A 57,671-nucleotide genomic window follows, 5' to 3' on the forward strand; every position below is an offset into this window, starting at 1 on the left:
CGACCCGCGCCGCCACCGGGGTGCCCGAGGGGTGGAACAACGTTTAGGGATGAGCACAACGGGCACGGGCAGCCGGGGGCTACGGGCGAGAGGGAGTCGACATGAGCGGGCGGACGATCGACGGTGCGGACATCCGGCTGCCCGCCACCATCCTCGGCTTCGGCCTCGGCGGCTTCGTCGACGGCATCCTGCTGCACCAGGTCTTCCAGTGGCACCACATGCTCAGCAGCACCGGCAGCGACAACATCGGGGTACGCGAGTACCCGGTGGACACCGTCGCGGGGCTGGAGATGAACACCGTCTGGGACGGTCTGTTCCACGTGGTGGCCTGGGTGGCCGTCCTCACCGGCCTCGCGATGCTCTACTCGCGGGTGACCCGCTCCCGGGGCCGGCTCTGGCGCTCGCCCATGCTGTGGGGCTGGGCGCTGATCGGGTGGGGGCTGTTCAACCTGATCGAAGGCGTCATCGACCACCACATCCTGGGCATCCACCACGTCCGCGCCGGCGAACATCAGCTCTGGTGGGATCTGGGCTTCCTCGCGTTGGGCGTGGTGCTGATCGTCGTCGGCTGGCTCGTGCAGCGCCGCGCCACCGCCGTCGACGCGGGTGCCGACGAGCGGCGGACGCGGACCCGGGGCCGACCGGGGTGAGCCCGCCGCTGGTGGTGGGCCCGGCCCTGGTCTCGGCGCACGGCACCGAGCACGGCACCACGGTCGGTCCGGCGCTGCTCGTACCGCTGCTGGCCGGCTGGCTCTACCTGGCCGCCGCACTGCGGCAACGCGCCCCCGACCGGCCCGGCTGGAGCCACTGGCGCACGGCCGCCTTCGCCGCCGGGTGCGCCCTGCTCGCCACCGGGCTGCTGGTGCCGACCGACGATTTCGCCGGACACATGTGGCAGCACCTGCTGCTCGGCATGCTGGCGCCGCTGGGGCTGGTGCTCGGCGCACCCGGCGTCCTGACCTTGCGCTGCCTCGACCGGCGGACCGGCCGGACGGCACTGCGCAGGCTGAGCCATCCGGCGCTGCGACCGCTGACCCACCCGGTCACCGGGCTGCTGCTCACCGCCGGCGGGCTGTGGCTGCTCTACCTCACCCCGCTGTACCGGGCCACCCTCGACAGCGCGGCCCTGCACGACCTGGTCAACCTGCACTTCCTGCTCAGCGGGCTGCTGTTCACCTGGTCGATCGCCGGCCCGGAACCCTACCCGCACCGGGCCCGGGTACCGGTCCGGCTGGTGGTGCTCGGCGCGGCCGTGGTCGCCCACGCCAGCCTCGCCCAACTGATGTACGCGGGTCTGCTGGTCGACGTGCCGGCGACCGCGGAGCAGCTGCGCGCCGGCGCGACGGTGATGTACTACGGCGGCGACCTCGCCGAGATCCTGCTCGCCCTGGCCCTGCTGACCACCTGGCGTCCCGGACCACGTCGCCGGACCGTCGGCACCGCCGTCACCGTCGGCTCCTGATCCGAGCCGGCTCGCGCGCGACCGCAGACGTTGCCCGGGGCGTCCGCGCTACCGCTTCAGCAAGGCGACGATCTCGGCGACGATCTCCTCGGGGGTGCGGCCGTCGGTGACGACCGTGGCGGTGGCGACCTCGGCGTAGAGCGGCCGACGCTGGTCCATCAGGTGTTTGAGGGTGGCCCGGGGGTTGATCGCCAACAGCGGCCGACCGACGCCGAGACCCACCCGCTTCACCGCGTCCGGCAGCTCGACGGAGAGGTGCACCACCCGGTGACCGACGAGTGCGGCCCGGTTCTCCTCGGCCAGGATCGCGCCGCCGCCGAGGGCGAGCACCCCGGAGCAGCAGGCCAGCGCCGCGGCCAGCGCCGCCCGTTCGAGGGTACGGAAGTGCGCCTCACCCTCGTCGACGAAGATCTCCGGGATCGGCTTGCCGGCGAGGCGCTCGATGTCGGCGTCGGTGTCCCGGAACTCGACGCCGAGCGTCTCGGCCAAGCCCTGCCCGATGGTGGTCTTGCCCGAGCCGGGCGCGCCGACCAGCACACAGACCGGTCGGGTCGGAGCGGTCACCGGATCACCAGCGCGTCGAGGTAACCGGCCAGGTTGCGGCGCATCTCGGCGACCGAGTCACCACCGAACTTCTCCACCGCGGCCTCCGCCAGCACCAGCGCCACCATCGCCTCGGCGACCACGGCGGCGGCCGGCACCGCGCAGACGTCGGAGCGCTGGTTGATGGCGGTGGCCGGCTCACCGGTCGTCACGTCCACCGTGGCCAGCGCCCGGTTCAGCGAGGAGATCGGCTTCATCGCCGCCTTCACCCGCAGTGGCTCACCGGTGGTGATGCCGCCCTCCAGGCCGCCGGCCCGGTCGGTGACCCGGCGGACGCCGGTGGCGGTGGGCATGATCTCGTCGTGCGCCTCGGAACCCCGGGACCGGGCCTGCTGCCAGCCGTCGCCGATCTCCACACCCTTGATCGCCTGGATCGACATCAGCGCGGTGGCCAGCCGGGCGTCGAGCTTGCGGTCCCACTGCACGTGGCTGCCCAGACCGGGCGGTACGCCGTACGCCAGCACCTCGACCACGCCGCCGAGGGTGTCGGCAGCCTTCTTCGCGGCGTCGACCTCGGCGACCATCCGGGCGCTGGCCTCCGGGTCGAGGCAGCGCAGCGGGTCGGCGTCGATCCGCTCGGCGTCCTCCGGCCGGGGCCGCAGCCCCGGCTTGACGCCGATCGGGCCCAGCTCGACCACGTGCGAGACGATCTCGATGCCGAGGGCCTGGCGCACCAGCGCCTTGGCCACCGTGCCGACGGCGACCCGGGCGGCGGTCTCCCGCGCGCTGGCCCGCTCCAGGATCGGCCGCGCGTCGGTGTGGCCGTACTTCTGCATGCCGGCCAGGTCGGCGTGGCCGGGCCGGGGCCGGGTCAGCGGCGCGTTGCGGGCCTGCCGGGCCAACTCGTCGGGGTCGACCGGGTCGGCGGCCATCACGGTGCGCCACTTGGGCCACTCGGAGTTGCCGACCCGGACGGCGACCGGGCTGCCCAGGGTGACGCCGTGCCGCAGGCCGCCGATGATCTCGATCTCGTCCTGCTCGAAGGCCATCCGGGCACCCCGGCCGTAGCCGAGCCGGCGGCGGGCCAGCTCCCCGGCGATGTCGGTGGAGGTCACCTCGACACCGGCCGGCACCCCCTCCAGCAACGCGACGAGAGCGGGTCCGTGCGATTCCCCTGCGGTCAACCAACGCAACACAGGCATGAGTCTGTCACGCCCGGAGCCCGGCGCCCCGCGCCGCCCGGCGCGTCCCGCCTTCCGGACGCGACGGGCGGCGCGGGCGGGTCAGATGCCTCGGCCGCGTCGGTGCAGGGTACGCAGCACCGTGTCGGCGCGGACCACCCGCCCGGCGACCGCCAGGGCCAGGTAGGCCCGGGGCTCGCGTGGGTTGTGCCGGATGGTCTGCCGGGCCCAGCGCACCGCACCCCGGGAGTCGCCCGACGCCGCGCGGGCGAAGGCGATCTGCCCGGTGACCCGGGCCTGTCCCGCCGGTTGGCTGGCGAACTCGGGATAGCGGTCCAGCAGCCACTGCAGCGCCTCGGAGATGGTGTCCCACCGCTGCGCGAAGTAGGACCGCTTGTGCCAGCGCACCACCACGTACGGAGTGCGCAGGTTGACCAGCGGGGCGCTGCGGGCGGCCCGGAGCAGGAACTCGTAGTCCTCGGCGTAGCTGCCGGGGATCTCCTCGTCGACGAGCCCAAACCCGTCGCGCAGCGCCGACGCCCGGATGACGAAGGTCGACGGGTGCAGCTCGGTCATCCGGTCCCGCAGCAGCTCGGCCAGGCTGATCGAGTCGCGGTCCAGCACCCGCTCGACGGTGTGCCCGTCGTAGCTGACCCGGATGCCGCAGCTGACGAACTCGGCACCGGGCACCGCGTTCAGGGCGTCGACCTGGGCGCGCAGCTTGCCGGGCAGCCACTCGTCGTCGTCGTCGCAGAAGGCGACCAGCTCACCGGTGGCGGCCAGGGTGCCGGTGTTGCGCGCGCCGGCCAGGCCCGGGGTCCGCGAGTTGGTGACCACCCGCACCGGCCGGTCCGGAGCCGACAGCTCGGCCAGGGAGGCGTCCGGTTCGGACTGGTCGTACACCACGACCACCTCGACCGGAGCCGGGTAGTCCTGGGCGACGATGGCCCGTACCGCGGCCCGCAGCAGCTCGGGCCGGTCGCGGGTGGGCACCACCGCGCTCACGCTCGGGTACCGGGTCACAGCTTCCGCCTTCCGTTCGGGCCGTGCCACGGCCGCCACCAGGGTCGGTGCTGCCGCTGCGCGGCGGCCACCAGGTCCTCGACGATCACGCCCACCCGCCGCACCGCGGCCCGCCGCCCGTCGGCCGCGTCGGCGTTTACGGCGACGGTGAACCGGTCCCGGTCGGCGAGACCGCTGGTCAGCGTGTCCAGCAACTCCTGCCGGGACTCGCAGAGCGCCACCAGGCCGGCCGCGCCGAGCCGGCGGGCGAACAACAGCTGATGGTCGTCGACGTGCTCGCCACGGGTCGGGTCGCGGGGCACCACGATCGGCAGGTGTCCGTGCCGGCGGGCCTCCAGGATGGTGGCCGGGCCACCGTGGCAGACCACCAGGTCGGCCCGGGCCATCGCCGCCTGCAACTCGGCGTGGCCGAGGAACGGCACCGCGTCGGGTAGGTCCGCGGCCCGGGTGTGTCCGTGCTGCACGGTCAGCCGGACCTCGCCGGCGATCTCGTCGTGCCAGTGGCGCAGCCAGTCGACCAGCCGGTCGAACGGATGCTTGTCGGTGCCGACGGCCACCAGCACCTGTGGCCGACCGTCGGTGCGCGGCTCGCGGGGCTCCGGTACGCGTACCGTCGGCTCGTCGGGGGCCGGGCGAGGGCGCAGCGGCGTGGCGCGGTGCCCGTCACCGGGCGCGTCGCCGCTCACAGCAGCGTCCCCACGACGGTGGCCTCCGGGTACTGGCGGCGCTGCTCCTCCCACTGCACGAGCATCGCCGACAGGAACGGCCGGCACAGCCGGGCGGTCAGCGTCGGTGTGTCGATCCGGTCGTAGACCTCGATGTAGACCGTCGGGATGCGGCGCAGCCGGGCCAGCACGACGAACGGCACCGCCACGCCCGCGCCGGTGGTGACCACCGCGGCGACCCGCCGTCGCCGCAGCACCCGGACGGCCAGCCACGCGTTGCGCAGCAGGTTGCCCAGGTGGCGGGTGGTGGGATGGTACGCCGGGACGACGTCCTCCCCGGCCAGGAGCGACAGCGCCTCCGGCGTGTCGAAGGTGACCCAGCATCGCCGCCAGGTCTCGTACCAGGGCCGCAGGGCGAGCAACTGCGCCAGGTGCCCTCCGCTCGACCCGACCAGCAGCAGCACCGGCTGCTGATCGGCTCCCAGTTTGTTGTTGTCCACGCGACTCCCCACAAGTCCGCTTGACGTGTCGGTCAGCTGTGTCGGTTCGAAATGGTGTCCAGCAGGGCGGGATGCAGCGCCGGGTTCCAGCCGGCACCGGCGTCGGCCAGCCGCCAGGTCCGCAACCACATCTCCACCAGGTAGGCATCGGCCACCAGCCGCTGCCCGGCCCGGTCCAGCCCCAGCGCCTCGCCGTGCCGGTCCAGCCAGGTGTCGACCTGCCGGGCCGCCACCGCGGCCGGTTCGCCGCGCGCCACGAGCGCCCGCTGGAACGCGTCGTGGGCCAGGTCGAACCCGACGGGCACCTCCGGCCCGCTGTGCTCCCAGTCCCAGGCGACGAGTTCCCCCTCGTGCCGGCCGAGGTTCCACGGCACCCAGTCGCCGTGCCAGTGGCCGAACTCGACGGCGACGTCACCGTGCCGGCGGGCCAGGTCGGCGACGACGGCCGACGCACGCTCGCCGACGGCGTCCACGGCCCGCCGCGCCTGCTCGGTCAGGCGGGCCAGGAACGGTGAGCCGGCCAGCGGCCTGGCCGGCGCCGGCGGGCGACCACGCCGGGCCACCGCGAGCAGCGCCGCCAGGTCGGGCGGCGCGTCGATGGGCAGCCCCCGGATCCGCGCCGGCAGCGGCTCGACCACCGCCACCGCCTGCCCGGCCCAGGCGAACTCGGTGAGCAGGCGCGTGGTGCCGGGGTGCCCGGCCGTCCCGGCACGGCCGGCGACCTCACGCAGCGCCGCGGCCTCGGCGGTGACCAGCGCCCGCGTGGCGTCGTTCCAGCCGATCTTCGCGTACCCGCGCGGTTCGCCCCGGTCGTCGAACAGTTGCAGCGTCGGCTTGTGGTTCGGGTCCGGCGGACGCACCCCGCAGGCCGCGTGCACCGGCGTGCCGAGTTCGGCACCGACCCGCGCGGCGAGCAGCACCTGCGCCGGGTCGAGCCCGACCGGCAGCGCCACGGTCAGCACCGGAAAGGGTGCCCGGTCCACCGCGCCGGCCCGCGCCGCCACGCCGAGCACCGCCCGCGCCGCGCGCAGCTTCGCCGGGCGCAGGGCGTTGTACGACAGCAGCGCCGCCGCCGCGACCCGGGGGCGACCCAACGGCAGCAGGAAGCGGGCCCGAGCCACCGACGGCACCACCGCGTACCGGGCCACGACGGTGTGCCCGGCCGGTGGCTCGGCGTCCACGGTCACCGCCACCCGCGGGTCGGAGAAGACCGCCCGGGTGACCCAGCCCAGCCCGTCGTCCCGGCTCCGGGGGTCGCCCGTGGTGGTGGCGGAGGCGGTCACGCGACCCGGTCCGGCCAGTCGAGCCGCAACCCCAGCCGCTGCCGCAACGCCTCGTTGTGTGGGCGGTAGTACGCGGTCAGCTCGGCACGCAGCGCCGGCTCCAGGGGTGCCGACCGCCGGTCGTTGTAGACCTTGAAGTTGGGCAGGTCGAACGGGGGCAGGCCGAGGAAGTCCAGGGTGCGCCGGTAGGTCGCCCGCGCGTCGGCGTACAGCTCCTCGCTGGGCAGGAAGAGGAGCTGGCCGCGGTCGAAGCGCTCCAGCCACGGTTGCAGGTGCTCCAGGTACCGGCCCCGGGCCCGGTAGGTGTACCAGTCGTAGGGCTCGCTGAAGTGGTTCGGTTCGGCGATCAGCCGTTCCCGCTCCCCCGCCGTGCGCTCCTCCTCGGCGGCCAGCGCGGCGGCGAAGTCGAGCGGCTCCACCCCGTTGGTCCGCCGTTCCTTCCAGTGCGAGTAGGCCCGTTCCACCGGGTCGCGCAGCAGCACGATCAGCCGCACCGAGGGCATCAGCGCACTGACCCGCTCGGCGGTCAGCGGATGGAACATGTACAGCGGGGCGGCCTCACCGACCCGGACCGGACCGCCGTGGCGGTTCTCCAGTGCCTCCCGCTGCCGCACCGTCGGAAAGTGCGAGCGGTACCACGCCTCGCCGCGACTCCAGTGCTCCTCGAAGTAGTGCGAGGACTTCGTGTTCCAGGCGGGAAAGAGCCGGGGTACCAGCGGATGCTGGATCAGGTAGTTCCACAGCGAGGTGGTGCCGCCGCGTTTGGTGCCGATGATGAGGAAGTCCGGCAACGGCCGCCGGTCGCTGGTGCGTACCCCGTAGTCGACGAGGCTTTCCCGTACCCGGTTCGTCACCTGGGTCGGCACCAACTGCTTCACCCGGTCCCGAATGGACGACACGACGAATTCACCTGCCCTTCGATGTCCGTGGCGGGTCGCCGGCCGGCGACCCGCCACGGATCTGCACCATGGTCACCCGGATGCCGCGCCGCACCCGGGGCAACGTCAACAAGCCGACGCAGGCGGTGGCGAGCGTGGCCACCGCGAGCAGCAGTCCGGCGATGTCTCGGCCCGCCACCGCCAGGCCGGCCACCGCCGCGAGCCCGACCCCCGTCACGGTGACCGCCGCCGCGGCCAGCATCCGGGCGTCGACCAGGGGTTCGCGCACCACGAGCCGGGCGAAGGTGGCCGCGCAGAGGTTCTCGGTCACGATGCCGGCGGCCCACGCCACCGCCGCCCCGGTCGCCCCGTGGGCGGGAATCAGCGCCAACCCGCCGCCGACGGTGACCAGCAGTCCGGCCAGTGCCGCGGCCAGATGCAGGCCGCTGCGCCCGCCCATCAGCAGCAGACTCTGCACGTTGCCGACCCCGGTGTTGACGAGCATCGCCAGGGCCAGCACCGTCATCGCGGCGGCGCCGGTGGTGAACTCCGGGCCGAACAGCGCCAGGAAGGCCGGTGCGAAGACGGCGAGCAGCAGGTACACCGGCCAGGAGAGCACCAGGCCCCAGCCGGTCAGCTGCCGGTGCACCGCGGCGGCGGCGGTCCGTTCGCCCCGGCCGAGCAGCCGCGACAGTTGCGGGGCGGTGGCCACCCGCAGCCCCTGCATGGCGAGTTGGCCGGCGAGGACGTAGCGGCCGACGGCACCGAAGACACCGGCGTCGGCCGGGCCGGCCAGGGCCGAGGTGAGCAGCACCCCGATCCACATGCTGCCCGCGTCGATCGCCGCCGAGGCGGCGCGGGGCAGCGCGAACCGCCAGAACGTGGCCCAGTCGCCGCGCCGCGGACGCAGCGGGGCGCCGGCGCCGATCCCGAGCGGCCCGGCCACCAGGATCAGGCACACCAGCAGTGCCACGGCGGCGGGCAGCAGCCAGCCGGTCATCCCCGCCAGCAGCCCGCCACCGGCGAGCACCGCCGCGCCGACGAGCAGGGGGCGGACGACCGGCAGCAGCAGGAACTGCACCGCGACGTAGGACCGCATCGGGCGGACGCAGCGCACCACCGCCAGCAGCAGGTTCATCGCGACCACCACGGGCACCGCCGCGAAGGTCACCACCAGCAGCGGCCCGCCCGCCGGGCCCAGCAGCCGACCGGCGAGCGGCCCGGCCAGCCACGCGCCGCCCACCGCGACCAGCACGGCCACCAGCAACGGTGGGATCACGGCGACCGGCAGCACCCGGGCGCCGTCCCCGGTGGCGCCGGCCCGTCGCCGGGGCAACGCCCAGATCAGACCGGTCTCCGCGCCGAGGGTGCAGATCGCGGCGGCGACGGTCACCACGCCGATGGCGGCGAAGAACGCGCCCGCCCCGGTGGTGCCGTAGCCACGGGTGATGACCACCGCGAGCACGAAGCCGAACAGACCACTGGTCGCCGCGCCGAGCAGCCCGGCCACCCCGCTGCGGGTGCTGCGCCGGGTCTCGGCCGCCCCGTCGGCCGCCGCCGTGCCGGCGGGGACGCTTGCCGTACGCCCGGGATCCTCGCCCGTCGGTGGGCTGGTGGTCGCCGTCACGCCGGCACCACCGCCGCCCGCCGCGACAACCCACCCGGTGCGGTACGGCGTTCCCGTTCGCACAGCGCGAACGCGAAGGCCACCGCGAAGAAGGCCACCGCGAGGTTCTGGTTGGCCATCCCGTAGAAGGGCACCTGTACCAGACAGATCAGCGGGACGACGGAGAGCCACTGCCCCGCCGCCGAGGTGGCCCGGGCGCAGCTCAGCGCGGCGGCGACAAACCAGGCCAGAAAGCAGAGCAGGGCCGGTACGCCGTGGCTGAACAACACCATCCACAACTGACCCTGGGTGCCGATCGGCGCGTCGGCGGTGACGGTGTCCACCTCCATCGGCGCGCCGTAGCCCAGCCAGGGCGAGTCACCCACCCGGCGCAGCACCTCGGCGTAGAGCGAGAGCCGGTCGGTGTTGGTGTCGCTGGACTCGACCCGATTGCCGATCAGCTCGGCGACCGGGATGAACAGGCTGGCGATGCCGCCGAGTACCACCATCCCGCCGATGGAGGCGGCCACCCGGACGTTGCCGCGCAGCGCCGCCCGCACGCCGAGCACGGCCAGCCCGACGCCGAGACTGAGGAACATCGCCCGGTTGAGCGTGAGGAACGCCGGAACCAGCGACACCGGCAACGACGCCAGCAGCGCCCAGCGCAGCAGGCCGCGCCGTCGCAGCATGGTGTACGCGACCACACACGGCAACGTCATCGCGTACGCGCTGCCGTAGTTGTTGGTGTACGCGTACGGGGCCGCCGGGCGGTAGATCGGGTTGAGCGACCGGGCGCTGTACTCCGCGGTGCTCAGGTGGACCATGTCGCTGATGAACGGCACCCCGGACACGCCCGGTGGCAGCAGCGCCTCGACCGGGGTGGTCAGTTCCAGGCGCGGCACCAGCACGCCCAGCCAGCCCAGCGCGACAAGCGCGAACCAGAACGCGCACAGCGGCACCAGCACGGCGGCCTGGTCGGGACGCTCCCGGGCGACGGTGTAGACGTAGACCGCGACGACGAGCGCGGTGAGGTAGAACGCCAGCCGCAGCACGAAGGTGGGCAGCGAGCTCGGTGCCGCCAGTCGGGTCACGCTGACCACCGCGAGGGCCACGAACAGCAGCCAGATTCCCGTGGCGGGGGGCAGCGGCACCCGGCCCCGGGTGGCCAGCAGGGTGAACAGCAGGGCACCCAGCAGCGGCCAGCCGAGGTAGAAGGCGCCGGCCACCCACCAGAGCGGGACCAGCCCGAACATCGCCACCAGCGGCCACAGCGGCAGTCGGGGCGGCAGCGGGGAGGTGGGCTGCACGGCGGCAGCGGCCGGTCGGGGCGGCTCGGTGGTCGCCGGGGCGCGGGTGAGCGGCACGCCTCAGCTCCGCCCGCTGCGGCACAGCACGAAGCCCAGCGGGTTGACCCCGGCCGCCCGCAGCCGCTCGGCGAGCCGGCGCAGGTCGGCCTGACGGGTGCGGTCGCGTTCGACCACGACCACGGCGGTCCCCTGCCGGGCCGCCGCCACACCCCGCTCGTCGGCCTCGGCCGGCGGGGCGTTGTACAGCACCAGACGCTGGTCGGCGCCCTGCCGCCAGGTGCCGAACCGCACACTGCCGGCCCCCACCACCACCTGCTGCTCGTCGCCGGTGGCCCGGCCGTTCTCGCCACTGCTGGCGGTCCTGGCGACGCGGGGCAGGGTGAGCGTGGCTTCCGGGTCGGTCGAGGGCCGGGCACCGACCGGATGCGGGGAGGGACGTCGGGTGATGACCTCGGTCGGACCGTCGTCGGTGTCCGGGGCGGCGGTGCGGGGCTTGGGCACGGTGGGCCGGGTCGGGTCGATGGCCGCCGGCAACCGGCCCCGGTCGGTGAGCACCGTGGCCCGCAGCCGGTCGATCCGACCGCTGTCGTCGGCCACGAACACCTCCCGTCCGGCCACGGCGAGAGCGACCGCGAGCCCGGCGGTGATCGCGGTGGCGTCCTCCCGGGCGGTCACCACCGCGACCCGGGCGGGTTGGCGTACCCGCTCGGCGACGGCCATCGCCACGTACCGGATGTCGGCGTCGACCGCCCGGCCGCGTAGCCGGGCGCGGCGGACGGTGCCCAGCAGCGGCAGGCCGGTGCTGTCCCGCGCATCGGCCACGCTGCGGATACGCCGGTCCGCCGACTCCCACAGGAAGGCGAGCACCAGACCGATCACGGTCCCACCGAGCAGCCCACCGGCGAGCAGCAGTGACGAACCGCCGGAGGTGGTGGCCAACGCCCGCTCGGCGCTACGGGTGACCCAGCCCGGGTTCACGTCGACCGCGGCGATCTCCGTACGGGCGGAGCTGAGCTGGGTGAGCTGGTTGTTGATGCCGCCGAGTTCGGCGACCGCCGCGTCCGCGGCGGCCGCGTCCCGGGCGTTGTTGATCCTGCGCTGCACGGTGTTGCGCTGGGCGATGATCTTGTCGATGCTCTCGTCGTACGAGTTCAGCATCTCCTCGCGCTGCTTCTCGTACATCCCGCGCCGGATGTCCAGATAGCTCTGCGCGGCCAGGTTCGCGCCGGCCACCGCCCGTTCGGCGTCGCCGGCCCGGTAGATGAAGCGCAGGATCTGACCGCCGGCGGGCACCTCGACCTCGAGGGCGTCGCGCACCGTGCGCTGGTCCGAGTCGAACGTCGCGGCGAGCTTCGCGACGACCTCGGTGCCGGTGGCGATCCCGCTCTCCACGTTCATGTTCACCGCCCGGTCGGCGGCGGCGCCGCTGGGCGTGAAGGCGTCGGTGACCACCGGTCGGACCGCCACCACCGCGTTCGCCGTCACCGTGGCCGGCGACACCAGCACGTAGCCGACCGCGGCGAGCAGTCCACCGAGGGCCACCGCCGCGACCAACCGGGCCCGGTGCAGGGGCACCCGCAGCATGTCGGTAATGGTGACGCTGCGGGACGTCGGGGCACCGGCCGGACCGTCGCCGGTCCAGCCGCTGGGCGCGGCATCAGTCATGGAACTTCTTCGCTATCTGTTGGGGATTGCCGATCACCACGACTCCGGGCGGCACGTCGGTGCGGACCACCGTCGCGGCACCCACGACGCTGTCCCGGCCGATCCGCACCCCCTTCATGACCAACGCGTGCGCACCGATCCACACGTTGTCCTCGACGGTGATCGGCGCTCGGCTGGCCGGCGTCGGCGGGTCGTGGCGTCGCTCCGGGTCCAGGTTGTGGAAGTCGTTGTCGAGCAGTTCGCAGTCCGACAGCAGGCACCGGTCGCCGATGGTCACCGAGGTCCAGGTGCCGATCCAGGTCGCGTTGAGCAGACAGTCGGCGCCCACCCGCACCTCGCCGGGCCCGGCGAAGCGGACCAGCTTGTTCAACCGGGTGTGCTCGCCGATGCTGACCCGCACGCCGCGGCGCAGCCGGATCCGGCCACGGATCTCCACCCCCGCCCCCAGCCGCAGGCGCGGATAACGCAGCCGATACCAGCCACGCTTGACCGCGAAGACGATACGCACGACGAGTCCACGTCGGATGCCGGACAACGAGCCTCCCCACCTTCCTCGGGTCGGCGGCGGGAGACCCGACGCCGACCCGAGGTGAACAAAATACCGAGGATTCGTTACGAGCGGTGAACGCTACGGCACTGAAAAGAACATCGAGGCGGTCGACCAGGTCAGTTCCGGCGTCGCCTCGGCGACGAGCGTCGACTCCGCGCCGTTGACCGCGGCGGTGGGCGCCAGGGTCGGGTCGAACGCCACGCTGCGCAGCGATCCGTTGGTCGCCCCGTAGACGATCCGCCCGTCCACCCAGGCCATGCCGCGTACCGCCGACCAGGTCACACCCGTGGTGGGCAGCACGAACTCGGTGGCACCCAGGTAGCTGCCGTCGATCTCGAAGTAGCGGTAGTAGAGGTTGTTCGCCCCGCTGCGGGTGTAGTAGAGCCGGCCGTCGAGATAGAACGCGCCGGTCAACAGCGCCGGGTTGTACCAGTCGTTGTAGCCGGACGCCTCCCACGACCCACCGATCGTGGAGCCGTTGAACAGCGAGACGTCGATCCGGCTGCCGGTCGGTGTTCCGGCGACCACGTGGGACCAGTAGATCCGGTCGTCGACCAGCCAGGTCGCGCCCGCGTCGGTGTAGTTCGGCTGGCTGACGACGGCGGCGTTGGCGGTGTCCAGGGTGGTGCCGTCGAACGGCACCCGCGCCACCTCACCCGGACCGACGTTCAGGTGCAGGTGGCCACTGCTACCCGTCGGCGGGTTCTTCGGGATGATCGTGCGCCCACCGCTGATCGGGAAGACACCGAGTCGACCGTGGTACTCGTTGCCCATGCCGTCGGAGTTGTGTCCGAAGTAGAGGCCGGCGCTGCCGCGCCACAGCACGGGCACCGACGATCCCCAGGAGCTGGCGCCGGAGGGCAGGTCGGAGCCGCCGCTGCGGCGGGGGTTCCAGTTCACCGGCATCCCGGTGGCCGGGGTGACCGCGCCGATGCCCAGCCGGTCGATGGCCCCGTTGCCGGCGCGGTCACTGGCGTTCGGGTTGTTCAGCCAGCGGAAGTGCCCGCCGAGGTAGATGATGTTGTCGGCCACCTCGACGGAGGTGATGGTGTCGTTGCCGGTGAAGTTCACCCAGGTGGCAACCTGGTTGGGCCCCCGGTGGGCGGTCTCGAAGCGGACCAGGGCGTCGCAGTAGGCGCTCGGCCAGCCCGACCCGCCGTTGGTGCCGACGACGAACCAGGTGCCGTCGCCGCCGAAGCGTACGTCCTGCACGTAGTGCACGAACGTCGCCGGGTTGGCGCACGGCGCGACGAACCGCTCCGAACTCCAGTCGATGACGCTCGGTGTGCCCGTCACGTCGATCAGCGCGATCTGGTTACGCGGCAGTTCGTTGACGTAGAGGAAGTTGCCGCCGACGACGAGGGTGCCGCCGTCCGGGGAGACGTCGATGGTCCAGGCGTACATGCTGGTGCCGTGCCGGCCGACGGTCGTGTTGATGTCGAAGGTCGGATCGATCTCTCCGGTCGTCGCGTCCAACCGGCCGAGCCCGGAGTGCGCGGTGCCGTTGAGCCAGTTGAAGGCCCCGGCCACGTACAGCCAGTTGCCGTGCAGCACCAGGTCACGCACGGTGCCGCCGTCGGAGCGCCCGGCCCAGCTGTCGATCATCATGCCGGTGGACGGTTCGAGCGCCACCAGGTTCCGGCGGGACACCCCGTTGACGTTCTTGAAGGCGCCGCCGACGATCAGCGTGCCGCCGGGGCCGGCGATGAGTGAGTTGACCGCACCGTCGAGCACCGGCAGGAAGGTCGTCGAGATCGTCCCGGTGGTCCGGTCGTACGCGAACAGGTAGCTGCGGGCGATCCAGGCCGAGGCGGCCGTCTGGCGGATCTGCGTGAAGCTGCCTCCGACGTAGACCGTGTTGCCGATCTCGGCGAAGGCGCGAGCCTCACCGTTGCGGGCGTGCGGAGTCTGGTCGGCCGGATCGGTCGAGACCAGGGTGGCCGGCTCGGGTGCCGGTACCACGGTCGCGGAAGCCGCGGTGGGCGCGGTAAGTACGGCCGCGACCGTCACCAACGCGACGGTCGCGGCCAGGAGTCGATGCCGACGGATGGAACGCCACGACAAGGAGTATGTGGGCACGCTGCGCCTCCAGAGTGGACGAGAATGCACGTAGCGTGCCCGCTCCACGCTGGAGGGCGGCATCCGCCGATTGGACGGACGGTGGATCAGGAAACGGACAACCTTGTCTACCGTCGGATTTCCGACAATCGCTGTGGCGGCCCGTGCTCCCGACTCGGCTCAGCTCGGTTCAGCGGCCCCCTCCCGTCGGCTGCCGCAGGTAGCTGTCCCGTCCCGCGGCGGCGAATCCGGCCACCGCCGCCGCGTCCTGGTTCATCATCATGTTGCAGGTGCTCGTCGTCTTCGTCATGCCCGCCGAGTTGAAGTAGATCGCCGCCTTGATCTTCGGGTGGGCCTTCAGCGCCGCCGGGAACTCCTCGAACCAGCGCCGCTTCGCGTTCGGATCGGCGGCGTTCATGTTGGTGCCGAACTCGGCGAGCATCCGCGGCTTGCCCGCACCGATGCCGTTCTCGTCGAGCCAGCGGTAGAAGGAGCCGATGGTGGTGCTGGGGCTCTTCCAGACGGTGCTGCCGTTGCAGACGTGGAAGTTGTACGGGTCCCAGGCCACCCAGTCGACGTAGCGGTCACCGGGATAGAGCCCCGCGTACCGGTCGTAGTGGCCGGACCAGCCCATCATCGTCCAGACCCAGACGGCGTTGTCGGCCTTGGCGTCGGCGAACCGGTCGTGCACGTACCGCCAGGCCCGGACGAAGTCGGCGTCGCTGCCCTTGGCCGGCTCGTCCTCCGGCTCGTGGTCGAACCCGATGAAGACCGGCTGGCCGATCGCCCGGATCCGGCCGGCGACCGCGTCGATCGTCGCGTCGTACCGTCCGCTGTAGACGTCCTTCCAGGTCAGCACCGTACCCGAGGAGAAGACCCGACTCTCCCAGGCGAAGAACATGAGCCGCCCGTCGCGCATCTGCTGCTGTTGGAACTCGTCCGGGAAGGCGCCGTTGCTGCCGGTGTTCGAGAAGTCGTGATAGCGGTGGACGACGTCGAACTTCCGCCCGACCTGCTTCTCCACGTCGCTGACCGCCTTGCCGTGATCCCAGCCGGCGGCGGCGTTCGTCGGTGAGTACATCCCCCACCAGGCACCGCAGCCGGGGACCAGCTTCGCCGAGACGGTTCCGCACTTGCCCGGATCCGGTGGCGGTGGCGAGCTGGGGCTGGGCCGGGCGGGCGACGGGCTCACGCTCGGCGAGACGGTCGGCGAGGCCGGCGGACGGCTGGCGGTGGCCGACGGCGTCGGCGCGACGCTGGGCGAGGCGGACGGCGGCCGGATTCCCACCCCGTCGTAGCTGATCGCCAGGCGCGGGCGCAGATCGGCGTTGCGGTTCTCGCCGGAGGCCCAGTAGATGCGGCTGTCCAACCCGGCCTGCGCCAGTGACAGCGTCCAGATGCCGTTGCCGGTGACCAGACCCGAGACGTCCCACTCGTTGAATCCCTTGGCGACGCCGCTGACGGTGTCCAGCGCCGCGCCCAGCGGGGCCGGCATCGGACGGGCGGCGCGGGCGTCGAGGCGCGACTCGTGCGCGGTCACCGTCGCCTGGAACCTCTGCCAGGCGTGCACCCGCAGCGTGGCCCGTACGTTCACCGCGTTCGCCGGCAGCGAGGTGACCAGGAAGGTCAGCACCGCCTCACGGGCGCCGCGCGGATTGCCGTCGCAGGGTGCGGGACAGGTCGCCAGGGTCGACTTGACGCTGTTGTCGCCATCCTGCGGCACCGCCGTGGCGGTGGTGTCGGCCACCACGGCGACCGACAGGTCGTCATCGGCGAGCAGCGGCACCATCGTCGCGCCGAGCCCCAGCACCACAGTGGTGCCGATGATGCCGAGCACCACGGCCTTACGCCGGCCGCCGCGATGTGGGATCAAGCGGTGCAGTCCGCGACTGGTCACGGATACTCCTCGTGTCTTCGACGATAACGCTGAGCAGCGTATCCGCGTACACAACGGAGCGTGCGGATGACGCCAGGACCTAAGCGCGTCTTAAACCTCAGCTAAGACACCCCTACCCCTCCCACCCCCGCCCCACCCCCGACCCACCTCGTTGATCATGAGGTCGGCGGCGGACGCGAAGATCGAACTTGCCGCCAACCTCATGGTCGACATAGGGAGCAGGCATCCGATGGACACGACGGAGGCCCCTGGCAGGAGCCAGGGGCCTCGGCGCCGGATGATGACTCAGCCTGCGGGATCGAGCTGCTTCGCCAGGTCGACGAAGGACCGCCACGATCGCGGGTCGAACCGGAGGGTGCCACCGTCGCGGTCCTTGGTGTCGACGACAGTGCTGCCAATGCATCCGTCACCACCGCCGCATCCGTCGCTGCCGCCGCCGCAGCGCGGCGAGCACCTACGCCAGCATCGACACGGTGTGCACCTGCCGCAGGATCGTCACGATCCGGGGTTGCCGGACGGTCGGCGTGACCCGGGGTTGCCGCAGGAGCAGCACGGCACGCACCTGCCGTACGGTTGGCACGAGGCGCACCTTCCGCAGCGGCAACGCGGTACGCACCTGCCGGAGTGGATGCGGGAGCCGACCCGGCCGTTGCCGATGCCGCGTCCGGGGCGTCCCGGCTGGCTCACCCCCGGGCAGCAGTGGCGGGCCAACGGGGGCCGCTGGTGACCGCCAGCGGCTCGGATGCGATCACCACCCGCCTCTTCGCTCCCGAGCGGGGCCCACGTCCCCAGCATCCGTACCCCTGTCGCGGCGAGGTGCCGCACACCCCGTTACGGCCGATGTGGTGCTGCCGCGCCGACGGGCAACCCTGGCCCTGCGGGCAGGCCCGGCTGCTGCTACGCGTCGAGTACGACGGCAACCTGCCCGGCCTGTCCATCTACCTCGCCGGCCTGATGTACGACGCCATGCGCGACCTCTACCACCTCAACCCCCACGACGCCCCAACCCCCACCACCCTCTTCACCCGCTTCATCGCCTGGACCCGCCACCAACCCGCCTGACGACCCCACCGCCGCCCCGACCGCCAGGGTTTAGGCCGCGTGGAACATGAGATCTTGGACATTTTCCGTTCCTCGTTAACGGAAAATGTCCAAGATCTCAGCGGCTCGCGGGCGGCGAGGGTCCCGGCCCGCCTCGCCGCGTTGGGTACCGCCACCTTGAGCGAGGCCGGAATGGAGCCACCGGTCGGCGGAAGATCAGGTTTCGGAGCGGGCGGCGGTGAGGGCGGCGGCCATCGCGGGGCGGGGGGCGGGTGTGTTGGTGAACTGCTCGAACTGGCCGATCGCCTGGGCCAGCAGCAGGTCGAGGCCGGAGACGATCCGGCAGCCGGCGGCCTCGGCGGCGGCGGCCAGCGGGGTCGGCCACGGGTCGTAGATCGCGTCGAAGACCACCGTGCCGGCGCGCCAGGGCACCCTGCCGGCCAGCTCGTCGGCGGCCCCCTTCGGCACGGTCGAGATCAGCACATCGACACCGGCCAGCCCTGACGCCTCGGCACGCGACACATCCGGCCACGGTGCGCCGGTCATCGCCACGCCCAGGGCGGCGGCGACCGGTTCGAGTTCGGCGACCGCCGCCGGGCGGCGCGCGATCACGGTCACCGCGGCCGCGCGCAGCCGGGCCGCCGCCGCGAGCGCCGCCCGGGCGGTACCGCCCGCGCCGAGCACGGTGACGGTGGCACCGGGGCGTACGCCCGCCTCGGTCAGCACCTCGACCATGCCGGTGACGTCGGTGTTGTCGGCGTACCAGGAGCCGTCGGGACGGCGTACCAACGTGTTGGCCGCACCCACGGCGGCGGCGACCGGCGAGACCTCGGCGGCCACCGTGAGCGCCGCCTCCTTGCCCGGCATGGTCACCGACAGCCCGGCCCACTCCGGGCCCAGGCCGGCGACCAGGGCCGGCAGCTCCGCCGCCGCGCACTCGATCCGGGTGTACGACCATCCGGTCAGCCCGGCGGCCGCGTACCCGGCATTGTGGATCACCGGGGAGAGCGAGTGGGCGATCGGCTTGCCGAGCACCGCCGCCCGGTGCACCACCGTCCCGCGCCCCGACGCCTCGGGCGCCGACGCCTCAGCTGCGGACGACGCACGCCCTGACTCAGCCACCATCACTCCTCGACACCAGCGGGCACACCTGTCGCCTAGCATCCAACAATGTCTGACAGCAGTCTGCGCCACCGCAAGGGCGAGATCACCCTCACCGTCCGAGGTCCCGACCGGCAGCCGCTCGCCGACCAGGTGGTGACGGTCGCGCAGGACCGGCACGCCTTCGCCTTCGGCAACATCGGTTTCGACTTCGTCGACCTGGTCGGCGGCCCCGCAGAGGAGACCACGAGCGTCGAGAGCTTCGGCGGGGACAGCCGGCTGGACCTCGACCGGCTCGGCGAGCTGTGGCTCGACGTGTTCAACACCGCGACGCTGCCGTTCTACTGGGGTCGCTACGAGCCACGGCGCGGCGCGCCCGACACCGAGCGTCTCACCGCCACCGCCCGCTGGCTGGCCGAGCGCGGCGTCACCGTCAAGGGTCACCCGCTGGTCTGGCACACCGTGCAGCCGTCGTGGCTACTCGGGCTGGAGCTCGACGAGGTCGAGCGGCTGCTGCGGGCCCGCGTCCGCGACCTGGCCGGCGGCTTCGCCGGCCTCATCGACACCTGGGACGCGATAAACGAGGCGGTGATCATGCCCGTCTTCGCCAACGGCGACAACGCGATCACCCCACTGGCCCGGGCGCGCGGCCGCATCCACCTGGTGCGGTTGGCGTTCGAGGAGGCGCGGGCCGCGAACCCGGCGGCCACCCTGGTGCTCAACGACTTCGACCTCAGCTCGGCGTACGAGTGTCTCATCGAGGGAGTCCTCGAGGCCGGCGTGCGCATCGACGCGATCGGCCTGCAGACCCACATGCACCAGGGCTACCGGGGCGAGGAGTACATGCGGCAGATGCTGGACCGGTTCGCCCGGTACGGGCTGCCGCTGCACCTGACCGAGACCACCCTGGTCTCCGGGCACCTCATGCCGCCCGAGATCGAGGACCTCAACGACTACCAGATCCCGCACTGGCCGAGCACTCCCGAGGGCGAGGCGCGGCAGGCCGAGGAGGTCGAGCGGCACTACCGGTCGCTGCTCGCCCACCCGGCCGTCCAGTCGATCAACTACTGGGGGCTCACCGACCGGGGTGCCTGGCTCGGCGCGCCCGCCGGACTGGTCCGCACCGACGGCAGCCCGAAGCCGGCGTACGACACCCTGAAAGCGCTGGTCAAGGGCGAGTGGTGGCTGTCGCCGACGGAGCTGCGCACCGGAGCCGACGGCACCGTCACCGTCGCCGGCTTCCTCGGCGACTACACCGTCGCCGTCGGCGACCGCGCCACCCGCTTCACCATCGACGCCCCCGACACCACCGCGACGGTCGACCTGTCCTGACCACGGCGCCGCCGGCACCCGTCAGCGTGGGAGCCGGTGCGGGACGTGTCACCGCCACCCGCCCGGGCGGCCGGCGTCAGAGGACGCCGGCCTCCTTGGCCTTCTCGATGTTCGCCAGGTGCTTGTTGTAGTCGTCGGTGAAGGCCGAGTTGCCTTCCTTGTCGATCGCCACGAAGAAGAGCCAGTCACCGGTCGGCGGGTCCATCGCCCCCTCCAGGGCCTCCTTGCCCGGATTGTTGATCGGGGTGGGGATCATGCCCGCCAGCTTGCGGTTGTACGGGTTCTTCGGGTTGTCGAGGTCGCTCGCCGTCATCTGCCCGGAGGTCTTCGCCTCCTGGCCGGTCAGTTCGAAGTAGTAGTTGACCGTGACGTCCATCTCCAGGCAGTTGCACGGGAACGTGCCCGAGTACACCCGGTTGTAGGCGACCCGGGCGACCTTGCCGAGGTCCTTCTTGGTGCCGGCCTCGGCCTGGGCCAGCGACGCCACGATCAGCGCCTCGTACGGGCTGATCCCGCCGCGCTCCTTCTGCACCCGGTCGGCGAACTCCATCTCACCGGTGACGGTGAGGAAATGGTCGACCATCTGCCCGAGGATCTCCTCGGCGGTGGCGTCCGGCGGGATCTCGTAGGTGTCCGGGAAGAGGAAACCCTCGATCGACTTCTTGGGCTTCTTGCCGTCCGTCCGCTTGAACCAATAGTCCGGTACGCCGAGCTTCTCCGGGTCCTTCGCGGCGGCCTCGAACTCCTTGACCGGGATCTCGGTGTGGTCGCTGAGCAGCTTGAAGATGTTCTTCGCGGTGCGCCCCTCGGGGATGGTGAGCCCGTTGACCACCCGGTTCTTCGGGTCGAGCATCGCGGTCAGGGCCAGTTCACCGCTCATCTGCTTGCGCAGCTTGTAGGTGCCGGGCTGGATGTTGCGGCTGCGGGAGTTCTCGTCTGCCGCCTCGATGAACGCCTTGGTGCTCTTGATCACACCGGCGTCGTACAGTGCCACGGCCATGTCGGCGAGGAACGCGCCCTGCGGGATCTGGACGGTCACCTCCTCGGTGCCGCCGCCGTCGTAGTCGGGGGTGACGAAGCGGCTCTGGATCCGGTCGAAGCCGTAGAAGGCACCTCCGCCGATGCCGCCGAGCAGCAGCACGGCCAGCAGCAGGGCCAGGACGGTCTTGCCCCGCCCGCCACCGGACTTGCCGCCCTTGCGGCGGCCCCGGCGGTGCTTGCCCTTCTCCCCCCGCTCCTGCTCGTCGAACCCGAGGTCCAGATCGTCCATCATTGCGTCCGCCTCCGCTGCGCATCCAGCCAGCTCTGCAGGATTTCCACCGCGGCGGCCTGGTCGACCACCGCCCGTTGTCGCTTTCCTCGGACACCGCGCTCGGCAAGCCTACGACTCGCCACGACCGTGGACATCCTCTCGTCGGTGAGCGTCACTGGGACAGGACTTATCACACCGGCCAGTTGACGAGCGTACGCCTTCACGTGCTCCGCCGCCGGGCCATGTCTGCCGGCGAGGTTGACCGGAAGGCCCACCACCACCTCGACGGCCGCGTGCTCGGCGACCAGCGTGGCGAGCTCGGCGAGGTCCGACGGCACCGCGTCTGACCTGGGGTTCTGCTCGCGGGCGAGGGTGACCAGCGGGGTGGCCAGAATGCCGTGCGGATCGGACCGGGAAACCCCGATCCGGACCTGCCCGACGTCCACTCCCAGCCGCACCCCACGGGGCGAGTCGCTCACGCCGTGTCACCTCCCCCGACAGACGCGTCAGGGCGGACCGACCCGGCCCGCCCTGATCCGCTGTGCCGCCGACTCACGCTTCGGCGAGCGCCCGCTCGACCGTGAGCAGCAGTCGGGGCACCTCCGACTCGGGCAGCCCGCCGCCCTGCGCCAGCTCGGGGCTGCCGCCACCACGGCCGGAGAACGCCGCCTTGACCAGGTCGTTCGCGGCGATGCCCCGGCTGCGGGCGGCCGGGTTCACCGCCACCACCAGCGACGCCTTGCCGTTGGCTCGGGCGGCCACCGCGACCACTCCCGGCCGGGACGCCTCGATCCGGCCCCGGATCTCCTGGGCGAGAGTGCGCACGTCGTTGCCGGCCGCCCCCTCGGGCGCCTCGGTGCCCACGTAGGCGACCCCGGACACGTCCTTCGCCTGGGCGGCGAGCGCCGCCGCGCCACCGAGCACCAGCTGCGCGCGCAGCTTCTCCAACTCCTTCTCCGCGTCGCGCAGCTGGGTGACCGTCTGCTCGACCCGGTCGGCGACCTGCTCGGAGGGGACGCGGTACAGCTCGGCGAGGCGGGACACCAGCAGGTGCTCGCGGGCCAGGAAGTTGAACGCGTCCATCCCGACCAGCGCCTCGACCCGGCGTACGCCGGACCCGATCGACGACTCGGAGAGGATCTTCACCAGACCGAGCTGGCCGGAACGGGCCACGTGGGTACCGCCGCACAGCTCCCGGGCGTAGTCACCGACCTCGACCACCCGGACGTGCTCGCCGTACTTCTCACCGAACAGCGCCATGGCACCGATGCGCCGCGCCTCCTCCAGCGAGGTGATGAACGCGTGCACCTCCAGGTCGGCCAGCAGCACCTCGTTGACCTGCTGCTCCACGTCACGCAGCACGCTGGGCGCCACGCCGGTGGCGGTGTTGAAGTCGAATCGCAGCCGGCCGGGCGCGTTCAACGAGCCGGCCTGGGTGGCGGACTCCCCGAGGAAGTTGCGCATGGTCTGGTGCACCAGGTGGGTGGCGGTGTGCGAGCGGGAGATCGCCCGCCGCCGGCTGGTGTCGATCTCGGCGTAGCCGGTCTCCCCGGCCCGCACCTCGCCCCGCAGCACCCGGGCGCGGTGCACGATCAGCCCCGGCACCGGCTGCTGCACGTCGAGGACCTCGACCTGGCCGCCGCCCACCGTGATCATGCCGAGGTCCGGCTGCTGACCGCCGCCCTCGGCGTAGAACGGGGTGGTGTCGAGCACCAGCTCGACGGTGTCGCCCTCGACGGCCGCCGCCCGTTGCCCGTCGGTGCCGAGCACCGCGCGGACGGTGGACTCGCGGGCCACCTCGGTGTAGCCGGTGAAGGTCACCGGACCACCCGCGTCGAGCACCGACCGGTACGCCGACAGGTCGGTGTGCCCGGTCTTGCGCGCCTGCGCGTCGGCCTTGGCGCGGGCCCGCTGGTCGGCCATCAGCCGGCGGAAGCCCTCCTGGTCGACGGTGAGCCCCTGCTCGGCGGCGATCTCCAGGGTCAGGTCGATCGGGAAGCCGTAGGTGTCGTGCAGCTGGAACGCCTTGTCTCCGGAGAGCGCCGGCCGCCCCGCCGACCTCGTCTCGGAGATCGCGGTGTCCAGGATCGTCGTCCCCGCCCGCAAGGTGGCCAGGAACGCGTCCTCCTCGGCGTACGCGTACGCCGAGATCCGGTCGAAGTCCGCGGCCAGCTCCGGGTACGACGGGGCCATGCAGTCCCGGGCCACCGGCAGCAGCTCCGGCAGGGCCCGCTCCTGCCAGCCGAGCAGCCGTACCGACCGGATCGCCCGGCGCATGATCCGCCGCAGCACGTAGCCCCGGCCCTCGTTGGACGGGGTCACCCCGTCACCGATGAGCATCAGCGCGGTGCGCACGTGGTCGGCGATCACCCGTAGCCGCACGTCGTCCGGGTGCGACTGGTTGGCGGCGTGACCCGAGTGCGCGCCGTACCGCTTGCCGGTCAGCTCCGCCGCCCGGTCCAGGATCGGGCGGACCTCGTCGATCTCGTAGAGGTTGTCGACGCCCTGCAGGATCGACGCCATCCGCTCCAGGCCCATGCCGGTGTCGATGTTCTTCGCCGGCAGCTCACCCAGGATCGGGAAGTTCTCCTTGTCGGTGCCCGGACCCCGCTCGAACTGCATGAACACGAGGTTCCAGAACTCCAGGTACCGGTCCTCGTCGACCTCCGGACCACCCTCGGCACCGTAGGCCGGGCCCCGGTCGTAGTACAGCTCGGAGCACGGGCCGCACGGGCCGGGGATGCCCATGGACCAGAAGTTGTCCTTCTTGCCCCGGCGCACGATGCGCTCGTCCGGCACCCCGGTACGGCGCCAGATGTCGTACGCCTCGTCGTCGTCGAGGTAGACCGTCGCCCAGATCCGCTCCGGGTCCAGCCCGAACCCGCCGGCCTCGACCGACTTCGTGGCCAGCTCCCAGGCGAGCGGGATCGCCCCGGACTTGAAGTAGTCACCGAAGGAGAAGTTCCCGTTCATCTGGAAGAACGTGCCGTGCCGGCTGGTCTTGCCGACCTCGTCGATGTCCGGCGTCCGGATGCACTTCTGCACGCTCACCGCGCGCCGGTACGGCGGCGTCTGCTGGCCCAGGAAGTAGGGGACGAACTGCACCATGCCGGCGTTGACGAACAGCAGGTTCGGGTCGCTGATGGCGGGCAGCGGAGCGGACGGCACGACGGTGTGACCGTTCGCCTCGAAGTGGGCGAGATACCGCCGCTTGATCTCCGCCGTCTTCATCGCTGGTGGTCCTCCGGAAAGATCTCTCGGTCGCCGAGACGCGGGTCCTCCCGCAGCTCGGCGAACTGGTCGTCGAACGCCTCGCCCTGGGCGAACGCCTCGTGGATCTCGTGCTCCCGCTCGGCCATCCCGGCGCGTACGTCCGCCACGAAGCTACGCAGTTCCTCGACCAGTCCGCCAGCGGATTGCGACAGGTTGTCGGCGATGCCGGCGGGGGTGTAGGCGTGTGCGGCGCGGGTCGCCTTGCGCACCACCACCACACCGACGGCCAGCCCGATACCCAGCCAGAAAAGGCGCCTCATGCTCGTACCTCCCGGTGCCGTCGGGGTCAGCGGTTCCCGCGCCGGGCGGCGCGCCGCTGAGCCTTGATGGTGTCCCGCACCTCACGCTCGGTCTCGGCGTGCCGGCGGGCGGCGGCGGCCTTGCGCACGCCGTAGCCGAACGCGGCCACCTTGACCAGCGGGTTGGCCGCGGCGGCGGAGACCACGGTGACCAGGTTGGCGACGTTGGCGCTGATGTTCTGCGCGTGGCCGGTCATGGTGTCGACCTTGGCCAGTTGGAGGTTCACCCCGTCGAGCGAGGTCTGCACCTGCTCCAGGGTCACGTTGACGTTGCGTACCGTGGTGTTGACATCGCCGAGCAGCGGGCCCGTCCGGTCGTTCAAATCATTGATCATGCGGGTGGTGGCGTCCACGGTGTGCCGCAACCGCAGGATGGGCAGCGTCAGGATCAGCACCAGCATCGCGAACGCGATCGCCGCGATCAGTGCCGCGACCTCCAAAAAGCCCACGCCAGTCCTCCTCAAACAGTGCTTCGGGGCGCACGATTCCGCCAGCCGTACGACCGTCTCGCCACGTCAACGTCGAGTGACCGGCCGACGACCGGTCACCATCAGCACCTGACCCTACCGTCCGTGATGAGGATCGGCTCAGGACGGTGGTGACGGCGTCAGGTCGCTCAACGGGTCGTCGGTCACTGTCGGGAAGGGATCCTCGCCGGTGAGCGACGGATCGGTGCTCGGCTGTGGCCGCGTCCGCTCGTCGTCGATCGCGTTGCGCACCTTCACCGACACCAACGATCCGGGGCACTCCTGCGCCGCGGTGGCCGGATCGGGGGCCGGCACCACCGCGGGTTCGCCGTCGACGGGCGGCGGCACGCAGGTGCGTTCCCGGACCCAGAGGTCGAGGGTGAGCTCGTCGCGCCGCCAGCAGGTGTAGCTGCCCTTCTCCTCCTGCTCCGGGCAGTAGTTGGGCGTCCACCGCTGCCAACCGTCGCGGGTCAGCGCGGCCTCGTACGCCTGCGCCGTCTCGTCGGGTGACCGGTCGGAGGTGGTGGTGCGTTCCCGCAACCGGCAGTCCAGCAGGCACCACGGGCTGCCGGTGACGTCGTCGACCGGTTCGGTCGCCGCCCAGGCCGGCACGTCGAGCTGGTCGAGTGAGGCGAAGACCGGATCCCGGTTCATGGTCTGCACACCGAAGAACGCGGGAAGTACGCCGAGCAGCAGCACACTGGCCAGCACCAGGACGGCGGCACGCGACCGGGGGGAGCCCGGCACCTGCCGGCGCGGCTGACCACCGTCGCCCGGGTCGCCCTCGGACCGGTCGACGTCGGCGAAGTCCGGCGCGTTGGTGCGTCGGGCCGTCGGTTCCGGGCCGGGGTGCCCGGTGGGGCCGGCCGGTGCCACGACAGCCGCGGCGCGGGCCACCGCCGGAGCCTCGCCGCCGCGCGGCGGCACCGGCGACACGCCGGAGGGTTCGGGGCGCGCCGGGTTCCGGTGCGGCGGCGTGGCCCGGCCGGCGAGCCGCTCCTCCGGGCGCACCGGAGCACCGGCCCGGGCCGTGACCGGCGAGCCGGTCGGTCCGGCGCCGACGCCCCGGCCGGGGTCAGCGGGGCCGATGTCGGGTCGGTGCGGCGACGTCACGGCCGGACCGTCGGGTCGGACCGCGCCGCGCGGCGGAACGCCGGGCGGACCGTCGGGCCGCGCCGCGCCACGCGGCGGAACGCCGGGCGGACCGTCCGGACGCGCCGCACCACGCGGCGGCGCTGCCGGGGCACCATCGGGTCGCGCCGCACCACGCGGCGGAACGCCGGGCGGACCGTCCGGTCGCGCCGCACCACGCGGCGGCGCTGCCGGGGCACCATCGGGTCGCGCCGCACCACGCGGCGGAACGCCGGGCGGACCGTCGGGCCGCGCCGCACCACGCGAAGGCAGATCAGGCGAGCCGTCCGGACGCGCCGCGCCACGCGGCGGGCCGTCGGGCCGGGGTGCCGGGCCGGTGGCACCGATCCGGGGCAGGGTGCCGGCCCGACCTGTCGGCTCACGTCCGTCCGGGCCGGGGACAGTGCCGGCCGGCGGAGTCGGGCGGCCACGTCCGACCGGTGGCCCGTCGGCGCGGCGGGCAGGCCCGGCCACCGGGCCATCCGGCCCCGGCTCGACCCGGCGTCCGTCGGCTGGCGCGGCGCCCACGTTCGGCCGACCGGAAGGGCCGCCGGAGTCCACCCCACGGCGGTCGCCGATCGTCGGCGTACCACCGGAGGGCGTGCCGACCGCACGACCGGGCGGTGTCGCGGGTCGCTTGCTGATCGTGGGCAGTGCCGGGTCGGTGTGGTGCGGTCGTCCGGCCTGCCGGAGCCAGTCGGACGGTCGCTCCGGTCGGGCGGCGCGGCCCTCGCCCGGCCGCCCCGCGCCGGGTGGCGCCTCGGTACCGGCACCCGCCACCGCGTGCCGTCCGGACGGCTCCTCGGCGGCCGCGCGCCGACCCCGGGCGTCGTCGGCGGTCGGTGGGCCCGACTCGGCGCGCCCGGCGGGTGGGATGCGCGCGGGCCCCGCCGCCGGTGGACCGGACGGGACACCGGGAATCGGTGGCGCGTTGCCGGAGAGCGGCACCACCGGCCGTTCCTCCTCCGGCTCGGCGGCACGCCGACGACCGGCCCGCCGACCGCTGGCCGGAGCACCACCGGGTCGGCCGGCGGCGGGCGTCATGCCCACCGCCGTTGAACCGGGAGTCGTCGCCGGCCCGGCTCGTTCGGCGCCCCTCGGGCCGGCCGGGGCGTCGGCCGGGTCCGGCGGCAGGCGGTGGCCGCCGAGCGGCGGCGTGGGGTCCGGCACGCCGGCTGACGGTGGTCCGGCCGGGGCGTCGGCCGGCCGTGGACGACCCGGCCCGGGGAGACGCCCGGACCGGCCGTCGGGGACGCGACCAGGATCGGTGCGGTCTGCCGGAGGCGGGCCGGTGACCGTCTCCGGCGGTGCCGGGGCGCGGCCCGGGTCGGTCGGGGGCAGGCGACGCGGGCCGGCGGGTGCGGCGTTCGGCCGGATGCCCGGCATCCGACGCTGCCCGGGCGGGCCCGCCCCGGGACCGGCCGGCGGGCCCGACACCGGTCCGGGCGGCCGGCCCGCAGCGATCGGTGCCCCGGACACCGGGCCGGCTTCCGGAACCGGCCGGGGGGCGCCGCCCGGAAGCGGCTCACCGGGATGTGGCCGCCGGGTGGCTGGCCCGGCGGCTCCCGACTGCGGTGGCCAACCGGCCGGCGGGGTGTTGGAGACACCGGGCTCGTGACGGGTGGCAGCCGGCGGCGGTGGGACGAACGGCGGGGGGCCCGGGGGTCGTTCCCTGCCCGCGGCGGGCGGGCCGACGGGCGGACGCGGGGGCGGGTTGCCCGGCCAGGGACCGTCGACCGGACGCGCTCGTGGGGGCTCGGCCGGGCCCCGGCCGGGCGGCGGTGGCACCGGTCCGTCCGGCCCCGGATGGTTGACCGGTGCGGGGGCGGGTCGTACGGGCGGCTCCTGGCCGGGGCGCTCCGGCCCACGGCGCGCGGCGGTGGGTGGCTCGACGGCGACGCCGTCCGGGCCCAGCTCGGTGCGCTGCTGCTTGGCCGAACGCAGGTCGTCGATCCAGCCGAAATCCTCGCCGCCGGTCGGCTCCTCCGGGGCGGCCTCGGATCTGCCCCGACCCCACCGGCGGCCCTTGCCGCGCCGCGCGTCCGGGCCCTCGTCCGGCCGGTCCGACGATTTCACTGTTGACCCCTCCCGTCGGCGCTCGCGCCGACCTCTTCGGCCACCTGGGCTGTCGTGGCCGTAGCACGGTCGCCGTCGTCCTCCCCCGACGTCGGCCGGTCCGGCCGACCGCCCCCTGCCGGCTCGTCCGTGCGGGCGGGGGTGGACAGCCCGCGAACGATCCGGCGCAGCAACGGTAGCCGGCCGGCCACCGATCGCTCCGCGCCGTGCTGGCTCGGCCGGTAGTAGTCGGTGCCGACCAGGTCGTCGGGCACGTACTGCTGGGTGACCACACCCCGCTGGTCGTCGTGCGGGTAGCGGTAACCGATGCCGTGCCCGAGACCCCGGGCACCGGAGTAGTGGGCGTCGCGCAGGCCTCGGGGCACCGGCCCGCCCCGCCCGGACCGCACGTCGGCGATCGCCGCACCGATCGCGGTGGTCGCCGAGTTCGACTTGGGCGCGGTGGCCAGGTGGATCACGGCCTGGGCGAGGTTGAGCTGCGCCTCGGGCAGGCCGACGTACTCCACCGCGTGGGCCGCGGCGGTCGCCACCCCGAGCGCCGCCGGGTCGGCCATGCCCACGTCCTCGCTGGCGAAGATGACCAGCCGCCGCGCGATGAACCTGGCATCCTCCCCGGCGACGAGCATCCGGGCCAGCCAGTGCAGCGCCGCGTCCACGTCGGAACCGCGCATGCTCTTGATGAAGGCGCTGGTGACGTCGTAGTGGGCGTCCCCCGCCCGGTCGTAGCGGACCGCCGCGGTGTCCACCGCGCGTTCGGCGGTGGCGAGGTCGATGTGGTCCCTGCCCAGCGCGCCCGTCGAGGCGGCCGCCGCCTCCAGCGCCGTGAGCGCCTTGCGGACGTCGCCGCCGGCCAGCCGGACCAGGTGCTCCTCCGCCTCGGGCGCGAGGGTGAGCGTGCCACCCAACCCGCGCTCGTCGACCAACGCGCGGTGCAGCAGCCCGCGTACCGCCTCGTCGTCGAGGGGTCGCAGGGTGAGCAGCACACACCGGGAGAGCAGCGGGGAGATGACCGAGAAGTACGGGTTCTCGGTGGTGGCGGCGAGCAGCGTGACCGTCCGGTCCTCCACCGCGGCGAGCAGCGAGTCCTGCTGGGTCTTGCTGAACCGGTGGACCTCGTCGATGAAGAGCACCGTCGGTGGACCACCCGAGCGCCGCTGTCGCCGCGCCGTGTCGATCACCGCCCGGACGTCCTTGACGCCGGCGGTCAGCGCGGACATGGCGACGAAGCGCCGGTCCGTCGCGGCGGCCACCAGGTGGGCGATCGTGGTCTTCCCGCTGCCCGGCGGCCCCCAGAGGATCACCGACATCGGCGCGCTGCCGGCCACCAACTGCCGCAGCGGCGCACCGGGGGTGAGCAGGTGCTCCTGGCCGATCAGCTCGTCCAGACTGGCCGGACGCATCCGGACCGGCAGCGGCGCGTCCGGCCCGGCCGGGGTGAACCCGCCGACGCCACCGGAACCCGCCTGCGCACCGGGTGCTGCGGCGGGTTCACCGAGGGTGAACAGGGCGTCGGACTCCATCACGAGAACAGTACCGGGCTCGGCCGACAACGCCGGAATCGCGCCGTCGACCAAGCCCGGGGTGATCGTTCCCGGTCAGCCGCGGCCCGGGCGGCGGCCCCGGTACCAGCGGCCACCACCGCCGCCCGGACCCCGGCCGACGCCGGCCAGGTAGAGCGAGAGCAGCAGCAGGCCGATCAGGACCAGGGTGTTCCAGTTGAACAGGTCGGGTGCGCCGAGTTTGGTGTCCAGCAGGTCGAGCAGCAAGGCGAAGCCGAAGACGACGGCTGCGGCGATGGCGAGCATGACGTACCTCCGGTGGGGGTTGCCAGTAGGTCGGCGCGGGATGTACCCGATCGGTCCGCTCGCCAATCTCCAACCATGACGACCTACGCTGGCGACATGATCGTCGCCGACGAGGCCCTCGACGGGCGCGACGCCATCCTGGCCGCGACGGGCCGTCATCCCTTCGTCCGGCATTCGCTACCGGATCACGCACCGGCGCGTGGTTGGCGACGCGCCGGAGCCGTGGGCTGGCTGCTCACCGTCGAACACGGGCCGATCGGAGGCGTGATCGGCGCCGCGGAGCCGGCGATCGACCTGGTCGGCGCGGTGGCCGCGGCGGGGAGGGTCGGTGCCGGGCGGTGGGTTCACCTGCCCCGTACGGACCCCGCGCCGCTCGGGCCGGCCGTGACCGGTCACGAGGACTGGGACTTCCTCTGGACGACAGGCGCGCCGCCGACGCAGCCCGGCGAGGATCGGGTGGTCCGGCTGACCGAGGCGGACCACCCGGCCCTGACGGCGCTGATCGACGAGGCGTTCCCGACCAGCACCGCCCGCCCCGGCGATCCGAGTGTGCGCCACTGGTACGGCATCCGCGACGCTGACCGGCTGATCGCCTGCGGCGCCGACCGCACCCGGGGTGAGGTCGGCTTCCTCGCCGGGTTGACGGTGGCACCGCGGCACCGGGGGCGCGGTCTGGGTGCGACGATCACCGCCGGGATGACCCGGGTCCTACTGGCGCGGTACGACATGGTGGCGCTGGGCGTCTACCCGAGCAACCTGGCGGCGATCCGGCTCTACCGGCGGCTCGGCTACACCGGCACGTTGCCGCTCACCTCGGTCCGCTTCGCCTGACCGTCGTCGATCCGTCGCGCCGGGTCGTCGTCCCGCCCCGGCTGACCGTCGGCCGAGGCGGCCGTCCGGGCGGCCCGCCAGGCGGGCAGGTACAGCGGCGCGGCGACCGCCAGCGCGACCGCACCGACGAGCATCGCGGTGCTCACCCCGGCCCGGTCGCCGATGAAGCCGAGCAGCACCGCGCCGACGGCAGCAGCCGGCATGGCCATCATGGAGTTCACCGAGATCACACTGGTCCGGTACGGGCCGTCGACCTGCCGATGCAGGAGCCCCATGTGCAACGGGTTCGACGCGCCGTGCACGGCATAGCAGGCGACGAAGGCGACCAGCACCCCGACCGGGCCGGCGAGCAGCCCCATGCCGACGACCGTGATCCCCTGCACGACCCGTAGCAGGGCGGCACCGGGCGCGGCGCCGAGCCAGCGGAGCAGCAGTGGGGTGGCGGCGGCGCCGCCCGCCGAGGCGAGCCACGCCGCCGTGCTGGCCGGGCCGAGCAGCGCGGCGGCCCGGTCGGCGTCTCCCACCACCTCGGCGAGGCGGACCGGCAACAGGTTCTCGAAGGTGACCATGCCGAAGCCCCAGAACAGCTCGACCGTCACCAACGCGAGCAGCACCCGGGAGCGACGCAGCAGACCGAAGGCCTCACCAACCATGCGCGGCGCCTGGCGTAACGACGATCGCAGGGCATCCGTGCCGACCGCCGAGCGCTGCTCCACCAGCAGCGCCAGCAAACCCGTCAGGGCGATCGCCTGCAACAGGAGCGCCACCACGACCGGCGTGGTGAGGGCGCTGACCGGCCCCACCGGGCCGAGAGCCACCAGGCCGCCGCTGAGCAGCGCGCCAGCGGCCATGCACAGGCCGAGGACCATGCCGGCCTGGCCCAGACCCTTCTCGTACGCGGCATCCGGGTCGACGGCGAGGGTGGAGTCGACGTACCAGGATTCGAGCGGGCCACTGTCCAGGGCACGGAACACGCCCTGCATCGCCCAGACGGTGGCCAGCAGGACCAACGAGTCGGCGACCAGCAGGAGCGCCAGCGAGGCGAGTCCGACCACGTTCGCCACCACCAGCACCGGCTTGCGGCCCAGCGCGTCGGCGAGGCCGCCGGTGGGCACCTCAAGGGCGAGCACCACCACGCCCTGCGCGGCGACGGCCAGACCGATCTGGGTGAGACTCAGCCCGCGCTCCTGCATGAGCAGGATGAACACCGGAATCAGCAGACCGACCGGCAGCCAGCGCAGACCGTGCAGAACCAGGAAGCGGCGGCGGATCTGGGTGACGGTGAGGGTGCTCATCGGGCGTCCCGGACCAGGGGAAAGCCGGCGACGAAGAGAATGACCTGCTCCGCGTCGGGCCCGGCTGGTGCGTCACGGTACCGCTTGACCACCGCCGACAACTCGTCGTTGAGCGAGCGCAACTGGGCGGGCGAGAGGGTGAGCAGCGCGTCGCTGAACTCGACGGCCTGACGCCACTCGCGCGGCCGGTCGTGCTGCACGCCCACCCAGCGCTGGGCGAACTCGGCCACGAACTGGAAATGCCTGCGCTGCACCCAGTCCGCCGCGTCCCGGGCCGGCGGGTCGTCCTCGAAGTCGGTGGGCTGCCACGAGCTGATGTCGTGGGCGGCCCGCCAGTAACGCCGGCGCCCGACGCCCTCCGCCGGCTCCTCGACGACCAACCCGACCTCGGCCAGGTGGCGCAGGTGGTAGCTGGTCGCACCGGTGTTGGTGTCGAGTTCGGCGGCCAGGTCGGTCGCGGTCGCCGGTCCGCCGATGCGCAGGGCGCCGAGCAGCTGGACACGGAGCGGATGGGCGAGTGCCCGGATCTGCCGTGCGTCGATGTGCACGACGCTCGGCGCGGCGGTGGTCGACGGCTCCTTCATGAATGCACACTAGCTGTGCACACTACCTATGCACAAGTGTTGTGCATAGGTGCCATGGATAGCCGCACCGGCTGTCCGCGACTCATCAGCAGGTGAGCAGCTCCGAGACGCCGCGCAACCGGGTGCGGAGCAGGCCGGCGGCGCGGGTGGAGTCCAGGCGTACCTGGGTGGGACGCACCACCCCGGCGGCGGCGCCGGTGGTGGTCTTCAGGCCGGCCGGGTCGATGCCCTCCCGGCGGTTCACCAGCAGGCCCAGCTCGGCCCGGCTGACCGCGTCCGGGCCCGCCACGTTGAGCGGGCCGGCGACGTCGGAGTCCACCAGTTCCAGCACGGCGGCGGCGAGGTCGCCGACGTCGATCGGGCAGCGCAGCTCGTCGCTGAACAGCGTCGCCCGACCGGCCAGCGCGTCCCGGCAGAGCTGGATCTGTTTGCTCCCCTCGCCGAGGATCAGCGAGGTACTCACCAGCACGGCACCCGGGTCGACGGCCCGCACCGCCGTTTCCGCCGCCGCCTTCGCCGCCCCGTACGGGAAGATCGGCGTGGGCGGGTCGTCGTCGGCGTACGCCTCGGGTCGCCCGGCGTGCAGGGCGTCGCTGGAGAGATGCACCAGCCGGGCCCCGACCCGGGCGGCGGCGTACGCCACGTGTGCCGCCCCGTCGGCGGTGACCGCCCAGTCGCCGTACCGGTAGGGGGTGGCGACCACGGCGTCCGGGCGTACCGCCGTGACCAGGTCGACCACCGCGGCCCGGTCGGTCACGTCCAGCCGACGCACCTCGACACCCGCCACCCCGACCTCACCGGAGTGGCACGTCCCCACCACCGTCCACCCGGCGGCAATCCCCCGCCGACAGACCTCCCGGCCCAGGAACCCACTCCCACCCACCACCAGCACCCGCACCGTGGCCCCCTCACCCACCGCCCGCTCCCGCACCTGTTGACCAAGAAGTTCGCGTCGCCAGATCGCCCAGATCATGACGCAAACTTCTTGATCAACGGGGCCGGGAGCCCGGGGGCCGGGTGGGTCAGGTGGGGTCGGCTACGGGGGCGGCGGGGCCGGCGGTGCCCTGGTGAGACGGCGGCGGCGGGGGCTTGGGCTTGGCGTCGATGCCGGCCTCGGTGCGCTGCTGGGCGGTGATGGGGGTCGGGGCACCGGTCAGCGGGTCGAAGCCACCCCGGGTCTTCGGGAAGGCGATCACCTCGCGGATCGAGTCGGCCCCGGCGAGCAGCATGCAGACCCGGTCCCAGCCGAACGCGATGCCGCCGTGCGGCGGCGGGCCGTAGCTGAACGCCTCCAGCAGGAAGCCGAACTTGTCCTGCGCCTCCTCGGGACTGATGCCGAGCAGGTCGAACACCCGCTGCTGCACGTCGCGGCGGTGGATACGGATCGAACCGCCGCCGATCTCGTTGCCGTTGCAGACGATGTCGTACGCGTACGCCAGGGCCCGGTCCGGTGCCTCCTCGAACCGGTCCATCCACTCCGCGTTGGGCGAGGTGAACGGGTGGTGTACGGCGGTCCAGCCCCCTTCGTCCGTCCGTTCGAACATCGGCGCGTCGACCACCCAGCAGAACGCCCAGGCGCTCTCGTCGACCAGGCCGGCCCGCCGCGCGATCTCGATCCGGGCCGCGCCGAGCAGTTCCTGTGCCGCACGCGTCTCCGCGCCGGCGGCGAAGAAGATCGCGTCGCCCGGCTTGGCACCGACCGCGTCGGCCAGCCCGGCCAGGTGCTCGGCCGACAGGTTCTTCGCCACCGGCCCCCGTGCCTCGCCGGTCTCGGCGTCGAGCACCACGTACGCCAGCCCCTTGGCGCCACGGGCCTTGGCCCAGTCCTGCCAGCCGTCCAGTTCCTTGCGGGTTTGGGACGCGCCACCGGGCATGACCACCGCGCCGACGTAGCCGCCCGCGTCGATGGCGGCGGCGAAGACCCGGAACTGGGTGCCGCGCAGGTAGTCGGTCAGCTCGGTCAGCTCGACGCCGTAGCGCAGGTCGGGCTTGTCCGAGCCGTACCGCGCCATCGCGTCGTGCCAGGTGATGCGCGGGATGGGCCGGGGAATCTCGTGGTCGGCCAGCTCCGACCAGAGTGCGGCGACGATCGCCTCACCGAGGTCGATCACGTCGTCCTCGGTGACGAAGGACATCTCGATGTCGAGCTGGGTGAACTCCGGCTGCCGGTCGGCCCGGAAGTCCTCGTCGCGGTAGCAGCGGGCGATCTGGTAGTACCGCTCCATCCCGCCGACCATCAGCAGTTGCTTGAACAGCTGCGGCGACTGCGGCAGCGCGTACCAACTGCCCGGCTGCAGGCGCACCGGCACCAGGAAGTCACGGGCGCCCTCCGGCGTGGACCGGGTCAGCGTCGGCGTCTCGATCTCCAGGAAGTCCCGCTCGTGCAGCACCGTGCGGGCGAGCTGGTTGGCCCGGGACCGCAGCCGCATGGCCCGCGCCGGGCCGCCGCGCCGCAGGTCGAGGTAGCGGTACCTGAGCCGGACGTCGTCGCCGGCCACCACCTGGTCGTCCACCGGCAGCGGCAGCGGCGCGGCCTCGGAGAGCACCTCCAGCTCGGCCGCCGTCACCTCGATCTCGCCGGTGGGCAGCTCCGGGTTCTCGTTGCCCTCAGGCCGCCGGGTGACCTCACCGACGACCTTGACGCAGTACTCGTTGCGCAGCGCGTGCGCGTCCTCCTCGCGCAGGACCACCTGCACCACGCCCGAACCGTCGCGCAGGTCGACGAAGATGACACCGCCGTGGTCGCGCCGGCGGGCCACCCACCCGGCGAGCGTCACCGTGGTGCCGGCGTCCGTCGCGCGCAGGCTGCCGGCGTCATGGGTACGGATCACGACGTACGTCTCCCTCGTCTTGCCCTACGTCTACTCCCCGGCATTCTGTCAGCACCTACCCGTCGACGTTTCCCGGGTGCGCGGACCAGGGCCCGGTCGACACCTGCGGTGACGGACGGGCACTCCGTCAGCGCGTCCGGCTCACGGACACGACCCTCGGGTCCGAGGAGTAGCGGCGGGCGACCTCGGCGGCGTCACCGGCGGTGGCGCCGGGATCGAACACCACCTCCAGGCACGAGGTGTACGAATCGTCGTCCAGCCCGAAGCCGGCGATCACGTGATCGGGATCGAACGGGCGGCTCTCCTGCACCAGCTCGTCGACGGCCTCGTCCGACCGCGCGCACACCACCGCCTCGGGCTGGATGCCGCCCCAGGCCAGGGCCGGAGCCGACGCGCCGATGGTGAGCAGGAGCGCCGCCGCCACGCCGATCACGGTGGCCCGCCCGAGCGCCGGCCGGCTCACCGACGAGGCCCGCAGCGCCGGCCGGCTCGACGGCAGGGCCAGCGCACCGAGAGCGGCCAGGGCGTACGCCCACAGCGCCCGCTTGTCCGCCGTGTCGTACAGGGCCAGCGCCACGACGCCGGCACCGATGGTCTGGGTGACCAGGGCGACCACCCGGAATTCCGGCCGGTCGACGACCTGTGCGGGTATCGCGGCGAGCGCACCGAGCACCAGCAGGAGCCCGACGAACCAGGAGGCGTGCCATTCCCGACGCGCGTCCACGGCGAGCAGCACCCAGGCCAGCAGCTGCCCGCCCACGAAGATCGGCGCGCGCAACCGCGCCAGGAGTCGTACGACCATCGGCCGACAGTAATCGAGGGAAGGCGATCCGGGACAGCGGTGCGGGCCGCCGGAGGAGGAATCCGGCGGCCCGCTGGCGGAGGAGGTACTCCCGGAGGCAGGTCAGAAGATGCTGACGCCGTAGCGGCTCAGCGCCTCGGTGACCGGCTGGAAGAAGGTGGTGCCGCCGGTGGAGCAGTTGCCGCTGCCGCCGGAGGTCAGGCCGAGCGCGGTGCTGCCGCTGAACAGCGAACCGCCGCTGTCGCCGGGCTGGGCGCAGATGTTGGTCCGGATCAGGCCGGAGACCGAGCCCTCGGCGTAGTTGACCGTGGCGTTGAGCGCGGTCACCGAGCCGCTACGCAGGCCGGTGGTGCTGCCGGAGCGCTGCGCCGACTGACCGACGTACGCGTTGCCGGCGCCGGTGATGTCCCGGTAGCTGCCGTTGTAGAGGTAGACGTTGCCGGCCGCGTTGCCCGAGTTGTTGTGCCGGACGATGCCGTAGTCGTTGCCCGGGAAGCTGGTGCCCGCGCGGGTGCCCAGCAGGGAGGTCTGGCCCGAGTTGCTGTACCAGCTCGACGAGATGTTGGTGCAGTGCCCGGCGGTGAGGAAGTAGTAGGTGCTGCCGCTGCGCACGTTGAAGCCGAGCGAGCAACGCCCGCCACCGCCGGCGTAGATCGCCTGGCCGCCGGAGATGAGGGTGCTCAGCGGAGCGGCCCCGGCCTCGATGCGCACCGCGCCGTTGGTGCGCGCGGCGGCGGCCTTGACCTGCTCCAGCTTGGCGCCGGTGACGGTGGTGTCGACGGAGATGACGACCTGGTTGGTGACCGGGTCGGTCCACCAGGCGGTGCCGGGGATCTTGGCCAAGCGCTCCAGCACGGCGGTGGCGCGGTTCAGCTCCGCGGCGCCGCGCTTGACGACCTTGACCTTGGCGCCGGCAGCGGCCGCCTGACGGGCGGCGGCGACGTCGGTGACGGCGACGACCATCTTGCCGCTGGCGTCGGCGTAGGCACCGGCGGCGCGGTCTCCGAGCCGGTCGGCGAGCGCGGTCGCCGCGTCGGGCGAGACGCTCCCGGGTGCCGCCTGGGCGGGGGTGCCGGCCAACACGCCGGCGACCAAGGTTCCGGCTGCGGCGACGGTGACGACACGGCGGAGCATTGACCTCGTGGGTCGCATGTAACAGCCTCCCGATATGGGGGATGAGGCCCTGTCACGTCGACAGGGACGGGGGCAGCTCGACCACCTGGGGAAATGGCCAAGCGAGGGAAAGTATTCACATATTTAAGATCGTAAGCAAGACCTGGGTATGCCCGAATTCACCCACCGGCAATCCGTAACAGGGCGGACACATACGAAGACCGGGGTGTCACACGGTCAGTACGACCTCGTGTGACACCCCGGACCAGGAGAGCGATCTCAGCGGTTACGACCGCACCGGCTCAGCTCACCAGCGGCTTGAGATCCTCACGAGGCGGCGTCCACTCCCCCGACGCGGCGGCCACCTGCTCGCCGGAACGGATGTCCTTGACCTCGTCGGGCGCGCCGTCCGCCCCCGGGAACCAGACGTACGGGATGCCGCGCCGCTGCGCGTACCGGATCTGCTTGCCGAACTTCGCCGCGCTCGGCGACACCTCGGTCGGGATGCCCCGGGAGCGCAACGCCCCCGCGACGGAGTCACTTGCCGGCCGCAGTTCCTCGTTGGTCACCGCGACCAGCACGCAGGTCGGCACCTCCCGGGACACCGACAGCGCGCCCGCGCCGAACAGCAGCCCCAGCAGGCGGGTCACCCCGATGGAGATACCCACCCCGGGGAAGCGGGCGTTGCCGGCGCTGGCCAGGTTGTCGTACCGGCCGCCGGAGCAGATCGAGCCGAAGCGCTCGTACCCGATCAGCTGCGTCTCGTAGACGGTGCCGGTGTAGTAGTCCAGACCACGGGCGATCCGCAGGTCCGCCACGCAGAGGCCCGGTGAGTGCGCGGCGGCGGTCTCCATCACCCGGACCAGTTCCTCGACCCCCTCGTCGAGCAGCGGGTGGCTCACCCCGAGCGCGCGCACGGCGTCGGCGAACGAGGCGTCCGGCGCGGCGATCTCGGCAAGTGACAGCACCGCCTTGGCCTGCGCCTCGCTCGCCCCGGCGGTGGTCGCCAGCAGCTCCGTGACCCCGGCCGGGCCGATCTTGTCGAGCTTGTCGACGGCCCGCAGCGCCGCCTCCGGGTCGGTCAGGCCGATACCCCGGTAGAAGCCCTCACAGATCTTGCGGTTGTTGACCTGGATGCGGACCGGCGGGATCGGCAACGACCGCAGCGCGTCCCCGACGACGAGCGGCATCTCCGCCTCGTGGTGCGGCGCCAGGGTGTCCCGGTTGACGATGTCGATGTCGGCCTGGACGAACTCCCGGTACCGCCCCTCCTGCGGGCGCTCGCCCCGCCACACCTTCTGGATCTGGTAGCGGCGGAACGGGAAGGCCAGCTTGCCGGCGTTCTCCAGCACGTACCGGGCGAACGGCACGGTCAGGTCGAAGTGCAGACCGAGCGCGTCGTCGCCCGCCGGGCCCTCCGGGTCGCCGTGCAGCCGGCGGATCACGTAGACCTCCTTGGAGGTCTCCCCCTTGCGCAGCAGCTGGTCCAGCGGCTCGACCGCGCGGGTCTCCAGCGGGGCGAAGCCGTACAGCTCGAAGGTCGACCGGATCCGGTCCAGGACGTACTGCTCGATCATCCGCTGGGCGGGCGTCCACTCCGGGAAGCCGGAGATGGGCGTGGGCTTGCTCATGACGTACTCCCTCGGCAGCCGCGCGCTGCGCGGCAGGGTCTGCTGGCGATGCCGCGCGGTCCGCGCGGTGCGGTCTCGACGCGGCCGTTACAGGCCGCGGCTGGGTGCCGCGGGTCGCGCGCCGCCCAACTCCGCCACCTCGGCGAGGTACGGGTTGGTGGCGCGCTCGCGGCCGATGGTGGTCGCGGGGCCGTGGCCGGGCAGCACGACGGTGTCGTCGGCCAGCGGGAGGATCTTGTCCCGCAGGCTGGTGAGCATCGTCGGCATGCTGCCACCCGGCAGGTCGGTGCGGCCGATCGACCCGGCGAAGAGCACGTCCCCGGAGAGGCAGAGCTGCTCCGCCTCCCACCGCGAGCCCGCGCCGGGCAGCCGGAAGAGCACCGACCCGCCGGTATGGCCGGGCGCGTGGTCGACGGTGATCTCCAGCCCGGCCAGGGCGAGCGTCGTACCGTCGGCCAGCTCGGCCACGTCGTCGGGCTCGGCGTACGGCAGTCGCCCGCCGAAGAGCTGGGTGAGATCCATCGACAGCGCCTTGGCCGGGTCGGCCAGCAGCTCCCGGTCGTCCGGGTGCACGTACGCGGTGATCCCGCGCGCCCCGCACACCGGCGCCACGGAGAAGGTGTGGTCCAGGTGGCCGTGGGTGAGCAGCACCGCGGCCGGGTGCAGACGATGCTCGGCGAGCAGCGCGTCGAGCCGGTCGATCACCCCGATGCCGGGATCGACCACCACGCACTGTTCCCCCGGCGCGGTGGCGACCACGTAGCAGTTGGTGCCGAAGGCGTCCGCGGGAAAGCCGGCCACGAGCACGTCCGCTCCCCTTTCCGTCGAGTCGTCCCCTCCGGGCAGCCTACCGGCGTCGAGGTCCGGCCGGCCCGGCCCGCCGCCCCCCGGGCGAGGCACTGACGGATCCCGATGCGGAAGGGCACCGACCTCGTACACCACTTTCCCAGCCGGTACCCGTACACTCTGGCGGGCGTGTGGCGTGGCACACCTGCCGCCCGACAGGTACACGACCACCGGGTGACGACCAGGGTAGAGGAAAGGGGAGCACGGGTGGCTTCCAGCAGGGACCGGCAGCGCAAACTGGCGCGGGCCAAGCTCGACCGGCAACTGGCCCGCCGGGCCGCCGCCGCCAGGCGTCGCCGACGCATCCAGGCCGGTGTCGGCACCGCCCTGATCCTGGTGCTGGTCGTCGCCGGCTCGGCGTGGGCTCTCGGCGCGTTCGACAGTGAGCCGACCGAGGACACCGCGGCCGACGAGGTCTGCCTCTGGACCCCACAGAACACCGAGGGCAACGCCAACCTCAAGGATGTCGGCGAGCCCCCGACCACCGGCCTGCCGGTCACCGGCACCCGGCCGATGACGATCGTCACCAACCAGGGCGCGCCGATCTCCGTCGAGTTGGATCTCGCCAGCGCCCCGTGCGCCGCGGCCAGCATCGCCCACCTGGCCAGCCAGTCGTTCTACGACAACACCAAGTGCCACGAGATCACCACCGACGGCGCGGTGCGCTGCGGTGACCCCAGCGGCACCGGTCTGGGCGGCCCGGCCTACTCGTTCTACAACGAGAACGTGCCGACTGCCCCGGAGGCGTCGCCGGAGCCGAGCCCGTCTCCGGACGAGCCACCGACGTACCCCAAGGGCACGGTCGCGATGATCTCGAACCCGCCCGGGGCCAACGGCAGCCAGTTCCTGATCTTCTTCAAGGACTTCACCCCGACCGAGGAACCGCAGTACCCGATCATCGGCCGGGTCACCGAGGGTCTCGACGTCGTCGAGAAGATCGGTGCCCTGCCGACGGTGGACAATGGGGCCGGGGAGAAGGTCAAGCCGGAGAACGACGACGTGGTCATCCAGAGCCTGACCGTCGGCGAGCCCGTGCTGGACCCGGCGTCGCCCGCCGATCCGGCGCCCTCGGGCACGCCGAGTCCGGAACCCTCCGGCGCGCCCGAGGCCAGCGCCAGCGCCGGCTGACCACGCGCGACCAGGAACCACCCCACCACAGCGGCATCCACATACAGTCCAGGAGGATCGAGGCGTGACGTCCACCAGAGAGCGGCAGCGCGCGGCGGCCCGCGCCCGGCTCGAGAAGGAGATGGCCGAGCGGGCCGCTCGGGCCCGTAAGCGCCGCCAGACGCAGGCGGTCGTCGGGGCCGGCGTGGTGTTGCTGCTGGTGGTCGCCGGCACGGCCTGGCTGGTCAGCAACGTGCTCGGCGACGACAGCGGCACCGACAACGCGGCCCAGGACGCCAACACGGTGCAGTGCGACTGGGTCGAGTTGCCCGAGGGTGAGCGCACCCCGCAGGTCAAGGACGTCGGGCTGCCGGACACCCAGCAGAGCACGGTTGGCGTCCAGACCATGACGATCACCACGAACCTCGGCCCGATCACCGCCCGGATCGACAGGTCCGCGGTGCCGTGCACGGCGGGCAGCTTCACCCACCTGGCCGAGCAGAACTTCTTCGACAACACCAAGTGCCACCGGCTGGTGACCGAGGGCATCAAGGTGCTCCAGTGCGGTGACCCGAGCGCCACCGGCGAGGGCTGGCGGGACACCGACGGCACCGGCGGCCCGAGCTACCGGATGGTGGAGGAGAACCTGCCGGCCGACAAGCGACCGCCGTACCCGGAGGGCGTCATCGCGATGGCCAACTCGGGTCAGCCGGCCAGCAGCGGCAGCCAGTTCTTCATCGTGTACGGCGACTCGCCGCTGGACCCGAACTACACCGTCCTCGGCACGATCACCGGTGGGATGGACATCGTCAAGGACGTCGCGGCGGCCGGCGACGACGGCGCGTTCGCCCAGCAGGCCGGCGGCGGTCACCCCAAGAAGGAGGTCGTCATCACCGACCTCACCATGACCGACGCCTGACCTCCGCACCAACCCACGAAGCGCCCGCCGGCAGTCCCGGCGGGCGCTTCCCTGTCCCCACGCCGCGTCCGCCTCCGTTGATCATGAAGTTGTTACCCACGACACGCCGTGCGGGTGACAACAACTTCATGATCAACGCGGGTGGGTGGTGGGTGGGAGGGGATGGGTTAGGCGCCGGAGGTTACGCGGTAGGCGTCGAAGACGCCGTCTACCTTGCGTACGGCCGCCAGCAGGTGGCCCAGGTGTTTGGGGTCGGCCATCTCGAAGCTGAACCGGCTCACCGCCACCCGGTCGCGGGTGGTGGTGACGGTGGCGGAGAGGATGTTGACCCGCTCCTCGGAGAGCACCCGGGTGACGTCGGCGAGCAGCTTGTGCCGATCGAGCGCCTCCACCTGGATCGCCACCAGGAACGTCGAGGCGGAGGTCAGCTTCCAGTTGACCTCGACCACCCGCTCGCCCTGGGCGCGCAGGTCCTCCGCGTTGGCGCAGTCGTCGCGGTGCACGCTGACCCCGCCGGATCGGGTCACGAAACCGAAGACCGAGTCCGGCGGCACCGGGGTGCAGCAGCGGGCCAGCTTGATCCACACGTCGCTGACGCCGCGTACGACCACACCCGGGTCGTGGCTGGAGGCGCGGCTGCGCGGCGGGCGGGTGGCCACGGCGGTCTCGGCGATGTCCTCCGCCGCGCCCTCCTCGCCGCCGTAGGAGGCCATCAGCTTCTGCACCACCGACTGGGCGGAGACCTGGCTGTCGCCGACCGCCGCGTACAGCGACGCCACGTCGGCCAGGTGCAGGTCCCGGGCGATGGCCATCAGGTTGTCGGAGGTGAGCATCCGCTGCAACGGCATGCCCTGCTTGCGCATCGCCTTGACGATGGCGTCCTTGCCCTCCTCGATCGCCTCCTCGCGGCGCTCCTTGTTGAAGTACTGCCGGATCTTCGTCCGCGCCCGGGGGCTCTTGACGAAGCCGAGCCAGTCCTGGGTCGGGCCGGCGGTGTCGGACTTGGAGGTGAAGATCTCGATCACGTCGCCGTTGGACAGCGTCGACTCCAGCGGCACCAACTTGCCGTTGACCCGCGCCCCGATGCACTTGTGCCCCACCTCGGTGTGCACCGCGTACGCGAAGTCCACCGGCGTCGAACCCGTCGGCAACGGGATCACGTCGCCCTTCGGGGTGAAGACGTACACCTCCTGGCTGGACAGGTCGAACCGCAACGCGTCCAGGAACTCGCTCGGGTCGGCGGCCTCCCGCTGCCAGTCCAGCAACTGCCGCAGCCAGGTCATCTCGTCGATGTGCGCCGGCGGGCCGACGATCTGGGTGCCCTTGTGCTCCTTGTACTTCCAGTGCGCCGCGATGCCGAACTCCGCCGTACGGTGCATCGCGTACGTGCGGATCTGCATCTCCACCGGCTTGCCGGTCGGCCCGATCACCGTGGTGTGCAGCGACTGGTACATGTTGAACTTCGGCATGGCGATGTAGTCCTTGAACCGGCCCGGCACCGGCTGCCAGTTCGCGTGGATCACCCCCAGCGCGGCGTAGCAGTCCCGCACCGTGTCGACCAGGATCCGCACACCCACCAGGTCGTAGATGTCGTTGAAGTCGCGCCCCCGCACGATCATCTTCTGGTAGATCGAGTAGAGGTGCTTCGGTCGGCCGGTCGTCTCCGCCTTGATCTTGGCGGCCTTCAGGTCGGTCTGCACCTTCTGGGTCACCTGCCGCAGCAACGCCTCCCGCTGCGGCTGGTGCTCCCCGATCAGCCGGTTGATCTCCTCGAACCGCTTCGGGAACAACGTCCCGAACGCCAGATCCTCCAGCTCCCACTTGATGGTGTTCATACCGAGCCGGTGGGCCAGCGGAGCGAGGATCTCCAGCGTCTCCTTCGCCTTCTGTTCCTGCTTCGGACGCGGCAGGAAGGTGAGCGTCCGCATGTTGTGCAGCCGGTCGGCCAACTTGATCACCAGGACGCGTGGATCCTTGGCCATGGCGACGACCATCTTGCGGATCGTCTCGGCCTTCGCCGCGTCGCCCAACTTGACCTTGTCGAGCTTGGTCACCCCGTCGACCAGCAGCGCGACCTCACCACCGAAGTCGGACCGCATCTGGTCGAGGGTGTACTCGGTGTCCTCGATGGTGTCGTGCAGCAGCGCCGCCACCAGCGTGGTGGTGTCCATGCCCAGGTTCGCCAGGATGGTCGCCACCGCCAGTGGGTGGGTGATGTAGGGGTCGCCGGACTTGCGGTACTGCCCGGAGTGCCAGCGCGCCGCCGTGTCGAAGGCCCGCTGCAACAGCCGCGCGTCGGCCTTGGGGTGATTCTCCCGGTGTGACGCGATAAGCGGCTCCAGCACCTCACTGACCTGCGAGGACTGCCACGGCGCGTTGAACCGGGCGAGCCGTGCCCGGACCCGCCGCCCGGTGGGCGCGTGGGACAGGCCGAAGCCACCGGCCGCCGAGGAATCGCCGGCGTCGGCGGCCGGACGAACCGGCTCGTCGGTCTGCTGCGCCGCCGCCCCCGACCCGCCGTCCGGCGCCGCCGCGGCGCCGTTGCGGTCGGTCAGCGAGCCCTCCGCGTCACCTGTCGGGTGCACCGTGCCCTCCACCGGAGGAACGACCTCGTGGGACACCGGCCTCCTCACCGCTCGCCGAGACGACACCGACCGTGCGCCGGCCGGTCTGGTCTAGCGCCGCTCAGACGGGTAACCGCCCGGTCAGCAATGGGCAATGCTACCCCCACCCGGAGGGCCGTGCCGCTCCGCCGGACGGTCGGTGCCGGGCCCGTCCGAGGTCGCCGCCGCCTCAAACGGTCAACAGGGCATGCACGGGACGCGGGGCCAGCCGGTCGCGCCCGCCGAGGAACGACAGCTCCAGCAGCACGGTGCAGCCCGCCACGGTGCCGCCCGCCCGCTCCACCAGGTCCAGCGTGGCCGCGGCCGTGCCACCGGTGGCGAGCACGTCGTCGACCACCAGCACCCGGTGTCCGGCGGTGAAGGCGTCCTGGTGCACCTCGAGCGTGGCCTCGCCGTACTCCAGTTCGTAGGAGGCGGCGTACGCCGGCCGGGGCAACTTGCCGGCCTTACGCACCGGCACCACCCCGACCCCCGTCGCGTACGCGATCGCGGCGGCGACCACGAAGCCCCGCGCCTCGATGCCGACCACGGCGTCGAAGGACTCCCGCCCGTGGTACGCGACGATCCCGTCGATCACGTCCCGGAAGGCGGCACCGTCGGCGAACAACGGCATCAGGTCCTTGAACATGACGCCGGGCTTGGGGAAGTCGGGCACGTCGAGCACCCGGCTGGCCACCAGTCGGGCCATCTCCGGCCCGCTGTCCCCGCGTACCCCGGTGCTGTGGGTCTCCGTCACGGCAGTTCCGCTTCCCTTCCACACGACGACGGCGGCGTCCCGCACACTGCTCGCACAGCATGCAGGACGCCGCCGGTACCTGTTCCTACCGGGTCGCCCCGGGCGTCCTCAGCGTCGCTTTCCGCCGCCCGGACGGTTGCCACCACCGGGACGGCCGCCCCGGGCACCGCCGGAACGCTTGCCCGCCGGCCGGGCGCCCACCTTCGGCGCGGCGGCACCGGCGAGGGCGCCGGTCTCCGCGGTGACCGGCTCCTCGTCCCGCTCGACCGGGCGCGGCGTACCAGCCGCCTTGGCCGGGGTTTCGCCCCGGCCGGCCGTGGACCGTCGGGCCAGCACCCGCTTGTTGTGCGCCTGGATCCGCGGGTCGCGGTTCTTCAGCACCACCAGCAGCGGGGTGGCCAGGGTGATCGAGGTGAGGAAGGCCATCGCCATACCGACGAAGAGCACCAGGCCGAGGTCCTTCAGGGTGCCGGCACCGAGCAGGCCGGCACCGATGAACAGGATGCCGCCGACCGGGAGCAGGGCGACCACCGAGGTGTTGATCGACCGCATCAGGCTCTGGTTCACGGCCAGGTTGGCCGCCTCGCCATAGGTCTGGTTGTTGTTCGCGGTGATGCCTCTGGTGTTCTCCTGCACCTTGTCGAAGACCACCACCACGTCGTACAGGGCGAAGCCCAGGATGGTGAGGAATCCGATGATCGTCGACGGAGTGACCTCGAAGCCGACGATCGAGTAGAGGCCGGCGGTGAGGATCAGGTTCATCACCAGGGCGAAGATCGCCCCGACCGCCATCTGCCACTCGAACCGCAGGACCAGGTAGACCGTCACCAGCGCCAGGAAGATCACCAGACCGAGCAGGGCCCGGTTGGTCACCTGGCTGCCCCACGCCTCGCTGACCCGGTTGCTGGCGATCTCCGCCGGGTCGATGTTGAACACCTGACCCAGCTCGGTCCGGACCGCCTCGGCCTGCTCGGCGTCCAGTTCGGTGGTGCGCAGCTCGTAGAACTCGCCACCGCCACCGCCGACCTCCTGGGTGGTGACCACCCGGCCACCCTCACCCGCGGTGGCCAGCACCTCGCCCGCCCGGTCCTCCACCTGCTCCAGGGTGCCGACGCTGGTCGGCACCTGGAAGGAGTTGCCGCCGGCGAACTCGATGCCGAGGCTGAAGCCCCGGAAGATGACGCTGCCGAGCGCGATCAGCACCAGCACGGCGGCGACGGTGAACCACATCTTGCGCCGGCCGACGATGTTGAGGCCGGCCTCACCTCGGTAGAGGCGGGCTGCCAGACCAGTCTCAGCCATCTCAGGCCTCCTTGACACGCTGGTTGCGGGACGACGGGGCCGGCTCCGACGACCGGGCCGGCAACGCCCGGCCCAGGCCGCTGACCCGTGGGGACAGGAACGCCTTGGTACGGGCGAACATCGTCATGATCGGGTGCCGGAAGAGGAAGACCACGAGCAGGTCGAGCACCGTGGCCAGGCCGAGGGCGAAGGCGAAGCCCTTCACCGTGCCGACCGAGACGATGTAGAGCACCAGCGCCGACATGATCGTGATCGCGTTGGCGGAGATGATCGTCCGGCGGGCCCGGACCCAGGCCCGGGGTACCGCGCTACGCGGACTGCGGCCCTCCCGGATCTCGTCCTTGAGGCGTTCGAAGTAGATGACGAACGAGTCCGCCGCCACACCGAGCGAGACGATGATGCCGGCGATGCCGGCGAGGGTGAGCGTGAAGCCGATCTGCCGGCCGAGCACCACCAGGGCGCCGAAGAGCAGCAACGCCGACAGCACCAGGCTCAGGAAGATCACCGAGCCGAGCAGCCGGTAGTAGAAGAACGAGTAGATGATGACCAGCAGCATGCCGATGCCGGCCGCCAGCAGACCGGCCCGCAGGTGGCTGGCGCCCAGGGTCGCGGTGACGTTCTGCTGCTCCTGCGCCTCGAAGGTGACCGGCAGGGCGCCGTAGCTGAGGTAGCCGGCCAGCTCGCTGGCCTCGGCGTTGCTGAAGTTGCCGGTGATCTGGGAGTTGCCGGTGAGCACACCCTGGATCTGCGGCGACGAGATGATCTTGTTGTCCAGCACCACGGCGACCCGGCACTTGCCCTCGTCGCCGAGCGCGGACGCGTCGCACGCCTGGCCCTCGTTGTTGAACGCCTCGCGGGTCAGCGCGGTCCACTTGTCCTGGCCCGAGCTGGTGAAGTTCAGGCTGACCACCCACTGGCTGGTCTGGTCGCGCACCGCGTTGGCGTCGGAGACGTCGGTGCCGAGCACCTTCGCCACGTCCAGCAGGTTCTTGGCGTACCCGCCCTCGCAGGCGACGACCTGCTGCTCCGGGTCGGAGATGGACGCCGGGGGCCGTTCGTCGAGTTGGGCGCAGCTGATCGTCGGCACGTTGAACTGCATCTGCGCCGGCAGCACCGCGACCTCGCGGCCACTGAGCTCGCCGAACGGCTTGAGCTTCTCGGCCAGCGACGGGTCGGCGCTCAGGTCGGCCGGCGCCTGCAACCCGCTCGCCGCGGCCCACGCCTCGGCGCCGACCTTCTGCTCGACGGCCCGGCGCTGCTCCTCGATGCTCTGCGGCACCTCTTCGCTCGCGGTGGGCGACGGGGTCGCCGACGGCGTCGGCGTCGGCGCGCCACCGCCCTGGCCACCGGCGTCCGGCGACGAGGTGGCCTCGGCGTCGGGCGTGGGGCTCGCGGAACCGGACGGGGTGGCCTCGGGGCTCGGGGAGCCGGACGGGGTCGCCGAGGGGCTTCCGGTCGGTGCCGGCGACGGGATCGAGCCGCTGCCGTCGGCGATCTTCAGCACCTTCCGGAAGCGCAGCTCGGCGGCGCTGCCGACCTCGTTGAGTTCGCGGTTCTCGCCGGGCAGGGAGACGACGATGTTGCGGTCGCCCTCGGTGACCACCTCGGCCTCGGCCACACCGTACGCGTTGACCCGGCTCTCGATGATCTGGCGGGCCCGCTCCAGGTTCTCCGCCGTCGGGGCCCGGCCGTCGAGGGTGTTGGTGGCCTCCAGCGTGAGCCGCGTGCCGCCGACCAGGTCAAGACCGAGGCGGGGTTCGAGCCGGTCCTTCCAGCCACCGCTGGCGCCGCCCGAGAAGAACACCAAAAGATAGAGGACGACGAAGATGGCCCCGAGCACGGCCAACTGCCGTCCCGGGCGCATCTGTCCCTGAGGTGGTGCCACGGCTGTCCTGTCTCCCTGTGGTCACGCCGCCGCGGGCGCGGCGGCGGGTCGGCCGGAGTCCCAGGCCGGCGGTCTGCCTACCTGACGGCGCCCGGGCTGACGCCGCCCGGGTGGTCGACGCGCACGCGTGGACCGGGTACGAGCCGGCGCGCCGACGCCCGACGTCGGCCTGCTATCCAATTGTCTCAATGCGCGGATCGGGGATGGTACCCGCTCGGGGACGCGTGCGGGCACCTCCCGTCCGAGCCGCCGGTGGACCGGCAACCCGGTTGGGACTCGACGTCAGTCCTTGACGGAGTCGGACTCCTCGGCGGGCGACTCGACCGGGCGCTCGACCGGGGTGACCACCCGGGCGATCGCCGGACGGGCGTAGCGGGTCTGCACTCCGGGAGCGACCTCCAGCAGGACGCTGTCGTCCTCGACACCGGTGACCGTGCCGTAGAGGCCGCCGATGGTGACCACCTCGTCGCCCACGGAGAGGTTGGCCTGCATCGATTCGGCCTCGCGGCGGCGCTTCTGCTGCGGACGGATCATCATGAAATACATGACGCCGAAGAGCAGAGCGATCATGAGGATCGGCGTGAAGCCTCCCGCTCCGCCGCCATCTGCTGCGTAGTGCACGGTTGTCGACCTTCCCATTGGCCGCCGCACCGGCGCGTCGGCGCCGCAACGGAGGCGGATTTTCACGTCCTGTACAGACCGCGGCGAGTCTAGTCGCTCTATCTGGGAACGCCGAATGCGGCACAGATCACGAACGGATCACGGCTCGCCGCCGTCCAGGGAGAACAGATCGGGCACGGTAGGAGCTTCTGCGGCAAATGTACCATTCGGTGGCGTACGGCCCAGATGGTGCCAGGCGGCCTCGGTGGCCACCCGCCCCCGGGGCGTACGCGCCAGCAGCCCGGCCCGCACCAGGAACGGCTCACAGACCTCCTCGACCGTGTCCGGCTGCTCCCCCACCGCCACGGCCAGCGTCGACAGGCCGACCGGACCACCCCGGAACGAGTCCACCAGCGCGGTCAGCACCGCCCGGTCGAGCCGGTCCAACCCGAGGGCGTCCACGTCGTACACGGTCAGGGCCGCCTGCGCGGTCGCGACGGTGACCACGCCGTCGGCGCGTACCTCGGCGAAGTCCCGCACCCGGCGCAGCAGCCGGTTGGCGATCCGGGGCGTGCCCCGGGACCGGCCGGCGATCTCCGCCGCCCCGTCCTCGGTGATCGGCACCCCGAGGATGCGGGCCGAGCGGTGCAGCAGCGTCTCCAGGTCGGCCGGCGAGTAGAAGTCCAGGTGCGCCACGAAGCCGAACCGGTCCCGCATCGGGCCGGTGAGCAGACCCGACCGGGTGGTCGCGCCGACCAGCGTGAACGGCTCCACGTCGAGCGGGATGGCGGTGGCCCCGGGCCCTTTGCCAACCACCACGTCGACCCGGAAGTCCTCCATCGCGCTGTAGAGCAGTTCCTCCGCCGGCCTGGCGATCCGGTGGATCTCGTCGATGAAGAGCACGTCGCCCTCGGCCAGGCTGGTCAGGATCGCCGCCAGGTCACCGGAGCGTTCGATGGCCGGCCCGCTGGTCACCCGGATGCCGGTGCCCAACTCGGCGGCGACGATGTTGGCGAGGCTGGTCTTGCCCAGGCCCGGCGGGCCCGAGAGCAGGATGTGGTCGGGCGGCGAGCCGCGCCGCATGGCGCCCTGAAGTAGCAGGTCGAGCTGGTCGCGAACCCGGTCCTGGGCGATGAACTCGGACAGGCGCTTCGGCCGGACGCTGACCTCCGCGTCCAGCTCCGCGTCGCTGACGTACGCCGAGACCAGGTTCTCGTTGCTCATCGGGTCCGACCCAGCAGCCGGATCGCCTGCTTCAACAGCACCGGCACCGGCGGGGTGGGACCGTCGACGGTCTCGGCGACGGCGGCGACCGCCTGGTCGGCCTGGCCGGCCGTCCAGCCGAGCCCGATCAACGCCTGGCGGACCTGGTCCGGCCAGGCGCCGCCGGTCACCCCGGCCGCGCCGTCGGCGCCCACCGGCACCGGGCCGATCCGGTCGCGCAGCTCCAGCACCAGCCGTTCGGCACCCTTCTTGCCGATGCCCGGGACCCGGGTCAGCGCCGCCGTGTCGGCGTTGGCGATGGCCTTGCGTACCGCGTCGGGGGTGTGCACCGCGAGCACCGCCTGGGCCAGCCGCGGACCGACGCCACTGGCGGTCTGCAACAGCTCGAACAGCGCCTTGGCGTCGTCGTCGGCGAAGCCGTAGAGGGTGAGCGAGTCCTCCCGGACGACGAGGCTGGTGGCCAGCCGGGCCGGCTGACCGACCCGCAGGTCGGCGAGGGTGCCGGGGGCGCACTGCACGGCCAGGCCCACGCCGCCGACCTCGATCACCGCGTGGTCCGGGCCGGTGCCGGTCACCACGCCACGCACACTGGCGATCATCTCGCTCCTCCTCGTCTGACCCGGTCCGCCGCGGCGGCCAGTTTGGACCGGGTGCCGCCACGCCACACGTGGCAGATGGCCAGCGCGAGGGCGTCCGCGGCGTCCGCCGGCCGGGGCGGCTCGGGCAGCCGCAGCAGTCGGGTGACCATCGCGGTCATCTGTGCCTTGTCCGCCTGACCGGAACCGGTCACCGCGGCCTTCACCTCGCTCGGGGTGTAGGTCTGCACCGGCAGCCCGGCGCGCGCCCCGGCCAGCACCGCTATCCCGCTGGCCTGGGCGGTGCCCATCACCGTTCGCACGTTGTGCTGGCTGAACACCCGCTCCACGGCCACGCTGTCCGGCCGGTGCTCGGCGACCAGCTCGGTCAGCGAACGGTCCAGGTGCAGCAGGCGGGTGGGCAGCTCGTCGGCCGGGTCGGTGTAGACCACGTAGTAGGCGATGAGCGTGCAGGGCCGGCCGGGCACCCCCTCGACCACGCCGACGCCGCACCGGGTCAGTCCCGGATCGACGCCGAGCACCCGCACGCCGCCTCCCTCCAGCCGCCGGACAGTACGTGTGTTCGACACCCTACCGATGCCGCTACCACGGCGCGTCGCGGGACACGCCCCGCCCCGGCGCGACCGGGACGACCGGGCGGCCACGCGGAACCGCGACCGCCGTGGCGACCGCGGCGCAGATGTAGCGGACGACCACACAGTACGGCGGGAGTATGTGCCGCCATCCCATGTGCGCCCGACCACACAGCTCGTAACTTCATGCGCCATGACGGCAGAACCCGTGGCGGTCCCCCACGTCGTGAACGTCGACCTGACCGGTCGTACCGCCCTCGTCACGGGCGGGGGCGGTGGCATCGGCCGGGCCTGCGCCCTGCGGCTGGCCGCGGCCGGCGCCACGGTCGTGGTGGTCGACCGCAACGTCGAGGCGGCCAAGCTGGTGGCCGCCGAGGCCGGCGGCCGGGCCGAGGGGGTGGACCTCGCCGATCCGGCGGCGGTGGACGCGCTGGACGCCGACGTCGACATCGTGGTCAACAACGCCGGGCTGCAACACGTGGCGCCGCTCCAGGATTTTCCGGTCGAGCGTTTCGAATACATCCAGCGGGTGATGGTGGAGGCGCCGTTCCTGCTGATCCGGCGGGCGTTGCCGCACATGTATGCCCGTGGCTGGGGCCGGATCGTGAACATCTCCTCGGTGCACGGGCTGCGCGCCTCGCCGTACAAGGCGGCGTACGTCTCGGCGAAACACGCGTTGGAAGGGCTGTCGAAGGTGGTGGCGCTGGAGGGCGCGGCGCACGGGGTGACGGCCAACTGCATCAACCCGGCGTACGTGCGTACCGCGCTGGTGGAGAGCCAGATCGCCGACCAGTCGACCGCTCACGGCATCCCCGAGTCCGAGGTGATCGAAAAGATCATGTTGGCCCGCGCGGCGGTCAAGCGGCTGATTGAGCCGGAGGAGGTGGCGGAACTGCTGGCCTACCTCTGCTCGCCGCCGGCGGGCTTCCTCACCGGTGCCTCGATCGCGCTCGACGGGGGTTGGACGGCGAACTGACGCCGGCCACCCGCAGAATGTCGGTCATGTCCTCGCCGGTGGAGTTCCTGGAACTGCTCGCCCGGGAGGCCGCCGCGGTCGAGTTCGAGGGACCGCTGGTCGCCGCCCGCTCGGCCGGGCTGCCCGCCGAACGCCTCGCCGAGTTGGAACAGGCCAAGACGGTGGCGCTGCGCGTGCGGGCGCTGCTGGAACGTCGCCGCCGTCGGGAGAGCGAGCTGTCCGGCCTGTACGACACGGTCAGCGACCTGGCCGGGCTGCGCGACCTGGACGAGGTGCTGCGGGCGATCGTGCACCGGGCCCGGCACCTGCTCGGCGCGGACGTCGCCTACATGACGCTCGACGACGCCGAGCGCGGCGACACCTACATGCGGGTGACCGACGGATCGGTCTCCGCCCGGTTCCAACGGCTCCGGCTGCCCATGGGCGCCGGGCTCGGCGGCCTGGTGGCCCAGTCCAGCGCCCCCTACGTGACCGCGAACTATCCGCAGGACGAGCGGTTCCACCACACCCGCGAGATCGACGCCGGGGTGGGCGAGGAAGGGCTGGTCGCCATTCTCGGGGTGCCGCTGCGACTCGGCTCGACGAGCATCGGCGTGCTCTACGCGGCCAACCGTTCGGCCCGGCCGTTCGCCCGCGAGGAGGTGGCGCTGCTGCTCTCCCTGGCGGCCCACGCCGCGGTGGCGATCGACACCGCGCGGCTGCTGGCCGAGACCCGCTCGGCGTTGGCGGAGCTGTCGTCGGCGAACACCACGATCCGGGCGCACAGCAGTTCGGTGGAGCGGGCCGCGGCGGCGCACGACCGGATGACCGCGCTGGTGTTGCGCGGTGGCGGGGTGGAGGACGTGGCCTCAGCCGTCACCGACGTGCTCGGTGGCGCGCTGCTGGCGCTGGACGCCGAGGGACGGCGGCTGGCCCAGGTCGGTGAGATCGACGAGCCGGACCGGGCGGAGATCCTGGCGGCGGTCGCGGCGTCGCGGACCGAGGGGCGCAGCGTACGCCGGGGTGCGTTGTGGTACGCGGCCGTGGTGGCCGGCGCGGAGAACCTGGGCGTACTGGTGCTGCGTCCCGACGACGAGCCGGCCGACGCCGACCAGCGGATCCTGGAGCGGGCGGCGCTGGTGACCGCGCTGCTGCTGCTGTTCCGGCGTACCGTCGCCGAGGCGGAGGGACGGGTCCGGGGCGAGCTGCTCGACGATCTGATCGCCCGGCCGCTGCGGGACACCGACGCGCTGCGCAGCCGGGCCCGTCGGCTGGGCGTGGACCTGGACGCACCGCACGTGCTGGTGGTCGTCGGCGACGACGCCATCGCGGCGACCGGTTCCGCCCGGCAGCGGGTGCTCTCCTGGGCCACCACGTACGCCTCGACCCGGGGTGGCCTGGCCGCGGCGCGCGACGGCCGGGTGGCGCTGATGCTGCCCGGTCAGGACGCCGGTGGCAGCGCCCGGGCGGTGGCCCGGGACCTGTCCCGGATCACCGGGCGACCGGTGACCGCGGGAGCCAGCGGCCCGTCGACGGGCCCGGCGTCGCTGGCCGCCGCCTTCCGGGAGGCGGACCGGTGCCTGACCGCGCTCGGCGCGCTGGGCCGGGCCGGGCAGGGGGCGAGCAGCGCCGAGCTGGGTTTCGTCGGGCTGCTGCTGGGTGCCGTCGACGACGACGGCGACGCCGACGTGAGCCGGTTCCTCGGCACGACCATCGGGCCGGTGCTCGAATACGACGCCCGCCGGGGCACCGCGTTGGTGCGGACCCTGGAGGCGTACTTCGGGGTGGGCGGCAGCCTGGCCCGGGCCGCCGAGCAGTTGCACGTGCACGTCAACACGGTGACCCAGCGCCTGGAGCGGGTCGGGCAGTTGCTCGGTGCCGACTGGCAGCGACCGGATCGGGCCCTGGAGGTGCAGCTGGCGTTGCGCCTGCACCGGCTGCGTACGCCGGCCGGCTGAGGACCGCGGGACACCTCGCCGGCGACTGCGGTGGGCACCGTGGCCGGCAGCGGTGGGCGCCGTGGCCGGCAGCGGCCACGACGTGCGGCTCAGCGGGTGCGGATACCAGCCAGGACGGCGTCCACGACCCGCTCCGGCAGGTTCGCCTCGTCGAGATCCGGGTTCCAGTTCAACACCCGCTGGATCAGCATCGGCCCGGTGAGCATCGCCATCGTCACCTCGATGTCGATGTCGGCGCGCAGCTCACCCTCGCGGACGCCACGGCGCAGCACCTCCCGCATCGCGGCCCGGCGGGGCTCCACGATGCTCTGGTAGAACGCGTACTGCTCGGGGCTGCGTTTCATCTCCGGCACCAGACAGGGCATGATCTGCGCCGCGCGCGGGTCGACGTTGTGGCCGATTGCGGTCACCAGCGTGATCAGGTCTTCGCGGACGGACCCTCCGGACGGCTGCGGAGGATCGCCCTTGAGGCGACGCAACGCGTCGAGCAGCAGCGCGTCCTTACCCGGCCAGCGGCGGTAGATGGTCGCCTTGCCCACCCCGGCCCGCGCGGCGATCGCCTCGACCGAGATCGTCTCGATGGTGCTGCCCTCGGCGAGCAGATCCAGGGTGGCCTCGATGATCGCCTCGTCCGCTCGGACGCTGCGTGGCCGCCCGGGTGGTCGTGCGGCGTCCGCCGTGCTGGTCATCCACTCATTGTCCCTGCCCGGACGCGGCGGCGGCCAACCCGGGTCCGCCGATCGTCGCCGGCCCGCCGGTGCTGGCCCGGCCGGGCAGGAAGCGCAGGGCCACCAGGATGCCGGCCGCGACGACCAGCGCGGCCAGCGTGGCCGACAGATGCATGGCCGAGACGAAGGAGTCGTTGGCCGCCGCGACCAGTCGCGGACCCGCGGGACCGAGCTGACCGGCTGCGGCGTACGCGCCGGCGATGGACTCGCCGGCCGCTGCGTCGGCTGCCGGCGGCAGATCCACCAGGGCCGGTTCGATCCCGGTGCGGTAGCCGGCGGCCAGCACCGAGCCGATCACCGCGACGCCGAGCGCGGCGGCCACCTGCCGGATGGTGTTGCTGATCGCGGAGCCCACGCCGGCCTTCTCCCGGGGCAGGGCCGACATGATCGATTCGGTCGCCGGCGGCATGATGTTGGCCATCCCGACGCCCTGCAGGAAGAAGGCGAGCAGCACCAGCCAGATGGGCGTGGCGACGTCGACGAAGGCGAACGCGCCCAACGCCACCGAGGTCAGCACCAGCCCCACCACCGCCACCGCCCGGCCGCCGTACCTGCGGACCATGGTGGCGCTGCGCGGGGCGAAGACGAGTTGGGCGACCGCGAAGGGCAGGAAGAGCAGGCCGGTCTCGAGCGGGCTGTAGCCGCGCACCAGTTGCAGGTAGAACGAGCTGAAGAACAGCACACCCATCGCGGCGAAGAAGACCAGCCCGATCATCGCCACCGGGGCGGCGAACCGGGGTACCCGGAACAGTCGGACGTCGAGCGCCGGGTGACTGCTGCGTCGCTCGTACCGGACGAACCAGGCCAGCACCGCGACGCCGCCGAGGATCGAGGCCCAGACCAGGGGTCGACCGAAGCCGTGCTCGCCGCCGTCGATGATGCCGTAGGTGAGGGCGACCAGACCGACCACGGAGAGCAGCACACCGAACGCGTCGACGCGGCCCGGTTCGGGATCGCGTGACTCGGGCACCAGCGACGCGACCAGGATGACGCCGAGCGTTACCACCGGCACGTTGATCAGAAAGACCGAGCCCCACCAGTAGTGTTCCAGCAACAGTCCGCCGAGGACCGGCCCGATGGCCACCGCCAGACCGACCGCGCCGGCCCAGATGCCGATGGCGCGTCCTCGCTCCCGGGGGTCGAAGACGTTGGAGATGATCGACAACGTCGCCGGCATGATCGCTGCGCCGCCGACCCCCATCAGGGCCCGGGCCGCGATCAACTGGCCGGGAGTCTGCGCGTACGCCGACAGCAGTGACGCCAGGCCGAAGAGCGCGAGCCCGATCAGCAGCATCCTGCGGCGGCCGGCCCGGTCCCCCAACACGCCGAAGGTGAACAGCAGCCCGGCGAAGACCAGGGTGTAGGAGTTGATCGACCACTCCAGCTCGCCCTGGCTCGCCCCGAGCCCGTGCACCGGGTCGGCGAGGGTGCGTAGCGCGACGTTGAGGATGGTGTTGTCGAGGACGACCACGAGCAGGCTGATCACCAGCACCCCGAGGATCGCCCACCTCCTCGGATGTCCGGTGTTCTCGCTCGGCTGCATCTGCGCCCCCCGATTTCGAGTCGGTCCCGTCCGCGTCGACGTTCAGCGTAGGGCATTTACGATACGGCACGGATCCGTATCGGTATGACCCATGTCACGAGGCGGCTGACGACCGGACGCGCACCTGCCCGCCTACAGCACCCGGAGGGCGGCGGAGAGCGAGTCGAGCCGCGTCACCGGCGGGGTGGGCGGGTCGACCCAGCCCGGCCCGGCGGCGTACACCCGGACCGCCGGGAAGTCCCGGGCGAAGCGGCCGATGCGGTACGACCGGCCGGTCACCGGCGACTGGGACCAGACGGCTACGGTGTGCGGTCGGGCCCGGTCAACGGCGCTGGCCAGCGCCGTCCACGGCAGCGCCGGCCCGACCAGCAGGCTGCCCCGGCCACGCTCCCGCAACCCGGCGGCGAGCGCGTGCAGCCCGAGACAGTGTTCCTCCTGCTCCACCCCGGCCAGCAGCACGCCGTCGGCGGGCGGGCCGGCTGCCGGATCGCGGCGGAACACGTCCAGACCGACCCGGACGCCCTCGGACAGGGCGTGCTCGACGGCGATCCCGGCGGGGGTACACCCGTTCCGCGCGGTGAGCACCGGCACGCA

At 72.5% G+C, this 57,671-nt stretch carries 52 protein-coding genes (1 of these 52 only partly in view); 10 read left to right on the forward strand and 42 right to left on the reverse strand.

Annotation, left to right across the window (positions count from 1 at the left end; all coding sequences use genetic code 11):
• Positions 1–101: 101 nt before the first annotated feature.
• Positions 102–650: a DUF2243 domain-containing protein gene (locus tag O7605_RS09215; RefSeq protein WP_164445176.1), complete on the forward strand. Its 549-nt coding sequence runs from the start codon at positions 102–104 to the stop codon at positions 648–650.
• Entirely contained in the window at positions 647–1,462 is an 816-nt protein-coding gene (locus O7605_RS09220; protein WP_269738784.1) for a cytochrome c oxidase assembly protein, read from the forward strand. The genes O7605_RS09215 and O7605_RS09220 overlap by 4 nt, the downstream gene beginning before the upstream one ends.
• 48 nt (positions 1,463–1,510) lie before the next feature.
• On the opposite strand, the gene O7605_RS09225 is transcribed toward O7605_RS09220, so the two are convergent.
• The 14 genes from O7605_RS09225 to O7605_RS09290 form a co-directional block, all read right to left on the reverse strand.
• On the reverse strand, positions 1,511–2,026 hold the full coding sequence (locus tag O7605_RS09225; protein ID WP_269738785.1) for a shikimate kinase: 516 nt from the start codon (positions 2,024–2,026) through the stop codon (positions 1,511–1,513).
• A complete protein-coding gene (aroC, locus tag O7605_RS09230; protein ID WP_269738786.1) occupies positions 2,023–3,201 on the reverse strand; it encodes a chorismate synthase in 1,179 nt (392 codons plus the stop codon). The genes O7605_RS09225 and aroC overlap by 4 nt, the downstream gene beginning before the upstream one ends.
• Before the next feature lie 87 nt (positions 3,202–3,288).
• Positions 3,289–4,209, reverse strand: coding sequence for a glycosyltransferase family 2 protein (locus tag O7605_RS09235; RefSeq protein WP_269738787.1), 921 nt, complete (start codon positions 4,207–4,209; stop codon positions 3,289–3,291).
• The gene (locus O7605_RS09240) at positions 4,206–4,772 is read right to left on the reverse strand and encodes a glycosyltransferase (protein ID WP_269742574.1); all 567 of its coding nucleotides are present in this window, start codon (positions 4,770–4,772) and stop codon (positions 4,206–4,208) included. Before O7605_RS09240 ends, O7605_RS09235 begins: the two co-directional genes overlap by 4 nt.
• A 119-nt stretch (positions 4,773–4,891) precedes the next feature.
• Positions 4,892–5,374 (reverse strand): UDP-N-acetylglucosamine--LPS N-acetylglucosamine transferase, encoded by a 483-nt coding sequence (locus O7605_RS09245; protein ID WP_269738788.1) that lies wholly within the window; start codon positions 5,372–5,374, stop codon positions 4,892–4,894.
• Between the two features lie 32 nt (positions 5,375–5,406).
• On the reverse strand, positions 5,407–6,657 hold the full coding sequence (locus O7605_RS09250; RefSeq protein WP_269738789.1) for a hypothetical protein: 1,251 nt from the start codon (positions 6,655–6,657) through the stop codon (positions 5,407–5,409).
• Complete coding sequence (locus O7605_RS09255; RefSeq protein ID WP_269738790.1) at positions 6,654–7,556, reverse strand: sulfotransferase domain-containing protein; 903 nt, start codon at positions 7,554–7,556, stop codon at positions 6,654–6,656. Before O7605_RS09255 ends, O7605_RS09250 begins: the two co-directional genes overlap by 4 nt.
• Positions 7,557–7,563: 7 nt before the next feature.
• The gene (locus tag O7605_RS09260) at positions 7,564–9,162 is read right to left on the reverse strand and encodes a lipopolysaccharide biosynthesis protein (RefSeq protein ID WP_269738791.1); all 1,599 of its coding nucleotides are present in this window, start codon (positions 9,160–9,162) and stop codon (positions 7,564–7,566) included.
• Positions 9,159–10,505 carry an O-antigen ligase family protein gene (locus tag O7605_RS09265; protein WP_443083907.1) on the reverse strand — a complete coding sequence of 449 codons (1,347 nt, stop codon included), beginning with the start codon at positions 10,503–10,505 and terminating at the stop codon, positions 9,159–9,161. The genes O7605_RS09260 and O7605_RS09265 overlap by 4 nt, the downstream gene beginning before the upstream one ends.
• 3 nt (positions 10,506–10,508) lie before the next feature.
• Complete coding sequence (locus tag O7605_RS09270) at positions 10,509–12,113, reverse strand: lipopolysaccharide biosynthesis protein (RefSeq protein ID WP_269738792.1); 1,605 nt, start codon at positions 12,111–12,113, stop codon at positions 10,509–10,511.
• Complete coding sequence (locus O7605_RS09275; protein ID WP_269738793.1) at positions 12,106–12,648, reverse strand: acyltransferase; 543 nt, start codon at positions 12,646–12,648, stop codon at positions 12,106–12,108. The genes O7605_RS09270 and O7605_RS09275 overlap by 8 nt, the downstream gene beginning before the upstream one ends.
• A 93-nt stretch (positions 12,649–12,741) precedes the next feature.
• Positions 12,742–14,694 (reverse strand): hypothetical protein, encoded by a 1,953-nt coding sequence (locus tag O7605_RS09280; RefSeq protein WP_269742576.1) that lies wholly within the window; start codon positions 14,692–14,694, stop codon positions 12,742–12,744.
• Between the two features lie 217 nt (positions 14,695–14,911).
• Positions 14,912–16,618 carry a glycosyl hydrolase gene (locus tag O7605_RS09285; RefSeq protein WP_269738794.1) on the reverse strand — a complete coding sequence of 569 codons (1,707 nt, stop codon included), beginning with the start codon at positions 16,616–16,618 and terminating at the stop codon, positions 14,912–14,914.
• Positions 16,619–16,903: 285 nt separating this feature from the next.
• A complete protein-coding gene (locus tag O7605_RS09290; RefSeq protein WP_443083977.1) occupies positions 16,904–17,017 on the reverse strand; it encodes a DUF397 domain-containing protein in 114 nt (37 codons plus the stop codon).
• On the opposite strand from O7605_RS09290, the gene O7605_RS09295 reads away from it, so the two are divergent.
• Complete coding sequence (locus O7605_RS09295; protein WP_269738795.1) at positions 17,016–17,345, forward strand: hypothetical protein; 330 nt, start codon at positions 17,016–17,018, stop codon at positions 17,343–17,345. The two genes, O7605_RS09290 and O7605_RS09295, sit on opposite strands and share 2 nt — an antisense overlap.
• Positions 17,342–17,680: a hypothetical protein gene (locus O7605_RS09300; RefSeq protein WP_269738796.1), complete on the forward strand. Its 339-nt coding sequence runs from the start codon at positions 17,342–17,344 to the stop codon at positions 17,678–17,680. Before O7605_RS09295 ends, O7605_RS09300 begins: the two co-directional genes overlap by 4 nt.
• Positions 17,681–17,875: 195 nt before the next feature.
• Here the strand turns inward: O7605_RS09300 and O7605_RS09305 are convergent, their stop codons facing one another.
• Positions 17,876–18,712: a shikimate dehydrogenase gene (locus O7605_RS09305; protein WP_269742577.1), complete on the reverse strand. Its 837-nt coding sequence runs from the start codon at positions 18,710–18,712 to the stop codon at positions 17,876–17,878.
• A 117-nt stretch (positions 18,713–18,829) separates the two neighbouring features.
• Between O7605_RS09305 and O7605_RS09310 the strand changes: the two genes are divergently transcribed.
• The gene (locus O7605_RS09310) at positions 18,830–20,092 is read left to right on the forward strand and encodes an endo-1,4-beta-xylanase (RefSeq protein ID WP_269738797.1); all 1,263 of its coding nucleotides are present in this window, start codon (positions 18,830–18,832) and stop codon (positions 20,090–20,092) included.
• A gap of 76 nt (positions 20,093–20,168) precedes the next feature.
• Here O7605_RS09310 and mltG read toward each other — a convergent pair whose 3' ends face one another.
• The 8 genes from mltG to O7605_RS09350 form a co-directional block, all read right to left on the reverse strand.
• A complete protein-coding gene (mltG, locus tag O7605_RS09315; protein WP_269738798.1) occupies positions 20,169–21,365 on the reverse strand; it encodes an endolytic transglycosylase MltG in 1,197 nt (398 codons plus the stop codon).
• Entirely contained in the window at positions 21,362–21,823 is a 462-nt protein-coding gene (ruvX, locus tag O7605_RS09320; RefSeq protein ID WP_269738799.1) for a Holliday junction resolvase RuvX, read from the reverse strand. Before ruvX ends, mltG begins: the two co-directional genes overlap by 4 nt.
• A gap of 73 nt (positions 21,824–21,896) precedes the next feature.
• Complete coding sequence (gene alaS / locus O7605_RS09325; RefSeq protein WP_269738800.1) at positions 21,897–24,575, reverse strand: alanine--tRNA ligase; 2,679 nt, start codon at positions 24,573–24,575, stop codon at positions 21,897–21,899.
• Complete coding sequence (locus tag O7605_RS09330; RefSeq protein WP_269738801.1) at positions 24,572–24,877, reverse strand: hypothetical protein; 306 nt, start codon at positions 24,875–24,877, stop codon at positions 24,572–24,574. The genes alaS and O7605_RS09330 overlap by 4 nt, the downstream gene beginning before the upstream one ends.
• A gap of 26 nt (positions 24,878–24,903) precedes the next feature.
• A complete protein-coding gene (locus O7605_RS09335) occupies positions 24,904–25,365 on the reverse strand; it encodes a DUF948 domain-containing protein (protein ID WP_164445188.1) in 462 nt (153 codons plus the stop codon).
• Positions 25,366–25,503: 138 nt separating this feature from the next.
• A complete protein-coding gene (locus O7605_RS31845) occupies positions 25,504–26,130 on the reverse strand; it encodes a hypothetical protein (RefSeq protein WP_332317171.1) in 627 nt (208 codons plus the stop codon).
• A 2,456-nt stretch (positions 26,131–28,586) separates the two neighbouring features.
• Positions 28,587–30,110 carry a replication-associated recombination protein A gene (locus O7605_RS09345; RefSeq protein ID WP_269738803.1) on the reverse strand — a complete coding sequence of 508 codons (1,524 nt, stop codon included), beginning with the start codon at positions 30,108–30,110 and terminating at the stop codon, positions 28,587–28,589.
• Between the two features lie 75 nt (positions 30,111–30,185).
• Positions 30,186–30,395, reverse strand: a complete 210-nt coding sequence (locus O7605_RS09350; protein WP_093404409.1) for a hypothetical protein — start codon at positions 30,393–30,395, stop codon at positions 30,186–30,188.
• A gap of 75 nt (positions 30,396–30,470) precedes the next feature.
• Here O7605_RS09350 and O7605_RS09355 point away from each other — a divergent pair, with 75 nt between their 5' ends.
• Entirely contained in the window at positions 30,471–31,226 is a 756-nt protein-coding gene (locus O7605_RS09355) for a GNAT family N-acetyltransferase (protein ID WP_269738804.1), read from the forward strand.
• On the opposite strand, the gene O7605_RS09360 is transcribed toward O7605_RS09355, so the two are convergent.
• The 8 genes from O7605_RS09360 to O7605_RS09395 all read right to left on the reverse strand — a co-directional run bounded on the left by O7605_RS09360 (position 31,184) and on the right by O7605_RS09395 (position 40,289).
• The gene (locus tag O7605_RS09360) at positions 31,184–32,521 is read right to left on the reverse strand and encodes an MFS transporter (protein WP_269738805.1); all 1,338 of its coding nucleotides are present in this window, start codon (positions 32,519–32,521) and stop codon (positions 31,184–31,186) included. The genes O7605_RS09355 and O7605_RS09360 overlap by 43 nt on opposite strands.
• Positions 32,518–33,105 (reverse strand): ArsR/SmtB family transcription factor, encoded by a 588-nt coding sequence (locus O7605_RS09365; protein WP_269738806.1) that lies wholly within the window; start codon positions 33,103–33,105, stop codon positions 32,518–32,520. Before O7605_RS09365 ends, O7605_RS09360 begins: the two co-directional genes overlap by 4 nt.
• An 85-nt stretch (positions 33,106–33,190) precedes the next feature.
• A complete protein-coding gene (locus O7605_RS09370) occupies positions 33,191–34,003 on the reverse strand; it encodes a sugar nucleotide-binding protein (protein WP_269742578.1) in 813 nt (270 codons plus the stop codon).
• A gap of 124 nt (positions 34,004–34,127) precedes the next feature.
• Positions 34,128–35,936: an aspartate--tRNA ligase gene (gene aspS, locus O7605_RS09375; protein ID WP_269738807.1), complete on the reverse strand. Its 1,809-nt coding sequence runs from the start codon at positions 35,934–35,936 to the stop codon at positions 34,128–34,130.
• A gap of 127 nt (positions 35,937–36,063) precedes the next feature.
• Positions 36,064–36,738, reverse strand: a complete 675-nt coding sequence (locus tag O7605_RS09380) for a hypothetical protein (protein ID WP_269738808.1) — start codon at positions 36,736–36,738, stop codon at positions 36,064–36,066.
• A gap of 102 nt (positions 36,739–36,840) precedes the next feature.
• The gene (locus O7605_RS09385; protein ID WP_269738809.1) at positions 36,841–37,890 is read right to left on the reverse strand and encodes a S1 family peptidase; all 1,050 of its coding nucleotides are present in this window, start codon (positions 37,888–37,890) and stop codon (positions 36,841–36,843) included.
• 263 nt (positions 37,891–38,153) lie between these two features.
• On the reverse strand, positions 38,154–39,482 hold the full coding sequence (gene hisS / locus O7605_RS09390) for a histidine--tRNA ligase (RefSeq protein ID WP_269738810.1): 1,329 nt from the start codon (positions 39,480–39,482) through the stop codon (positions 38,154–38,156).
• A gap of 87 nt (positions 39,483–39,569) precedes the next feature.
• Complete coding sequence (locus tag O7605_RS09395; protein WP_269738811.1) at positions 39,570–40,289, reverse strand: MBL fold metallo-hydrolase; 720 nt, start codon at positions 40,287–40,289, stop codon at positions 39,570–39,572.
• A gap of 246 nt (positions 40,290–40,535) precedes the next feature.
• On the opposite strand from O7605_RS09395, the gene O7605_RS09400 reads away from it, so the two are divergent.
• Both O7605_RS09400 and O7605_RS09405 read left to right on the forward strand, forming a co-directional pair.
• Positions 40,536–41,456 (forward strand): peptidylprolyl isomerase, encoded by a 921-nt coding sequence (locus O7605_RS09400; protein ID WP_269738812.1) that lies wholly within the window; start codon positions 40,536–40,538, stop codon positions 41,454–41,456.
• 64 nt (positions 41,457–41,520) lie between these two features.
• The gene (locus O7605_RS09405) at positions 41,521–42,354 is read left to right on the forward strand and encodes a peptidylprolyl isomerase (protein WP_269738813.1); all 834 of its coding nucleotides are present in this window, start codon (positions 41,521–41,523) and stop codon (positions 42,352–42,354) included.
• A gap of 167 nt (positions 42,355–42,521) precedes the next feature.
• On the opposite strand, the gene O7605_RS09410 is transcribed toward O7605_RS09405, so the two are convergent.
• From O7605_RS09410 to ruvC, 8 genes are all read right to left on the reverse strand, one after another.
• Positions 42,522–44,951: a RelA/SpoT family protein gene (locus tag O7605_RS09410; protein ID WP_269742579.1), complete on the reverse strand. Its 2,430-nt coding sequence runs from the start codon at positions 44,949–44,951 to the stop codon at positions 42,522–42,524.
• Between the two features lie 196 nt (positions 44,952–45,147).
• Positions 45,148–45,714, reverse strand: a complete 567-nt coding sequence (locus O7605_RS09415; protein ID WP_269738814.1) for an adenine phosphoribosyltransferase — start codon at positions 45,712–45,714, stop codon at positions 45,148–45,150.
• A gap of 108 nt (positions 45,715–45,822) precedes the next feature.
• Positions 45,823–47,016 (reverse strand): protein translocase subunit SecF, encoded by a 1,194-nt coding sequence (gene secF, locus O7605_RS09420; protein ID WP_269738815.1) that lies wholly within the window; start codon positions 47,014–47,016, stop codon positions 45,823–45,825.
• Position 47,017: 1 nt separating this feature from the next.
• Positions 47,018–48,901 (reverse strand): protein translocase subunit SecD, encoded by a 1,884-nt coding sequence (gene secD / locus O7605_RS09425; RefSeq protein WP_269738816.1) that lies wholly within the window; start codon positions 48,899–48,901, stop codon positions 47,018–47,020.
• Between the two features lie 282 nt (positions 48,902–49,183).
• Positions 49,184–49,522: a preprotein translocase subunit YajC gene (gene yajC, locus O7605_RS09430; protein WP_269738817.1), complete on the reverse strand. Its 339-nt coding sequence runs from the start codon at positions 49,520–49,522 to the stop codon at positions 49,184–49,186.
• Between the two features lie 138 nt (positions 49,523–49,660).
• Positions 49,661–50,725, reverse strand: coding sequence for a Holliday junction branch migration DNA helicase RuvB (gene ruvB / locus O7605_RS09435; protein ID WP_269738818.1), 1,065 nt, complete (start codon positions 50,723–50,725; stop codon positions 49,661–49,663).
• Positions 50,722–51,324, reverse strand: a complete 603-nt coding sequence (gene ruvA / locus O7605_RS09440) for a Holliday junction branch migration protein RuvA (RefSeq protein ID WP_269738819.1) — start codon at positions 51,322–51,324, stop codon at positions 50,722–50,724. The genes ruvB and ruvA overlap by 4 nt, the downstream gene beginning before the upstream one ends.
• Positions 51,321–51,848 (reverse strand): crossover junction endodeoxyribonuclease RuvC, encoded by a 528-nt coding sequence (gene ruvC, locus O7605_RS09445; RefSeq protein WP_269738820.1) that lies wholly within the window; start codon positions 51,846–51,848, stop codon positions 51,321–51,323. Before ruvC ends, ruvA begins: the two co-directional genes overlap by 4 nt.
• A 238-nt stretch (positions 51,849–52,086) precedes the next feature.
• On the opposite strand from ruvC, the gene O7605_RS09450 reads away from it, so the two are divergent.
• Together O7605_RS09450 and O7605_RS09455 are read left to right on the forward strand one after the other, a co-directional pair.
• Complete coding sequence (locus tag O7605_RS09450; RefSeq protein ID WP_269738821.1) at positions 52,087–52,869, forward strand: 3-hydroxybutyrate dehydrogenase; 783 nt, start codon at positions 52,087–52,089, stop codon at positions 52,867–52,869.
• Between the two features lie 17 nt (positions 52,870–52,886).
• Positions 52,887–54,806 (forward strand): helix-turn-helix domain-containing protein, encoded by a 1,920-nt coding sequence (locus O7605_RS09455; RefSeq protein ID WP_269738822.1) that lies wholly within the window; start codon positions 52,887–52,889, stop codon positions 54,804–54,806.
• An 89-nt stretch (positions 54,807–54,895) separates the two neighbouring features.
• Here O7605_RS09455 and O7605_RS09460 read toward each other — a convergent pair whose 3' ends face one another.
• The 3 genes from O7605_RS09460 to O7605_RS09470 form a co-directional block, all read right to left on the reverse strand.
• A complete protein-coding gene (locus tag O7605_RS09460; protein ID WP_269738823.1) occupies positions 54,896–55,495 on the reverse strand; it encodes a TetR/AcrR family transcriptional regulator in 600 nt (199 codons plus the stop codon).
• A 4-nt stretch (positions 55,496–55,499) separates the two neighbouring features.
• On the reverse strand, positions 55,500–57,077 hold the full coding sequence (locus O7605_RS09465) for an MFS transporter (RefSeq protein WP_269738824.1): 1,578 nt from the start codon (positions 57,075–57,077) through the stop codon (positions 55,500–55,502).
• Between the two features lie 132 nt (positions 57,078–57,209).
• Positions 57,210–57,671 carry the 3' portion of a transcriptional regulator gene (locus O7605_RS09470; RefSeq protein WP_269738825.1) on the reverse strand. It continues 150 nt past the right edge of the window, so the window shows 462 of its 612 coding nt (coding positions 151–612); its start codon lies off the right edge, out of view; its stop codon occupies positions 57,210–57,212.

Source organism: Verrucosispora sp. WMMA2121 (assembly GCF_027460185.1).
Taxonomy (GTDB): domain Bacteria; phylum Actinomycetota; class Actinomycetes; order Mycobacteriales; family Micromonosporaceae; genus Micromonospora; species Micromonospora palythoicola.

Excerpts from the sequence above, each read along its gene's own strand:
- O7605_RS09215 (WP_164445176.1), top strand. The coding sequence starts at position 102 with ATGAGCGGGCGGACGATCGACGGTGCGGACATCCGGCTGCCCGCCACC.
- O7605_RS09270 (WP_269738792.1), bottom strand. The coding sequence starts at position 12,113 with ATGACTGATGCCGCGCCCAGCGGCTGGACCGGCGACGGTCCGGCCGGT.
- O7605_RS09295 (WP_269738795.1), top strand. The coding sequence starts at position 17,016 with ATGCATCCGTCACCACCGCCGCATCCGTCGCTGCCGCCGCCGCAGCGC.
- O7605_RS09310 (WP_269738797.1), top strand. The coding sequence starts at position 18,830 with ATGTCTGACAGCAGTCTGCGCCACCGCAAGGGCGAGATCACCCTCACC.
- mltG (WP_269738798.1), bottom strand. The coding sequence starts at position 21,365 with ATGATGGACGATCTGGACCTCGGGTTCGACGAGCAGGAGCGGGGGGAG.
- alaS (WP_269738800.1), bottom strand. The coding sequence starts at position 24,575 with ATGAAGACGGCGGAGATCAAGCGGCGGTATCTCGCCCACTTCGAGGCG.
- O7605_RS09330 (WP_269738801.1), bottom strand. The coding sequence starts at position 24,877 with ATGAGGCGCCTTTTCTGGCTGGGTATCGGGCTGGCCGTCGGTGTGGTG.
- O7605_RS09345 (WP_269738803.1), bottom strand. The coding sequence starts at position 30,110 with ATGGAGTCCGACGCCCTGTTCACCCTCGGTGAACCCGCCGCAGCACCC.
- O7605_RS09350 (WP_093404409.1), bottom strand. The coding sequence starts at position 30,395 with ATGCTCGCCATCGCCGCAGCCGTCGTCTTCGGCTTCGCCTTGCTGCTC.
- O7605_RS09355 (WP_269738804.1), top strand. The coding sequence starts at position 30,471 with ATGACGACCTACGCTGGCGACATGATCGTCGCCGACGAGGCCCTCGAC.
- O7605_RS09360 (WP_269738805.1), bottom strand. The coding sequence starts at position 32,521 with ATGAGCACCCTCACCGTCACCCAGATCCGCCGCCGCTTCCTGGTTCTG.
- O7605_RS09365 (WP_269738806.1), bottom strand. The coding sequence starts at position 33,105 with ATGAAGGAGCCGTCGACCACCGCCGCGCCGAGCGTCGTGCACATCGAC.
- O7605_RS09380 (WP_269738808.1), bottom strand. The coding sequence starts at position 36,738 with ATGGTCGTACGACTCCTGGCGCGGTTGCGCGCGCCGATCTTCGTGGGC.
- O7605_RS09385 (WP_269738809.1), bottom strand. The coding sequence starts at position 37,890 with ATGCGACCCACGAGGTCAATGCTCCGCCGTGTCGTCACCGTCGCCGCA.
- hisS (WP_269738810.1), bottom strand. The coding sequence starts at position 39,482 with ATGAGCAAGCCCACGCCCATCTCCGGCTTCCCGGAGTGGACGCCCGCC.
- secF (WP_269738815.1), bottom strand. The coding sequence starts at position 47,016 with ATGGCTGAGACTGGTCTGGCAGCCCGCCTCTACCGAGGTGAGGCCGGC.
- ruvB (WP_269738818.1), bottom strand. The coding sequence starts at position 50,725 with ATGAGCAACGAGAACCTGGTCTCGGCGTACGTCAGCGACGCGGAGCTG.
- ruvA (WP_269738819.1), bottom strand. The coding sequence starts at position 51,324 with ATGATCGCCAGTGTGCGTGGCGTGGTGACCGGCACCGGCCCGGACCAC.
- O7605_RS09450 (WP_269738821.1), top strand. The coding sequence starts at position 52,087 with ATGACGGCAGAACCCGTGGCGGTCCCCCACGTCGTGAACGTCGACCTG.
- O7605_RS09455 (WP_269738822.1), top strand. The coding sequence starts at position 52,887 with ATGTCGGTCATGTCCTCGCCGGTGGAGTTCCTGGAACTGCTCGCCCGG.
- O7605_RS09460 (WP_269738823.1), bottom strand. The coding sequence starts at position 55,495 with ATGACCAGCACGGCGGACGCCGCACGACCACCCGGGCGGCCACGCAGC.
- O7605_RS09465 (WP_269738824.1), bottom strand. The coding sequence starts at position 57,077 with ATGCAGCCGAGCGAGAACACCGGACATCCGAGGAGGTGGGCGATCCTC.